Below are 57,354 nucleotides of genomic sequence, written 5' to 3' on the forward strand. Positions count from 1 at the left end.
CCCCGCCTGCGCGGGGACACCCGGCGGCCCGGCGGCGGGTCAGTCCGCGTCGAGGACGTCCCGCAGCGCCTTCGCGAACTCCACCGGGCGGCCCTGCTGGCCGAACTCGCCGCCCAGGAAGCCCGAGTGGTCGCCGGGGAAGAGCACCGCGTCGGCGCCGAGGCCTGCGGCGACCCCGAGTCCGGCCCGGTGGGCCAGCTCCCCCGCGGACTCCTCGCCGACCCCGACGACGATGCGGGTGGACGCGGCCCGCAGGGCGTCGAAGTCGGGCCGGTAGCCGGTGCACGGGATCATGTTCTGCCCGAGCAGCGGGTCGTCGCGCGAACCGTCGTCGCCGGCCGGCATCCCGAACTGCTCCGGCGAGGGCACGGGCTCCTCGGCCCAGCCCGCGGGAACCGGCCCCTTGCGGGTCGCCAGCAGGATGAACTTCACCATCGCGGGACCCTGCCCCTCCCGCAGGTAGGTCTCCCGCACGTCCGCGCAGGCGGCGAGCGCCTGCTCGCGGTCGGGGAGGACCGGGACGGCCGGCGGCTCGTGCGCGACCAGCGTGCGGACCAGGTCGCCGTGGGCGGCCACCAGCGCCAGTGCGTTGACCGCTCCGCCGCTGCTCGCGAACACGTCCACGTTCCGCGCCCCGAGCGCCTCGATCACGCGCCGCAGGTCGTCCGCGTGCTCCTCGGGCGTGGTCTGCTCCGCGCCGTCGGTCCGCGGGCTGCGGCTCACGCAGCGCGGGTCGTACGTGGCCACCGTCCGGTCGGTGAAGTGGGAGGCGAGGGTGGCGAACCCGGAGGCGTCCATGGGCGAGCCGATCAGGAACAGGACGTCCTCGCTCAGCCCCGCGCCGTGCAGGTCGTAGGTGATCGTCGCGCCGCCGGCGGAAAGGGTGTGGGTCTGCACGTCCGTCATTGCCTGCTCCTCGTTCGGGTGCGTCCGTCGTCGGCCGCTCGCAGGGGTAGACCGCCGCTCCCCGCGGAAGTCATCGCTCACCGCCGCTCGTCTTGACGGTTTTCCACGGGACCGGCGTCGCGCAGCGGTTCCGGCAGCTGGTGCGCCGGCACGTTCTGGTAGGCCACCGGGCGCATCCAGCGGGCGACGGCCCTGCCGCCGACGGTGGAACAGCGGCCCGTCCTGTCCTCGCGGCCGTCCACGGTCGCCGTGAGGCTGCCCGGCAGCGCGCGCAGGGCGTCCACGGCGAGGAGGGCCGGGGGCGCCGGCCCGCGGGTCCCCCGGTTCCGGCGCGCGGTGCAGGACGCTGACGGCGGAGGCGAGCAGGGCCCGCCGCCGAGGTCTCCTCACCTAAGGAAGCGCTCCGCGCTGCGGTAGAGGGCGGCGATGCCGGATCAGTCGCTCGTCCGCCGGGTGCGAGAAGTCGTCGGCCGTCACCACCGGGTTGGGCCTCGACGGCCAAGGGCCCGCGCAGGACGCCGACTGCCCAACATCTGCTGATCCTGCGCGACATGCTCGCCGCGGACGGCTTCGCGCAGGCGTTGCAGCGGGTCCCCCTCGGCAGCGATCCCGCGCGCACGGCGGAGGTGATGGGGGCCCACTACCCCGAGGCGACCTCCTGCGACCTCGCCACCCTCACCACCTGCGGCCCCGACGCCTGCCCGGCGCCGTGACGTCTCCCGGCTGCGTAGGGATCTCCCTGCCCCGGGGACGCCCCCCCCGCCCCGTGCCCGCCCTCAGACGAAGGTGATCCGTAGGGCCGGCCGGCTGCAGACCGCGGCTCAGTGGGTGCGGCCGCGGGGCTTCAGAGTGCCCGGGGGGAGGGGCGGCGCGGGGATCGGGGGGCCGTCGTAGCCGTGGACCGTGCCGAAGCGGGATCCGGTCGTCCAGTCCTCCCGGGCCCGGGCGATCTCCTCGTGGTCGCGCCCGATGAAGTTCCAGAACATATCACCGGATCGACGGTTCACCGCAGGTCAGAGGTCTGATGGAGCCTTCGGGGTCAGCAAGTAGCCAGCATCGACCCCAGGAGGTACTCCTCATGGCCGCCAAGACTCTCGTCCGAGGGATGGGCACCTTCTTCAAAGACTGCGAGCACCCGCAGTCCCGCTGGTCGCGTTGCGCGCACGAATACCGGATCCGATACCGCAACCTGAACGGTCGTCAGGTGGAGGAATCGGGCTTCACCACGCAGGACGCGGCGATCACCCGCTTGACCAGCATCTACAACAGGAAGCGCGAGAGCCCTCACCGGCGCACCCGGGCGGAGCGAGCCCGGATCCGTGGCGAGAAGCTCTTCAAGGTGTACGCGGCGGAGTGGCGGGCCGGTCAGCGCGACCTGTCGGCGGCCTCGCAGCGGCACTTGGACTCGCTCCTCGAACACCACCTGCTGTCTGCCTTCGCCGCCCGCCGGATGAGCACGTTCGACCACAAGGTCGTCGACGCCTTCGTCAAGGACATGGAGGCCGCCGGAGTCGGCGGCCGCGCCACCCAGGCGAACGCCTTCGACAAGCTCAAGTCGATCCTTCTCGACGCCCACCGCCTGGGCATATACGAGGTGAGTCCGCTGGAGGGGATCAAGCCACCGCAGTACCAGCCCAAGCGCGTGGTGATACCGACCCCGGAACAGCTTCGAATACTGCGGGAGGCCGCCGGCCCCGACTTCCGGCTGGTGGCCGACCTGATGAGCGGCTGCGGCATGCGCAACGCCGAGGCCGTAGCCGTGAACCTCAACCTCATCATCGCCGACGACGTGTACCGCATCCAGGAGCAGGTCAACCAGACCACGGGCACCTACGGCCCCCTCAAGCATCGGCGTCCGGGAGGCCACCGCGACGTGCCGCTGCCGCGCAAGGTGCGCGAGACGATGGAACGCTACGCCGAGAAGTTCGGGGACAAGGACGGCTGCCTGCTGCGGCACCCCGCCCCCCCCGGGTCCACGGCACCGCCGGCCTCTGGCTCCTCGGCCTCCAGGCCTGCGCCGCCGCGGCCCTCGGCGACGAGGCCACCGTCCGCACGGTCAACCGCGAGGACGTCGTCCCCGACGACCTCGACCAACTCGGCGGGCTCCACACTTACTCGCCCGACAAGCAGGCGTACTACACCGTCGAGTCTGGCGCCCTCCTCGGCCCGGCACCACCGACCTCATCACGCAGGCCGCCGACGCCGTCCACGGCTTCAGCAACCCCGACGACCCCAACTGGGCCTTCGGTGACCTCGCCGGCGCGCAGTGCAACCACGCGCTGATCCTCCTCCACAGCGGCGAACTCGACGCCGCCGAAGCCGTCCGCCCCGTCCTCGACCTCCCGCCCGGCTTCCGCAACAACGGCATCGTCCTCTCCGCCCAACGCCTCCGCCACGCGTGGCAACCTGCCCCGCCCGCACGGCCGCCACCGCCCGCACCCTCCGCGACGAGATCTCCGTCTACGCCCCCCGACGACCCGCCCTCCCCGTCGGCACCCAGCGCTAGGCTTCCCGCATGTACCCGGTCCAACGATCCGGCCCCCGCCTGCTCCTGCGCGAACTCACCGTCGACGACGTCGACCCGCTGCTCGCCGTCTACGGCGACGCCAAGGCGACCGAGCACTTGTCGTTCGAACCCCGCACCCGGGACCAGGTCGGCCAGATCGTCGCCCGCTCCATCGCCTCCGCCACGACCGTGCCGCGCACCGAGTACGCCCTCGCCGTCGCGGAACAGGACACCGGCCACCTCGTCGGCTTCGGCCGACTTGCAGCGGACCCGCACCAACAGTGCGCGGCGACCTTTGGGTTCGCTCTCCGCCCGGACTCGTGGGGCATCGGATACGGCCTGGAGACTGTGCGCCTCCTCCTCGGATTCGGCTTCGAGGAACTCGGCTTGCACCGCATCTGGGGCGCACGGTCTCCGCTCAACGACGCATCAAACAGGACCATGTCAGCGGCCGGTATGACGAAGGAGGGAACGATCCGTAGCCACATCCTGAGGGCCGGGCGATGGCGGGATTCAGTCGTGCACGCGATCATCGAGGATGAGTGGCAGCAGTTGGCCGCGACGCTCTGATGCGTCGTCAGGAAATCGTCCGCACTGCCGCGGGCTGACGATCGCACCCATCCCCGGCAGTCCCTGGACGCCGAACCGGCCGTACGTCCCGTGAAGGCGCCCGCGGGCCCCGTTTCCTCGCCGGTGCTGCCGTGCTCGGCACCGCGCTCCTGGTCACCGGGCTGTCCCTCACCGACGGGTCTGCCCCGCCCGCCGAGAGGCGGGCCCGAGGTGGCGCCTTCCGGCAGCGGCCCTTCGGCCCCGGGCTCCGGCAACGCCCGCCCGGGACTACCGCACCGGCGCCGCCGACCACGAGCGATCCCAACGCCGCTTCCGACCCCCGGACCTCGCTGTCTCCGCAACGAACCGATCGGTCGGAACGGCCGGAGTGATGTTTTTCGTGGCGTGTGCGCTTGGTGAGGAGTGGAGACGGCCGATGTCTCCCGCCGGGTGCACCGTCCACCCGGTCGAGCCTGTGGTGGGGGTTGTGGTGGAGCCGAACGTCAAGGGCAGGCGTCTGCTGTCCGCGGAGGAGATGCGAGCCGGAGTCGCCGAGTTCATACGTCGGGTCACGGCGCGCAACCGGTTACCGCTGGACTACTCGGTCGCGAGTCTGCGCGTGGTGGACCGCATCGTCGACGGTCTCCGTTCCGCTGATGCGGAGCAGCAGGCGGTTGCCCGCGAACTGTTCTGGCTGGGGGCGTACGCAGGCGAGGTCTTTGTTCGGCGGGCCGGCGCCCAGTGGATGGACTTCGATCCAGCACAGCGACTTCTGTTCGGGCAAGTCGTGGGGATTCGGATGCCCGACGGGCGAGTGTGGAACCCGATCGGGAAGGTTGCCAAGCGCTTCGAATCCGGGCCGGAGGAGTCCGTGCAGCAGATGTACTTCCTGATGCACGGTCGGGTCGCGGCACAACGCGGTCGCAGACCTGAAGCCATTGCGTGAGGATCGAGCGCAGTACGGCACCTCTCTGTGGTGAGGGACACGTTCCGCTTGCTGTGACGTTTCTGCGCGTCAGGACGCTGAGGGGAGGGGAGTTCGGAGTGGACGATCGAAGAGGCACGTGTGGTCAGGGGCGGGGACGAGCAGGTTCGTGGGCGCGACCGTGAGTTGGGAAGGGCGGTGTCGCGTGCTCAGGATGGTGACGAGCACGAATTCGAGACGGCTTACCGGCTCGTCCAGCCAGGGCTCCTTGGATACCTGCGCGGACTGGTCGGGGCCGACGCGGAGGACGTCGCCTCGGACGCCTGGCTCGAGATCGCACGTGATCTGCACAGGTTCAGGGGCGACGGGGCGGGGTTCCGCGGCTGGACCGCGACCATCGCGCGCCATCGTGCTCTGGACCACCTGCGCAAGCAGAAGAGGAGACCGCTGACGGCGCTGCTGGAGCAGGACGTCCTCGACCTGCCCGGAACGGCGGACACGGTGGAGGAGGCGATGGAGGCCGCATCGACGCGATGGGCGTTGTCCCAGATCGCCGGCCTGCCACCGGACCAGGCCGAGGCGGTGCTGTTGCGCGTGGTGGTCGGACTGGACGGACCTGCTGCCGCGCGTGTGCTGCGGAAGCGGCCGGGCGCCGTCCGAACGGCCGCTCACCGGGGGCTGAGACGGTTGGCCGCGCAGTTGACCACCGCGGGCCGGGTGACGAGCGCGGCATGCGTGGGTTCCGGCTCTGTGAAGGACGAGGGATGAGACGACGCAAGGCACGGGCGACGGACGCCATGGTCGTCACGCCGGAAATCGAGAACTTCGCGGCAGCGCTGCGCAGCGCCGCCGGACCCGACCCCGACGGGGCGCAACGGGCGCTCGCGGCGTTCCGCGAGGCCCGCGACTCCGCTCCCAGCGCATATTGGCAGCGCACGCGTCGGCAGGACGACTGGCGGCCCGCCGGCATCCGTTCCGGGGCGCGCATCCCCCTCCGGGCGGTGCTCGGCGCGGCTCTCGCCAGCGTGACGCTCGGAGGAGTGGCGTTGGCCGCCGGGACCGGGGTGCTCGGCTCAGTCGAGGAGCCTCGCCGCGCCCCCGACCGGACGCCGGCGGCCCCGTCGGACAACGGCACCACGCCGGAGCGGAGGACCGGAGACACCGCCGGCGGGCCGTCGGGCACCGCTGCGGATCCCTCGAGGAGTGCTGTCGACGAGCCGTCAGGTGCGGTTCCGACAGAGCCGGCTTCCGGCTCCTCCGCGACGAAGCGGAAGGGGCCGCAGGCCGAAGCGGCAGCGCTGTGTCACGCATGGAGCCAGGGGGGCGGAGCGGATCGCGGGACGGCCTTCGAACGGCTGGCGGACAGGGCGGGTGGTGAGAGCGCCGTCGCGTCCTACTGCGCCGCTGTCCCCGCAGACGGATCGGCGGACAATGGTAACGAGGGGAAGCCGACCGAGACGGCTTCCTCACATCCGATCAGGGAGCCGCGGGTTCCCTCGCCCTCGAAGGGCCGGAGCGGAGAGCACACTCAGCGCAAGGGCAGGTCTTCCTGAGCGAGGGGTGACAAGCGCACCGCGGGAACTGGGAGAGGCCCCGAGGCGGGAGCGAACTACTTCCCTCGGGGCCTTCTCGCCTCCGGTCCTCTCCCGCCCCCTTTCATGTGGGCGTGGGACCCGACGTGACGGGCTACTCGGCGGAACCGAGATCGACCTCGACGACCGTCCGCGTGATCTGCGGCCGGTCCCACAGCGCGAGGAGCTCGTTGGCCAGTTCGACGACCGGCAGGGGGTGCCGCTCGCCGTGCACCACGATCGCCGCGGCGGAGAGCCCGCGCGGCACGGCGCCGGCGTCGAGGAGGACGCGCCAGTCCTCCGGTGCGAGTTCCAGGAACTCCAGCCCGCCGAGGGCCGCGATCTCCAAGGGGTCGGCGAGGGTGCGCGGGTAGGCGCTGAGGGTCCGCAGACGAGGCAGCCCGACGAGGAGACCGAGGCTGAGCGGTTCGCCCTCCCAGACGCCGATGCTGATCGCCTCGAGCCCAGGGTGAGCGGCGGCGGCCACGCTCGGTACGCCGCTCCTGTTCACCCACGCGACCGCCGGAGGCCGTTCTTCGCGGTCTGCTCCGTGCTCGTCTGCTCCGTGCTCGGCCTCGGGTCGCCGGTCGAGGACCATGTCGGTGAGGGAGTCGAACAGCAGGGACGCCCCGCAGTTCTCCTCGTGGCTCAGCATGACGATCTGGCCGAGGTGGCCGCGCGGTCCCGGGGTGAGGTCGACGGCGATCCGGTCCCCACCTCCGTTGTCCCCGAAGACGATCCACCCCGGCGAGCCCACGAGGCCCTGCACGGCCGCGTGGGGCGGGGTCTCGACGGCGTCCATGGCCGCGAACTGCCAAGGGGCCGGACGGGAGGCGGCATCGGCGAGGTACACCTCCTCCGGCGACAGGAGTTCGCAGCCGACCGCCTTGGCCATGTGCTCTGCCGCGCTCCAGTCCTCGCCGAGGTCCTCCCAACGTGCTCGGGTGACCCGGTAGAGCGCGCGCAACTCCTCGGGCAGCGTGACCCCGAGACGGGTCTCCACGGCGGCGAGCTCCTCTTCGGTGGCGCCGATCGCGTCCGGCAGCCGCTCGCGCAGGGTCCGCTCCAGCAGCACCGCGTCCGCCGTGGGGGCGGGCACGGCGTCCGGAGAGGGGTCGGGCAGGCGGCGCCAGGGCTCCGGCACGGCTCCCTCCACGAGGAGGATCGCGCCCAGGTGCGTTCCGACGCCGGAGTCGACGGCAGGACCCCGGTCGAAGAAGTGGAGCCGGGCCTTGCCAGGGGTGGGCGTCTCCAGCATGAACGAGACGTCATCCACCCCCGCCTCCGTCAGAACGTCGCGAATCCGGCCGACGGCGTCCCATTCCGACTGGATGTCACTGACCAGAGCGGCCCGTCCGAGCTGGAACGCCGGCCTGGCCGCGGGGACGCTCCAACTCCCCTGGCCGATATGGCCCACCACGTATCCGCCGGGTGCGGCGAGCCGCTCGGCGTTGTCCCGGACCAACAGCCGCAGCAGCGGCTCCCACACAGCGACGTCGTGTATCCCGAGCAAGTCTTCCTCCCCTGTACAGGTGCTGCATCGTCCGGCCCGCGGCGTGGTGCGGCCGACCGGGCTGTCATCGCGCGCAGCAAGACATCCTGCCGACGCGCGAAGCGCTGAGCGGCCGTGACCGCGGTTACCTCCTGCTGCAGCCGATGTCAGCCGATGGCGATGCGAGGATGAGCGCCGGGCTCGATCCAGGCCATGATGCGGTCCATCGACGCGCGCGGCACGGAGACGCACCCCGCCGTCGCCCCGTTGCCGTTGACGTGGAGGAAGATACCCGCCCCTCGTCCGGGCGTCGCCGGCCACCGGTTGAAGTTGATGACGAGGGCCTTCGCGTACTGAGTCGGGTAGTTGATCAGATGCTCGCTGCCCCGATCGCCGCTCTCGACGAGCGGGAAGTCGGCATCGGCCTCCGTGCGCAGGGAGTTGTAGTGGGCCGATTCCGGATCCTGCACCCACCAGTGGGACGAGTTGATCCGCGTGTACGGCATCTTCGTGCCTCCGTACTCCACGCCGAACCCTTCGCGGCTTGCACGCAGCCGAAGTCTTGGCCTTCGCCGGCTGCCTCGCGCGGTCGACTCCCCGCGCGATCGCAGGGCCCTTTCCGATTACGGATCGAGCCCTGCAATCGTCGACAGTGAATCAGCGTTTGGCGTACGGAGAGATCCCGGCGGTCGTGCGGATGCCAGGGAGCGCTGCGTACAGGCTCGCGCCCGGGCACAGGGTGGCGTAGCCGTCCCGGTGGCCGGAGATCGTGTGGAGCGTGGCTGCCTGGCCCTTCTTCCAGACGCCGGTGTCCGCGGCTGCGGTCAGGGTCACCTTGGCCTGCGGGCTGACGCCGTGCAGGCCGAGTTTCCAGGCCGCGACGTCGGCGACGGCTTGTTCGGCCGCGGCGCTCGGCTTGCCGCCGTTCTCGTAGTCTCCGAGGACGGAGATGCCGGCGGAGTAGCTGTTGAAGCCGTAGGTGTGGGCGCCGAGCACGGGACGGTCCACGCCGCCCGCACGGCCCTCGAAGACCGTGCCGCACTTGTCGACGAAGAAGTTGTAGCCGGTGTCGTTCCAGCCGTTCGTCTTCACGTGGTAGGTGAGGATCGCCCGGATGATCGAGGGCGAGTCGGCGCAGTCGTAGGCGTTCGTCCCGGCGGTGTGGTGGACGAAGACCGCGTCGAGCTCGCTCAGGTACGCCGGCGGATCCGCGACGAGTGACTCGTCGGCGCCCCAGGCGGATCGGTCGACGATGTCGGGAGCGGAAGGAACCGTTGGGTCCGTCGACTCCGTCGGCTCACTCGGTTCCGGAGTCTGGGTCGGTGAGACCGCGGAAGTCGCGGCCGGCTCGGCGGTCGGTGTCCCAGTCGGCTGTCCGTCGGGTGCCGTGCCGGTGGGCTCGGGTTCGCCTGAGGAAGTTGTGGGTTCGCCTGACGCCGTCGCTGCGGGCGGCGTCGTGGGGTCGCCGGCTGGAGGCGCACTGGACGTCGCACCGTCCGTGGGATCCGGAGAGGCAGCGTCGCCGGGCGGCGTGCTCGTGGCATCCGTGGTCGGGGTGGCGGTCGGGCTTTCGTCGGCAGACGAACCAGTCGGCTCAGGGTCGGGTCCGGGTTCGTCCGAGGCTTCGGACGACGGTGCTGTGGATGGCAGCGCAGAGGCAATCGGGGATGACTGGTCCGACGCGTCTCCGGAGGACTCCCGAGTCGCTTCCGGCTTTCTCGTCGTAGCCGACACCGAGGGGCTCCCTTCCACCGGGGTGTCAGTCTCCACCGCCGAGGCACGGGGCCTCCTCGGCTTCGATGTGGCCTTGCCGTTCCCCTTGCCCTTGACGTCCTCGCCCGGGTCGATCATGTCGAGGCGCAGCGCGCCCGGAACAGCGGTCTGCTTCCCGTCCGCTACGACCCGTGCCTCGATCGCGTCGGAAGCGCCCACCCACAAGGGCTCCGATGCACCGCGCACTCCCGCCGCACCGCCCTCTGCGGAATCCGGGGGGCGGACCTCGAAGTCGAGGTCCCGCCAATCGCTCCAGCTTCCGCCGTCGGCCGCTCGGGTACGTATCTGAGCGCTTCCGTCGAAGCTCTCCGTCTCGTCCGCCCAGGAGACTCCGACCATCGAGAAGGGCCGGGTCTCGGTCCGGGGCAGTGTGCGCTTCTTCGAGTTGTCGCCTGCCAGCGCCAACACGTGAGCCGCGGCTGGACGGGCCTCCTCGATACGTCCTGCCTCGGACTCCCCTGTGACGGTGACGGCGGTGATCCCCGCACTGCCCACCAGGACCGTGGCCGCCACTCCCCAGAACGTTCGATTGAAGCGCGGGGACGTGCGTGCGCGGGCTTTTCTCCGGCTCATGTACTCACTCTCGCTGTGCGGTGAGCCAGTCGGCTGCGACCTACCGACGCCCGCACCTGCATGTGGTCGGACCAACGGGTCGGCGTCGACTGACGGATTCAGACGTGTTCATGACAGATATGCATGCGTCGGGCTGCGCGCCCTCGCATGCGACCGGGTCCTCCACGGTGCCTGCCGAGTACGTTCGGGCAGGGCCGGTCCCGGCGGCAATGCGGTATGCCGCGCCCCCTCCGCGGCTACCGCAGCGGTTATACACCGCCGTGCCGACGTCTCGCATCCGCAAGAACAAATAGGACGACGCGCAGGAACAGGCGGGCCCCAGGCGGCAGATATTGAGGGCATCGGCGGTCACGCGCTCACATACCTTCCTGTGCTGCTGAGGGCGCGTCGGTGGTGCTCTCGGGGGCGGGTAGTTCGCCTTGGCAGGCGGCGCGTCCGAAGGAGCCGTAGGCGGTCGCGGTCAGGACCTGCCGTCCGCGCACGGTGAGAGCGCACCTGGCACGCCCGCCCTTGGTGTCGAGCGTGATCGTGACGATGGGCGGCTTGCCCATGGGAACCCGCACGGTCTTCTTCCACGGCAGCGAGACCCGGCGGACCACGACGGCCTTCCCGGACTCGCTACGCGCCTGATAGGTCAGGTCGGCGGTGCCGTCACCGGTGACCTCGTAGATGACCGCGGCCGTCGGCCGCTTCCGCTCGGGCTGCGGCTGCTCCTTCCGGCCGCCGGGCAACACCCCTTACAGGACGAGGCCGACGCACACGGCCAGGAACCCGGCCCGACGGCCGTGCCGCGCGGGCCGATACACCGGCCGGTCCTCCTGGAGTCCGGTGTTCGCTCCTCCGTGGACGCGGGGTCCTGAGCCGGGTGGTCCGGCGCCGAGAGCTCCTGCTTTTCGTTGGATGGCACGGGGCCTCCTGGCCTTCCCGAGGTCGATCAGGTTCGCGCCCGGCGGCCCGGCTCGGTCCCGACCGTCGATCGGGTCGGACCGGGCCGCCGGACGCTGTCGTGCTCGTCGGGGGGCGTCAGTCCCGCGGCTGGAACGTCACTGCGCTCACGTCCCAGAGGAATGTGCCGCCCAGCGGGTTCTCGGGCAGGTCGGCGCGGAAGTTCCTGACGAGGAACTCCACCATTCCGCAGTCGTACCGGCTCCACAGGGAGTCGTTGCGCTGGTAGACCAGGACCGGCCACTTGGCGGGATCGTCACCCGACGCGTCCCAGCACAGCATGTCCGCGGTGGCGGCGACTCCCCAGACGATCAGGGCCGGAGAGGTGTCCTCCAGCTCAGGCGTCTTGCCCTCCGTCTCCCAGTCGGCCTCGGCGTTGGCCGTCTCGATCACCATGCCGTCCCTCGGCGCGCGCCCCAGCGGCACCTTGGGCTCGGGCCTGCCGATCGACAGGTAGTTCTGCACCGCTCCCGCGCCGTAGACCTCCATGAAGTGCTGGTAGTCGGGCGGGAAGGGCTTGCCCCACGAGGCGGCGACGGCATCCCAGTCGACCGTCGTGCCTCCGTCCGTCGGTGGCGGCATGAGCCGCCGCAGTGCGTCCAGGTCGGACAGCTCACTCATCGGTACCTCATTCCGTGCCCGTTCGATTTTCGGCGGTCCGCGTCGCGTCGGCCGGCGCCATGGGGTGCTTCCCGTGGGTATGGCCGCCCCGCCGTCCGTCTGAGTGCCCAGGTTGTCTCCCGTACTCAGTTGGTTCGGTATGTACACCTGGAAGTTGATCCCGATCGAACCGTCGGGATTCACCCCGTACGACGACATGTCGTATCCCGTCGGAACCGTTCTGCTGCCGTCGTAGCGGGGCGACACGGTGTACGTGCCGTCCTGGCCGGCTGTATCACGGCCGTGTGGACCATGCTTTTGTGCTTCCTCATGTGCTCCTCGCCCTGGGTGAAGCCGATCTGCTTGGCGTTGGCACCACGGGCACACGGGGAGAGGTTCGCCAGGACACCCTTACCCGCGAGCTTGTTGCCGATGAGGTGGCAGGCGTTGATGTTCTTCTGCTCGTCCAGGCCCTTGCCCTTGGCGAAGCCCTGCGCCCAGCCGTAACCGGGCGGATTCGAGCCCACCGCAGTGCCCTTGTTCTTCTTCAGGTAGTCCTTCGTCAGGCAGGCTTCCGCGGCCGTGGCCCGGTTGCCGTTGGAGGCGTCCCTGTCGCCGTACTTGATCCAGCCGTCCCCGCAACCGGACCGGGTGTCGTTGTCGTCGGGCTCCGGCGCGGGCCGCGGGACCCGCCGCGGATCGGGTGCGGGCTGGGTGTCGGTGTCGTCCTGCGCCCGTGAGCGCTCGTCGATCCGTTCCCGGACCTCGTCGACGACGTACTCGACGGCCGCCGCCACGGCGATGATGGCGACCGTCACCACCACGGCGGCGACGAAGACCGCGGCGACCACGGGGATGGCGAGAGCGAACCAGTGCCCGTCGATCTCCACGTTGCTGATCGGGTTGCAACCGGTGAAGGCGTAGCGGTTGCCCGTGAAGGGGTCGCTGCCCAACCCCATGTCGGCCAAGGCCCCGTTGTACATGTCCCGGCTGGTGAAGCGGTTGAGCCCCGGGTCGTAGTCGCGGAAACCTATGTCGTAGGTGCCGGAGCCGGCGTCCCATCGCCGGTGGCGGGAGTACGGGCTGATCGGCGAGGTGCACGACCGGTTGCGCGGGAGGGGAGGAAGGTGGCCGGGCGGGACGCGCGGGGACACACCCCTGCCCTCGTTCGGCGGACCGTGGAGGCCTCTGCGGCTCGATGTGGACGGAGCAGACCGAGAGCCCCTTTCGAAGGCCGGGCCAACGTGCGTCCTGACCGACGACCGCGTAAGAGTACGCCGAGCAGGGTGATGCAGCCGATCTTGAGCAGCGCCTCTATCCGTGGATGTCGCTGACGCGTACCGACCCGGGGGATGAGTCGGCGCGGGTCGGTACGGGTCGGCCGAAGAGAGGACAGGGCCCGGCTACTTCCGGGCGACGAGGGGAGTGAATTCGTCGATGTAGATCTTCGGAACCTCTGGGGCCGGCCCCATGTCCTGCGAGCCGATCACCGCATCGTCCCGCCCAGTTTCACCAGGAGGGACGTCTTGGAGCCAGAACCGGTTGTAAGCGGTCCAGCCCTTACCGTCCGCAATGCTGATCTTGACCGAGTACGTCGCGTTCCGCTCGTAGGTGTTGGCCACCTCGATCTCGGTACGCACACCAGTGCCTTCCGGCGTGGCACGCACGATCAGGTCTCCGTACTCCAGAACGCGGGTGCGTCCTTCGAAGTGCACCGAAGGCACAGGTGACGGACGCGCATCCGGACTGCTTTGCTCCGTACTGGGAGTGGTCGGAGGCTGCGACGTAGGGGCCCGCTCGGCAGGGGCCGTGTCAGCGCCGTCCGTACACCCGGTGGTCAGCAGGCACACTGCCATCAGGCACAGCGCCTGGACGATGCGCGGTCGGGGCAGTACCACGTCAGCTCGCATCGGGCGAATCCGCCAGCTGGTCGCGCGCGGCCGCGATCTCCTTGCCGTGCTGCTCCTTGATCGCGGTAAGCCGGCTCCTGTTGTCGGCGATCTGCTTGTCCTGAATCGCGGACTCCACGTCAGACCAGATCGTCACCAGGTTCGTCTGCTTCTTGCAGTCGATGTCGTCGACGGCGAGCGTGATGGACTCCTGTGACGGCTTCCCATCGTTCGTGACGCCCTGATCCATCGCCTTGTAGGGATCGGCAAGCCCCTTGTGCCCCTTGCCGTCCATGCACGAAGACCACGCGGCGACGGCCTGGACGACCGTGTCGTCCTTCATCGACTGCGTGAGGCTGTTACCGGCGAGCTCCGCCACGGTGTAGGAGTCGGCTTCCTTCACTCCGAGTTGCTCCTTGGACCAGCCGACGCAGCCGCCCGTCTTCAGCTTCTTCCCGTTGTACTCGGCCCGAGCGGGCCTGGTTCCCTGCCTGGGACTGACGAACCGCTCCCCCGCCTTGACTTTCGTGGGGTCCTTACGCGGTTCGGGCTTGGTGTGGCCGGTCAGGACCTCGACCTCGGCACCGGACAACTCACGCCAGCTCTGCTTGGTGTGCTCTTGCAGCTCTGGCGGGAGCTCATAGCCGTACTTCTCGGCCTCGACCCGGTCGGTGATGCCGTAACGGCGTTCGATGTTGGCGTCGTTGTCACTGGGGGGCGGGTTGGCGCCCGCTCGTGGCAGCGTCAGGTCGATGCCATAGTCCTTCATGCAGGACTGCTGGAGACTACTGGCGGCTTGTTCGACAACCACCTGGTCCTCGTAGGAGACCATGTACACCTCCAGTGGAAGGACGAGGTCTTTCGTCAGCCCACTGGTGGGGGTCCTTTGCGGCCAGTTCTCCTCGTTCACGATCGGTCTGCCATCGGCCGCGTTCTCCGTGGTGTCAGACGGTGCACCAGAGGAACAGGCGCTGACCAGGAAAGCAGAAGCAGCCAGGGCTGCTGCGGTGGCTATGTGCTGAGTGCGCTTCACGGCGGTTCCTTTCCTACGCGAAGTGGGAGGACGCGTTGTTGTTCTTCAAGGCGGTTATCAGGTTGGTGAGGTTGCAGTCCTCGTACGGTCCGGGCTTCGCGAAGTACTGGGATGTGCCGCCGTAGCCGGAGTTGTAGTACACGCGGTAGTTGTCCAACTCTGCGCAGTTCTGCACAGACGCTGCATTGTTTTTCATGTACTGGCCGTTACCATTGCCTCCGTTACCGAAGGCATACCGGTAGGTCGACAGTGACGATCCCTGATACTGGCTCGTACCCCAGTGGTCGGACACGTTGGCGTAGAACGTCACGAACGCCGATCTGATGTATCCGTCCTGGATGGCGATTTCCTTCGAATTATAGAAGAGCCAGAGATCACCGTACGAGCAGCTAATCCACGGAACGTCACAGTTGTCGGAGACCTTGTACTCCGCCGCATGTGCCGGACCGGCGGTCGTCATCACGGTCGCCACCGTAACGAACGAGGTTGCGAATGCTGTCATTTTTTTCTTGACGCGGATGCTCTTCATCACATCTCATTCGGGTTCACTTGCACGGGAAAGATCTGCGCAACAACGCGATAATTTCGGGATCATTGATCTGGTCTGCTGGGCTGTTGACGGCTAAACACTCCTCCGTCGGTGCGCCGCCTACTGCACGCCGTGCTGACGCCTCTCGCCGCTGCACGTGGCACGTCCGAAGGGTCCGGAAGCCGTCGAGTGTTGAACGTGCCGTCCGTCCACGGCGAGAGGGCACGTCGCGCTCTCTCCGGGCCGACCAAGTACGAGACCGACGACGGGAGTTCCGTTCTCTGGTATGAGGACGGTCTTACGCCCTGGCAGTTGCACTCGATATCCCGATGTTCATCAGCGGCGTCTCCTCGCGGGTTCATGAACACGATAGAAATGACGGCGGTCCCACCTCATGTTGTCGATCGCCCTGACCCTGCAGGTCCCAGGTAGCCGCACGGTCCCGGTCCGGCCGCCCGCGCCGGCCCGCCCGACTGGGTGTCGCGACGCTTCGGGGCCGGGCCCGTGAACAGGCCGAGTGCCTGATCGTGGGGCTGCGAGAAGAGCCGGTCGTACGCGGAGGAGGCCTCGGCGCCCGAACCGGTCGACGCCCAGCCCGTGCCGGCCTCCCGCTCAGCCCGCGCTGGGCTCTGGCTCAGGCTCTGGTGCTGGCAGCACCCCGGTGCACCCGGCACGCCCGTAAGCCCCATCCGCCGTCGCGCCCTGCACATGGCGCCCCTTGACCGCCAGGGCGCACTTGGCGTGCCCGCCCTTCGCACCGATGACGACGGAGACGACCGGGGCCCGCCCGAGCGGGACCTCGACCTCCTTGCGCCAGGGCAGATCGGCGCGCGTGACGGTCTCGGCCTTCCCCTGCTCGCTCGCGCCCTGGTAGGTGATGTCGACCTGGCCCTCGCCCGTCACCTCGTAAGTCACAGCGGCGGTCGGCACTTTGCGGTCCGGAGCATTCTTGTCCTCGTCCCGCAGCACCCCGTACAGCGCGAATCCCGCGCACAGCGCGAGGACCACCACGGCCGCCACCAGCGCGAGCCGGCCGGTGAGAGCCGGGCCCTCCGCAACGGGCTCGCTCACCTCGTCCGGTGACTCCACCCGCTCCTCGGTTCCACTAGTCATGGCGTCTCTCCACCCAGGCGGCACGGCTCGGTGCCTGTGCGACGAGCCCAGATCCAAGAGGGCTGGGCCGATGCATGTCAAGATGCCGCTCAAATGGGGCATTCGATGGCACTGGCTGGATTTCAACCCCAACTCGCGCTGTTTCCAGTGTGTTTGGAAGCTGGCGCGCCTTATCGCCGATCGCTTGACATGTGCATCTCTCCACGAGGTAGAAGGTCCCGCCGCCAACTGTCGACCGACAGTCGGGCCTTGGCTCCTTCGTGAAGGGAAACCGATGTACAGACCGAGAGCCAGACGGCTCCTGGCCACAGCAGTGGTGCTGGCGGTGGCTTCCGCCCTGGTGCCCACGACACCCGCGTTCGCGTCCCCTGCGGACACGCAGCGGCTCACTGCCGGGCTCAAGAACTCCCTCGAGATGGGCGACGACGAGCCGGAGCCGGCCGATCCGCCGAGCCTCCCCGAATCCGATGTGGCCGCCAACGAGCGCCTCCCCAAATCCAGGGCGGCCGCCAAGCCCAAGCGGGTCAAGGAGCTCAAGGAGCGCCGCACCCCGCACGCCCGCTACTGGCAGCTGGCCGACGGGCGCGTCCAGTCCGAGGTCTCTTCGGTGCCCGACGCGTACCCCACTGGCCAGGGCGATGAGCGCACCTGGAAGGCCATCGGTACCGCGGTCACCGATACCGACCGCAAGGGCTTCGAGGTGGCCAACACCACCAACCTCGCCCGTACGTACTTCGGTTCGCGTCCCAGCGAGCTGGTGCGCTTCGAGCTCGACGAGGGGCACTGGGTCTCCCTCGGACTCAAGAGCACCGACGCGAAGAAGCTGACCCCGGTCACCGACGGCAACACCGTCACGTACAAGAACGCCTTCGGCGCGGGCGCCGACCTCACGTACACCGTCGGAAACGGCAGCGTGAAGGAGGGCATCGTCCTGCGGGAGCGCCCTGCGACCGCTCCCGTCTACGAGTTCACGCTCGACACCCACGGCCTCGAGGCCAAGGCGCAGAACAACGGCAGCATCGCGCTCTACAGCGAGGGCGCCGGGCCGAAGCGGCCCGAACTGGTCATCCCTGCGCCGTTCATGACCGACTCCACGAAGGATGACTCCTCCCCGTACGGGACCAAGTCCTCCCACGCCGTAAAGCAGAAGCTGACCGGCGAGGACGGCTCGTACGCGCTGAGTCTGAAGCCGGACGCCAAGTGGCTGACGGCGGACGCGCGCCAGTACCCGGTGACGGTCGACCCGACCATCACCATCGCGCCGACCCCGTCGCAATCCGAGGACGTCATGATCTCCTCGGACGCACCGGCGGACAATCACGACGGCAGCTGGCGGCTTTCCGTCGGTAACACCTCGACAGGTTCCAGCCGCGCGCTGCTCCGCTTCGGTCTGTCCGGCATCCCCGCCGGGACCAAGCTCGACAACGCCGAGCTGAAGCTCTACTACGACCAGACGCACACCACAGGCTCCGAGGAAGTGGCCCTGGAGGCGCACCGCGCCACCGGACCCTGGACCGAGAGTGACGCGACCTGGAACAAGGCCCAGGGCCTGACAGGCGAGCTGTCTGGGACCTCGGTCCTCGTCGACGACGGCGACGCGGGCACCACAGCCGCACAGGGCGCCTGGCCCGCCTCGACCAACACCGCGTACACCCAGTACGCGACCGGTCTGGACTACCGCTACAACAAGGACGCCACCGCCGGCGACACCTACTCCTGGCAGCCGAACCTGCCTGAGGACGGCAATTACCAGGTCGACGTGCACTACGTCCCGGCCTCGGACCGCGCCACCAACGTCCCGTACACCGTGAACTACAACGGCGGCTCCAAGGCGTACACCGTCAACCAGCAGGCGGGCACCCAAGGCGAGTGGAAGACGCTCGGCTCGCACCCGTTCAAGGCGGGCACGGCCGGCAAGGTCATCCTCGGCGACGGTCCTGCGTCCACCTCGACCACCGTCCTCGCGGACGCCGTCCGCTTCACCAAGGGCGGTGTCGTCACCAAGCGGGCCGACGAGCTCAACACCTGGCACAGCTTCCCGGTCACCAAGACCGTGCAGCAGTGGCTGGACGGCACGTACGCCAACAACGGCTTCGTGGTGAAGGCGGGCGACGAGTCCGCCTCGGCGCCCAAGGGCGGTCCGCGCTACGAGGCCGCCGAGTACGCGTACAAGGGTGAGATCGCCAACTACCCCAAGCTCGTGCTGACGTATGGCACGCAGGGTGTGGACGTGAAGCCGCCGAGCACCGTGCACTCGACGGGCGCGGAGCTCAACTGGCCCGCGTATACCGACCCGTCGGCCGCCAGTACCGGTGACGACATCGTCGAGTACCAGGTGCACCGCAGCGTCTTCCAGCACTTCACGCCGTCCTGGAACACACTGGTCTCGCCGGTGGCCAAGGACGTCAAGACGTACACGGACACCACGGCCACGCCGACACCGGCGGACTCCGCCGACCCGTTCGGCAACGCCTACTACTACATGGTCGCGGTCAAGCTGAAGGACGGCCGTGTGCTGCCGTCCACGACCCAGCTGGTACGGCTTCCCAAGGCCGGCCGTACCACCGTCGTACTGCAGAGCGGACAGACCGACACCACGCTGTCCTCCGCGCAGCCGGCCGCCGGCCACGACACTCTCTCCGACGCAGGTATCACGCGCCCGTGGCTCTCGGTCGGCAACAACTCCGGTACATATGGCACCACTCGGGCCCTGCTCGACTTCCCGGGCACCGAGAACATCCCCGCCAACGCGCGCGTCCTGGACGCCCAACTCGACATGTGGGGCTTCACCACCACGACGGACTCCAACGGGGCCGTCTATGAGGCGCGCGGTCTGACCCGCGACTTCGACGAGTCCGCCGCCAGCTGGACCAAGGCGAATGCCACCACCAACTGGAGCGCGGCGGGCGGTGACATGGACGCCTCCGTCTCGGACACGGTGGGCACCGTCACCAACGACCCGGCGCGCCAGAGCTGGTCGCTGACCTCCCTGGCCCAGAAGTGGATCTCGGACCCGACGAGCAACCACGGAGTCGCCGTACGCCTCAAGGACGAGACGACCGCCGGGCCGCAGGAACGCACCATGTTCCTGTCCTCGGAGGCGGAGGAGTCCGAGCTGCGTCCGCAGCTGGTGGTCACGTATCTGTCGAAGTCGACGGAGACGACCTACTTCGCGCCGTACACCCCGGCGCGGATGATCCCCGGTGACGAGTACACGGTCGACGTCACACTGACCAACACCACGACCGCGACCTGGCCGGCAGGGGCCCGCTCCCTCTCGTACACCTGGTCGCTGCCCGACGGCACGGACGCCACCACCGGCGGCAATCAGGTGGCGACGCAGCTCGCCCACGAGGTGCTGCCCGGCGAGTCCATCACCGTCCCAGCGAAGCTGAAGGCGCCCATCAACGCGGACTCGGGCAACAAGCGCCTCGAGTACGTCCTGAAATGGGACCTGAAGAACACCGCGGACAAAACCTGGCTGTCGGCCACGGAGCCCATCGCGCCGCTCGCCCAGAACGTGCGCACCGAGGACCCGACCTCCAACCAGCTCGGTCTGGAGAAGTTCTACTCGTACGCGGGCAAGAACACCGGCGCGGGGTCGTCGCTGATGACGAACCTGTACGCGGGCAACACGGTCTGGCAGTACAACGCGTTCAACAACCCCGGCCGCGGCATCGGCACCTTCGCCCGGTTCGCGTACAACTCCCAGGACACCTCCGACACGGTGCTCGGGCACGGCTGGTCGGCGCAGCTCGCGATGCCGCTCAGGCTCGGCGCCGCGCTGGACTTCCACCCGAACCCGAACCCGACGGAGGTCACCCTCCCCGACGGTGACGGCACCGCGCACGTCTTCCGCAAGCAGGACGACGGCAGTTGGCGTGCGCCCGCGGGCGTGCACTACCTGCTGCGGCAGGGCGCGGGCGTGGACTGCAAGCCGAGCTCGGACGGCGACCCGCGTGCCTGGTCGCTGACCAGGCCCGACCGTACCCAGTTCTTCTTCGACTGCGACGGCTATCTGACGTCAATCGTCGACAAGAACGGCAACACGCAGACGTATACGTACGCCGAGCGCAAGTCCAACAACAAGCCGGTCAAGTTCCTCACGTACATCGAGGACCCGGCACAGCGCCAGTCGCTGTCCGTGGAGTACTACACGAAGGCCGACACCAACAGCCCGAAGATCATCGACCACGTCAAGTCGATGACCGACATCTCGGGCCGCAAGGTCGCCTTCGAGTACTCCGACAAGGGCCTGCTCACCAAGCTCACCGACGGCGCGGGCTCGTCCCAGCCGAAGGTGTTCGGCTTCACGTACGACATGGAGCAGGGCAACAAGAACGCCAAGCTGGTCAAGGTCACCGACCCGCGCGGCAACAGCACCTCGCTCGACTACTACTACCCGAGCGAGGGTGACGACCCGAAGTTCCACTGGAACACGCAGACGCTCACCGACCGCCTCGGCGGCAAGACCGGCTATGTGTACACGGATCCGGACGGCACGGCGGGTTCGGTCATCAACGCCAAGGTGACCGACGCGGAGAACCGCGCGACCCAGTACGTGATCGACGGCTACGGCCGTGCCACGTCCATGTCCAACGCCAAGTCCGAGACCACCAAGATGGCCTGGGACACCGACAACAACGTGACGCGCATCGAGGAGGCCAACGGCGCCGTCACCACCTGGACCTACGACCCGAAGACCGGGTACCCGCTGGAGCAGAAGGACGCCGAGGCCAACAAGAACGGCACCGCGGCGAAGACCTTCACCTACTCCTACGGGCTCGACGGTCACATCGCGGAGATCTTCGAGAAGAAGTCCCCGGAGGGGCGCACCTACCGGTTCGGCTATGACACCAAGGGCAACCTGACCTCCGTCACCGACCCCAAGGGCGTCGCTTCCGCCACCGAGGGCGACTACACCGCGCGCACCGAGTACGACGCGTACGGGCAGGTCGTCAAGGAGACGGACGCCAACGGGCACGCCACGCGCTACAGCGAGTTCCTGCCGGTCGGCTTCCCCAAGACGATCACGGACGCGGCGGGCAAGGACTCGCGCTTCGCCTACGACGACCGGGGCAATGTCACCGAGGTCGTGAACGCCAAGGGCGCCAAGGTCACCCAGACCTACGACGCATTCGGCCGGCCCCTGGAGAAGAAGGAGCCCGTACGGCAGGCGGAGAACGACTTTCTCGTCACGCCCGCACCGGTCTACGACGCCAACGACAACATCACCAAGGTGACCGGCCCCAACGGCGCCGTCTCCAGCACGGTGTACGACAAGGCCGACCAGCGAATCGAGACGGTCGACCCGGGCGACGAGGCCACGGACCCCGGCCGTAGGACGACGACCGGGTACGACAAGGTCGGCAACATCGTCAAGGTCACCGGACCGCAGGGCAATCTGACGCCTGAGGAAGACGATTTCACGGCCACCACGGTCTACGACGCGGCCGATCAGCCCGTCGAGATGGTGGACGCCGAGGGCAACAAGGCCACGGTGTCGTACGACAACGTCGGCAACCTCGTCAAGGTCGTCGACCCGCGAAAGAACGCCAGCGCGGACCCCGACGACTACACGACCAAGTACGAGTACGACCTCAACCACCGCACCAAGCGCACCATCGACGCCCTGGAGTGGGCCACCTCGGTCCGCTACGACAAGGACGGTCTGCAGCTCGCGCAGACCGACGCCGAGGGCAACGAGTCGCTCGCGACGTACGACGAGCGCGGCGCACTGGTCGAGTCGAAGCTGCCGGTCAAGGAGGACGGCTCCGGCAACGTCACGTACCGCACCACCAAGTACGAGTACGACCAGGTCGGCAACCGGACGAAGACGATCACCCCGCGCGGCGTCGAAACCACCGACGACGCGACGGACTTCACGTCCGAGACGGTCTACGACGAGCTCAACCGCGTGAAGGAGGAGCGCTCCGCCTTCGACAAGGACGACTCGACGTACGCCACACCGGATTCGGTCTTCTACAACTACGACTCCGTCGGCAACCTGCAGTCGGTCTCCGCGCCCCCGTCCGATGGGCAGACCGTCCGCAACGTCACCGAGTACACGTACTTCGACAACGGCTGGACCGAGACGTCCAAGGACCCGTGGGACATCTCCACGTCCTACGAGTACAACAAGCTCGGCCAGCAGACGAAGAACACGCTCACCTCGGCGGGTGGCTCCCAGCAGCGCACCATGACCTGGGACTACTACCTGTCGGGCAACGAGAAGGCCCGCGGCGACGACGGTGTGCCCGTCGGCAAGCAGGTCGTCCTCGTCGACAGCTCGGACTTCAACAACACCGCGCTGCAAGGTAATTGGGCGCGGACGCAGGCCGAGCAGCAGTACGGCTACGACACGTACTCGCATCCCGCGGGTGACGGAAGCGCCTCGCTGTCCTGGCAGCTGAACATCCCGCAGAACGGCACGTACGAGGTCCTCGTCCGGCACCCGAAGATGACCGGGGCCGCGAGCGACGCCACCTTCGAAGTCGATCACGACGGTGGCAGCGCGACGAAGACGGTCGACCAGACCCAGCGTGCGGGTGAGTGGATATCGCTCGGCAGCTACGCGTTCGTCGAGGACGGTCCGCAGAAGGTCACGCTGACCGACAAGGCGAACGGCACGGTTCTGGCCGACTCGGTGAAGCTGGTCCGCTCCAACTCCGGTGAGACGGACGCGGAGAAGAAGGACTTCACCTACAAGTACAACGCGAACGGCAACAGGACCGAGGTCCGTGACCTGTCACCGGGCGCGAAGATCGACACCTACAAGATCGCGTACGACGGTCTGAACCGGATCAGCACGGTCGAGGAAGTCGCGGGCGGCACGGTCAAGAACACCACCGCGCTGACCTACGACGCGAACGGCAACCCGCTCACGTCGACGCACGACCTGACCTGGTCGAAGATCGAGTACGACGAGCGCGACCTGGTCAAGAAGGTGACCAACGCCGATTCGCCCACCGCGGGCAATCAGCAGATCACCTCGCTGACCTACACCGGGCGCGGCCAGCTCCTGAAGCAGACCAAGCCCAACGGGAACACGCTCGACATGCGGTACTACCCCGACGGGTCGGTGCAGCAGTCGCTCGAGAAGAACTCGGGCGGCACGGTCGTCGCACAGCACGACCTGGAGTACTCGCCCAACGGGCACCGCTCCAAGGACGTCCTGAAGCTGATGAACGCCGACGACAACTCGGCCTACATCAACAACACGTACTCCTTCACCTACGACCCGCAGGACCGCATCACCAAGGTCGGCAAGGCGGGCGACGCCCCGGCGACCGAGGAGTACCGCTACGACCGCAACAGCAACATCGTCGAGCAGAAGGTGGACGGCACCACCACCACCCAGCGCTACGACCGCAACCGGCTGCTCTCGGCGTCGCAGGGCGGTGCCACGTCCACGTACAACTACGACCCGCTGGGCCGACTCGACACGGTCAGCACCGGTGGCCAGACCGCCGAGAAGTACACGTACGACGGCTTCGACCGGACCGTGAAGGTGCGCTCTGGGGTCGGCGCGACCGCGCAGACCACCAGCTATGTCTTCGACCCCTTCGACCGGACGGTCTCCCAGACCACCACCGGTGACAAGGGCAAGACGACGGCGTTCACCTACCTCGGCCTCGACACCACGCTTCTTCGCGAGACCGTGGACGGCAAGGCCGACAAGGACTACCAGTACCTGGCCGGCGGTCAGCGCACCACGCAGATCAAGCACAAGGACGACGGCGCCAGGGAGGTCTCGCAGTACGTCACCAGCCCGCGTGGCGACGTCGAGGCGATCACGAGGGAGGACGGCAAGACCCGCGCCACGTACGGTTACACGGCCTACGGCAGTTCCGACCAGGCGCAGATGACCGGTGCGGACAAGCCGCAGGCGGGCGGCGGCGGGGAGCAGGACTCGTACAACGCGTTCCGCTACAACTCCTCGCGCTTCGATTCCTCGTCGGGCACGTACGACATGGGCTTCCGCAACTACGACCCGGGTCTGAACCGCTTCCTCACCCGTGACTCGTACAGCGGTGCCCTCGCCGACATGTCGCTGGCCACCGACCCGTTCACGGGTAACCGGTACGCGTTCGCGGGCGGCAACCCGGTCAGCTTCGTCGAGCTCGACGGGCACCTTTTCGGGCTCTCGCTCTCCGACATCGGACACGCCACGCTCGACGTGGTCGGTCTGGTCCCGGTCGTCGGCGAGGTCGCGGACGTGGCCAACGGGATCTGGTACGCGGCCGAGGGCAACTACGCCGACGCCGCTCTCTCGCTCGCCTCGGCGATCCCGCTGGTGGGTTACGGGGCGACGGCGGTCAAGGCCGGCAAGTACGCCGCCAAGGGCATCGAGGCGGCCGACACCGCCAACGACACCCGCAAGGCGGTGGACAACGCCGGTGACGCGGCGGACACGGCGAACGACGCCCGCAAGGCCGACGCACCGGACGGTTCGACGAAGTCGCCGGACAAGCCCGATGCGCAGACCTGCAAGACCAACAGCTTCGTGCCCGGTACGCAGGTGGTCCTACCGGACGGCAGCACCACGGACATCGAGACGCTGAAGGTCGGCGACAAGGTGGTGGCCACCGACCCGGAGACGGGTGCGACCGAGCCGCGCTATGTCACCAACGCCCGTAGCCACAAGGGCGAGAAGGCGCTCGTCACCCTGACCGTCGACAAGGACGGCAAGGACGGCAGGGTCAAGCCGGTCGAGATCACCTCGACCGCGGCTCACCTCTACTGGCTGCCAGACTTCGGCCGCTGGGTCGAGGCGTCGGACCTCAAGTCCGGTATGTGGCTGCAGACGTCGGCCGGTACCTGGGTCCAGATCACCGCGATCGACACCGCGCACCGCACGGAGCGCGTCTACAACCTGTCGGTCGAGGGCGTCCACACGTACTACGTGGGCGCGAGCCACACCGCTGTTCTCGTTCACAACTGTGGCTATGAGAACGAGGCGATCGCCGCGCAGAAGCGCGCGGACGACCTCAAGAAGCAGTGGGGCAAGGGCCACGACTACTCGACGGTCACCGTGATCGGTGTGCGCAATAAGATCACGGGCGAGATCAGCGAGAAGGTGGCGCTCGCCGGCGGCAAGAACATCTCCGAGATCGGCCAGAACGTCCTCAAGAAGGGCGAGGAGTTCATCCAGGGCCAGGCTGTCCCCGGCCGCTTCACACCCAAGGGCAAGCAGGGTTACGAGCACGCCGAGGAAGCCGTGTTCAACTGGGTGAAGAAGAACCCAGACTACGAGGTCATCTACGGCGGCACCTCGCGCAACGTCTGCAAGGGCGTGTGTGAACCGCTCGTCAACCAGACGCTGAACCTGGGCGGCAAGCCCTTCCCGGGAAGGGGTGACAAGACGAAGTTCCGGATGTTCTGGCTCGCCACGCGGTACTAGCCGAGTGCTGATCCCGTGACACAAGCGGCCCGCCGGTCCTCGGACCGGCGGGCCGTTTCGCGTACGTGCCTTGCCACGGGGGTTGTCAGTCCTCCTGCGCGGGAGGCGTTCAGTCCTCCTGTGCCAACTCCCATACGAGTACGGCAGCGCGGTCCTCGGAGACGGTGTACCAGGCACCTTCGCCCGCGGCCTGTACCGGTCCCGCGACGGGCTGCGGATAGGCGATCTCCGCCCGCAGCGCCATGTCGTCCGTGCCGACCAGCCAATGGCGGCCCGGTCCGTATCCGGCGTCGCTGCCCGAGGTGCCCGCCACCACCGTGGTCTCGTCGGTGAAAACCGCATCGAAGTCCCAGTGGACACGGCCCCCTTGGGGATGCGGTGACACGGCGTCGTCCGCGTCCAGGTCCCGCAGCATCGCGCCGTCGTCCGCCGCGTGCAGATAGAGCGCGTCCTGCTGGGCATCGGTGGCGAGGAGATGCCGGCCGGAAGGGCTCACGCCGAGGAGCACGGTCTCGTCGTCGATCTTCCGTACAGACAGCACCCCGCCGTCAAGGCGGCCCCAGAGCGTCGGGGAACCCTCCTCGCCCTCGCCGATACTCAGGCCCATCTGTGCCGGGTCGGGGTGCACGGTGTGGAAGGATCCCGAGGCCACGGTGCCCGTGCCCGTCCGTGCCAAAACCCGGCCGTCGGCGGCGTCGAGGACCAGCCAGAACTCGTCGGACTCCACGTCCTCCCCATCATCCGCGAGCGGTCCGCGCACATGTGCCCACACGAGCTTGCCGTCGGCGGAGAAGGCCGCCGAGCCGCTGTCGGCGTACTCGTGCTCACCGTCCTCGCCGCAGTCGTCGGCGTAATGGGCGAACTCCTCGTGCATGTGGGGACATGCATCGGCCCAGCAAGCGTGGCGCACCTCCCAGCGCGTCGCCCCCGAAGCCTCCACCGCCCGCACCGCATGCAGTCCGCTGAACACGGCGACGTCACCCGAGGGGGAAACCGTGACCGTGCCCAGCTCGCGGGGCCAGGGGGCGGGGAAACGCATCACGTCACCTGACGTGGGGTCGAGCACGGCAAGTTCGGTGTCGGCGCGCTGTACGACCAGCCGGCGCCCCGCCGAGTACAGGACGAACGGTGCCTCGGCTGAGCCGGGCTCCAGCGGAGCCGGGATGGTGGCGACGAGTCGGGCCGCGCGCTGAGCGGACCCTGCGTTTATGGGATTGGTGGACATGCAGGGCATGCTGGCACACCTGCCGGGGCGGGTAGGGTCTTTCCCCCGTGATGGTCGACACGCGGTTGTTGATCACGCGGCGAGCGTGAGCTTACTGATCGTTTCAAAATGACGAGGCTGCTGAGCGGAGCTGAAGGCAGCTATGTGTATCGGTTATGGAAGGCTGAACGCTTCGGCCCAGACGTCACCACCAGTGGCCCAGGTCCACAACCACTGCCGCAGTGATGCGGCCGCGTAGCGCAGGCCGTCATGGGGGCCCTCGCCCCAACTCGGCACCCAGCCGTCTTCGTCATAGAGGAGCACGGGGTTGCCTGCGTCGAGCAATGACAGATTTGACGAGAGACATAGAGACACCCCCTTGTAGGTGATCAGGGAATCCTCTGGTTACCTCAGGAGCCCGAAGGTCACCGCGGCCGCAGTCGCGCCCAAAGCTGCTCCCGCCATGGTCTGGGCCGTCGTGTGGTCCCGCAGGGCGACCCGGGACCAGCCGATGGCGGCGATGGCGAGGAGCAGGGGGGTCATCGCGAGGCCGTAGACCTGGATGAGGATGGTGACGACGCCGGCGGCGACGGCGGTGTGGACGGAGACCTTCCACCAGATGGTGACGGCCGTGGTCGCGGCGAGGCCGACGAGCATGGCGATGACGAGGGCGAGGACCTCCTGGGGGGCGTCGAAGACGACGAGGAGGGAGACGCCGAGGAGGACCGAGGCCATGGTGGCGCTGAGGGGGATGGCGCGCTGGGTGCGGATCTTGACGTGCTTGTCGGTCCAGTGGCCGAGTTTGACGCCGAGCAGGATGACGGCGAAGGGGATGCCGCCGCAGAAGAGCGCGGCGAGGACGCCCCAGCCCAGCCCGGACAGATCGCCTGTGCTGTGCCAGCCGACGAGGAGGAGGATGCCCATGACGAGGTAGGCGGGGGCCAGGGCGTCGGTGATGACGCGGGCCAGGCGCGGGGCGGTGGGGGTGGCGGTGCTCATCGGGGGTCCTGGGAGTTGGCCAGGGCGAAGTCGCGGACGAGGTCGGACCGGTAGGCCGTCGGGAGCTGCTTCAGCGCCTGGGTTTCGGAGGAGAGGTCGGGGCCGCCGCTGGCGGGCGGGACGATGAGGCCCTTGGTGGAGTGGCCCTTGTCGGAGTGGATGATGCGGGTGGTTCGCACCCAGCAGGCCTCCGCGGTGACCGCTGCCTCGGCGCCGACGAGTCCCCGGTCGGTGACGTAGGCCTGAGCTTTCTCACGCAGGGGTGCCGGCGTGTGGGAGCCGAGGACGAGGACGGCGTCGCGGATCTCGATTCCGCGGCGGTAGAGCCGGGCTCGACTACGGCGGAAGTCGAGCGCCTCGGGTATGCGGCCGCGCGGGGGTTCGTACCGTACGCCGGGGGTCGCGCTGGTGACGTCGAACCACAGCGGGTGCAGGGCGACCAGATCGCGGTGGGCGGCGTACCAGGCGGTGAGGCGTCGTCCGACGGGCAGCGTGCTGCCGGCGATGATGAACAGCAGCGCGCCGAAGAGCAGGCCGTTGCTGATCACGCGGTCGGTGTCGACGGAGAGCGCGTCGACCTCCAGGAACCGCAAAACGAGGGCGAACACGCGGTGCGCCGCGTAGACCATGCCGATCGCCGTTCCCGTACCGGTCAGCAGCAGGCCGCGCCCCAAGAGGCCCGCCTCGGGGTGGCGGCCCCACTGGCGGCACAGACGCGTCGCACTGAGCAGCGCGGTCGCCAGGAAGGCGCACCAGATCAGGCCGTACAGGGCGATGCGCCAGTCCGTGGCGTACGAGGTGAGGATGTCGTCCACCTCGCGCGGTTGCGGAGCCGCGAGGAACAGCACGGTGAGGCCGACGGCCGCAGCGACGGGAACGGCGACGTGCTGTCGCGAGCCGCGTAGTTCGGGGCGGCGTTCGTCGGCCATGTCGTGGACGAACGTCAGGACCGAGTGGGCGGCGAGGATGCCGGCCAGATGCTTGCCCAGGGTGGCGACGTTGTGCAGGCCGAGCGCCGCGTCGAGGGCGGAGGCGACGGCCACGGGTTTGATGGTGATCGCGATGGCGAGGCCGAGGAACGCGCTCCACAGCGGGCGCTTTCGCTTGTCGCGCAGGGCCGCGGGGGCGCGCCACAGGGCGACGGCCCAGAGAAGGGCGGCCGGAATAAGGAAGATCATGGAATATCTCAGGTATCACTCAGAGCGTCGTCGAGCCGTTGAAGAACAGGCTCGCGCCCACTTATCCTTCTGGTTTCCAGGTCGGCCCTGGAGGCGATGAGACCTGCCAGGTACTCGGCGCTTCGCTCGTCCTCGGTATTGTAACTGGCCCTCTTCATCAGGCTCGTGACCATATCCGGCGACAGGTTGGGAAACAGTGCTGCGCCGATTCCGGCATCGGATGCGCCAAGAGCAGAGCGATGACCCAAAAGCATATGGCCCAACTCGTGCAAGATGATGTGCGTTTGAGGCAGAGGACTGGTCGACTCCTCATGGAACACATGGTCCGCCGTCGCGGTCGCGAGCCACGCTCCGCAAGGGATGTCGGTGCCGCAGACCCCCGGCATGCTGTGCAGGTAGAGGGGACGTCCGCGCTGTTCGGCGATGCTCCTGCACAGGGACTCGACGTCGAAGGGGACTTGGATGTCGAGGGATCGCACCAGATCCTCGCAGCGTTCCCGACTTCGCGTCACGCGGTCGACGGAAACGCGGCGACTAAACCAGGACAAGGAGCCTCCGCAGGTAACTCTCGGGCCCGCTCTCATCATAGATGCGGTGCGGCGTGCATTGCTTCCCCCTGCAGAACACGCTTTCCGATGTACGGCGCAACATTTTCCACGGAAAGATGAATACGCAACCAAATTCATGATCCACTGACTGCTCATCAGGCGAATGCATGGGCAAATCGGACCAAACGGCGCTCGCTGTATGTTGTTGAGTGCCGGAGAGTCATGCGGCCACCGTCATGGTGAATGTCATATCGCTTGCGGCGGGTGCCGGCGAGTCGAATTCAGTCCTCGTTCAAGCCCTCGAGGGCCCGCGCTCTCTCCACGAAGCCCCGGATCGTCTGCAGCGTCTCCGTGGATAGCCCGGAGGACCTCAGGGCCACGTCCCGCACCTCGGCGTCGCGGAACGCGGCGAGCAGGGCCAGCTCTGACTCGATGCGCTCGGAGTCCTCGGAGGAGAAGAAGTACGCCGGCGGCACGCCGAAAAACTCCGCGAGCGCCTCGAGGTGGCGCATCGTGGGGTTGTCCTTCTTGCCGGTCCGCAGGCTCCAGATGTAGCTGGCGGACACCGTCGGCCCGCCGCGCTTCGCGATCTCGGTCGCGACCTCATCGTACGTATACGGGCCGCGCCCGCGCGGGCGCACCGTCTCGAAGAGGTAGTCGAGCTTGTCGGCGAGGCTGCGCCGCGGCGTCGGGGCTCCGTCGCTCATCGCGTCCTCGTCTCTGGGGCTGTACTGCACGACTGGCGAAACAGTACAGCACGCGCTTCATTTTCCCTGGTTGACGGTGATCATATTTGCTGGTCTAGTGTCGTCCCGAGATCATCGACTCATGGAAACGAGGGGTGGGGGTCGGGGCACCAGCAGGCCGCGCGGCGCGCGGGACACAGACGAGAAACGGCGTCCGGGAGCTACCAACTCCCGGACGCCGAAAGCCCCGAGGGGCGGATACACATCACGGTGACCGGTCGGGCTTTTGCACGAGAACGACCGGGTCACCGCCCAAGCACGGGAGTATTGCATGCCGTTTACCGATCAGGACAGCGCGGCACCCCCGCCCGTCGAGCGGCTTCGGGCTGCTCGGCCGGTGCGTCGGCCCGTCGCCCTGACTCCGGAGCGAGGTCGGACGTCGGCCCACACGTTCGACGTGCATCGGGCGGTGCTCGTCCGCGGTGACCTGGTCACCGCCGAGGGGGGCCGCTGACATGGCGCGTATCCGAACGATCAAGCCGGAAGCCTTCATCTCCGAGTCGCTCGCCGAGGTGACCGTGGAGGCCGAGCGCACCTTCTTCGGGCTGCTCACCCAGGCCGACGACCACGGCCGGCACCGGGACAACGCGGCGATCATCGCCGGCGTGCTGTGGCCGCTGCGCGCCGAGCACACCTCGGTGCACGTCGAGGACGACCTCCACCAGCTCGCGAACGCCGGCCTCGTCTGCCGGTACACCGGCTGCGACGGCCGCCGGTACCTCCACGTCGTGACGTGGTCCGAGCACCAGAAGATCGACAAGCCGAGCCAGTCGCGCCTGCCCTCCTGCCCGCAGCACCAGGCCGCCGGCCGGTGCGCACCCTGCAAGGACACCTGCAGCAAGCGGAGGGAGGGGTCGCCGACCGCTCCCGGAGGGCTCGCCGAGGCTTCGCCGAACCCTCCCCGAGCCCTCGATCTGCCCGCCGGACCCGCCCCCACGCTGCCTGCCCCTGCCAGCGGCGTCCCGAAGGCCTCCGGGGATGCCCCCGGGCTCCCGGTGGGTAACCCGGACTCCTCCGACGCGGAAAGTGCAGGTCAGAGGGCATTCGGCGAGGGCTCCCCGAACCCTTCCGGAACCCTCGCCGAGGGCTCGGCGCCTGGATCTAGGATCTTGGATCCTGGATCTTCTTCCCCTACGGGGGGCGGAGCGCCCGCACCGGACGTCTCGGCCGGTGACCTCGTCGGGGAGTACGTCAACCGGTGCGCGGTACGGCCGCCGAAGAGCGTGCTCGGGCACCTGAGCTAGGTCACGAAGAGTCTCCTCGAGGAGGGCATCGCCCCGGAGCACGTCCGGGCCGGCCTGGCGCGCTTCGCCGCCAACCCCAAGCACCCGAGCGTGCTGACCAGCATGGTCAACGAGGCGATGAACGCCCGCCCCGGCGGGGCGCGGCCGGACTTCCGGGCCACCGTCCCCGCTCACCAGGCGTGGACCAACCCCGCCGACGCTGCCGCCGCCTACGCCGAGGAGCTGTGATGCCGCACCGCGAGCCCCAGCTCCTCGGCGCCGGAGCCCTGGACCGGATGACCCGCATCCTGGCCGACCGGAACATCCCCCGCGCCGCCGTCGAGGCCACCGCCGACGAGCCCCCGGCCCCCACGCGGCTCGAGGCGCTGTCGGCCGGGATGCCGCCCCGCTACCGCGACGCGCTCGCCGACCACCCCCAGGTCCTCGACTGGGTCCGCCAAGTCGCCGACCGGGCCGAGGCCCCCGGCAGGGGCGCGAGGCGTCAGGTCACCACCGGGCCGAGCCTGCTGATGGCCGGCGTCGTCGGCGCTGGCAAGACCCACCAGGCGTACGGCGCGGTCCGGGCGCTGGTGCGGTCGGGGATCGGCGTGCGCTGGCAGGCGACGACGGCCGCGGACCTCTACGCCGAGCTCCGCCCGCGCCCCGGCGTCGACAGCGAGCGCGAGCTCGCCCGGGTCAGTCGCTGCCCGCTGCTGATCCTGGACGACCTCGGCGCGGCGAAGTCCAGCGAGTGGGTCGAGGAGACGACGTACCGGCTCATCAACCGCCGCTACAACCTCGAGCTGCCGACGCTCGTCACCACCAACCTCCGCATCAGCGACCTGCGCGCGTACGTCGGGGACCGGGTCGCGTCCCGGCTGCGGCAGATGACCACCCGCGTCGAGTTCGAGCCGGTCGACCGCAGACGACCCGCCGCCTGACCGCTGCAGGCGCCGCGCCGACCACCCTCGTACCGCACCACGCCTCTCCGCCGACGCCTGCCGCGGGCGAAGAGCGAACGGAGTTTTTCCATGCCCCACAACACCCCTACTTCCGCCCCGCGTCGCCACCGCCGGCTCCGCGATCACACCTGGCAGGACGACGCGGTATGCCGAAGCGCCGCGTACAACCCCGTCGACCCGGAGGTCTTCTACCCGGATCCCGACGAGACGGAGAAGATCGCCGCCGCGAAGGCGCTCTGCGCCCAGTGCCCGGTCCGCCGCGCCTGCCTGGACGCCGCCCTCGGGTGCGTGCGAGCGGATTCCGGTGTCGACCGGTCGGTGCCGACCCGGCCGACGCAGCGCCTGCGGCGAGGAGTGCATGTGCAGGCGCCGCGGTGGCATTGTCGCAGTTCAGCGGGTGCGGCCCCGCGGTTTCAGGGTGCCCGGGGGGAGGGGCGGCGCGGGGATCGGAGCGCCGTCGTAGCCGTGGACCGTGCCGAAGCGGGATCCGGTCGTCCAGTCCTCCCGGGCCCGGGCGATCTCCTCGTGGTCGCGCCCGATGAAGTTCCAGAACATGACGATCTTCTCGTCGAACGGTTCGCCGCCGAGCAGCATCAGGCCCGCGTCGGAGGTCGCGCGCAGTGGGAGCTCACGGCGGCCGCAGCCGAGGTAGAGCATCGAGCCGGGCAGGACGGGCACCCCGTCGACGTGCGCCTCGCCCGACATGGAGAGGACGGCGTACTCGAAGTCCGGCTCCAACGGCAGCCGTAGCTCGGCTCCTTGACGGAGCGTCAGGTCGACACCGACCAGCGGGCCGTACGTCGTGCCGGGCGAGACGGCTCCGTCCAGCGAGCCGAGGATCACCGTCGACGTGAGACCGGGCGCGGTCACCGTCGGCAGCTCGGCGTGGTGCTCGAAGTGCGGGTCGACGTGCCGGTGCGCGTCCGGCAGCGCGACCCACAGCTGGGCGCCGTGCAGGAAGCGGGCGTGCTCGCGCGGGGTCTCCTCGGAGTGGCTGATCGCCCGCCCGGACGTCATCAGACCCAGCTCGCGGGGCCGCACGGTCTGCAGGCTGCCCACGCTGTCGCGGTGCAGCACCTCGCCCTCGTGCAGCCAGCTCACCGTCTGCAGGCCCATGTGCGGGTGGGGCGCGACCCGCATCCCCGGCTCGTCGGCGATGTCGTCGGGGCCGTAGTGGTCGACGAAGACCCACGCGCCCACCATCCGCCGCCCCAGGTTCGGCAGCAGCCGGCGCACCTCCGAGGACTCGCCGAGCCGGACCCGCTTCGGCTCGAGCAGCTCCCGCACCGGCTCGGCGGTCACGTCGGCGCGGCCGCCGCACACGGAGGGGACGGGGTGCAGGTCGAGGTTGCTCATGGCGCCCATCCAACACCAGGTCGCACCTGACGCGCCCCCGGATCACGGCGACCCCCTGCGCTGCCCGTACGGGCCACCAGGAGATGCCGGGCCGGCCGCGGCCGGGCTGGAATGGGGGAGTGACCGCGCCCCCGGACGACTGCCTCGCCCGCAACGACTGGATCTGCGGGGAGTACCTCAGCACCCGCCGGGACATCCTGCTCGACGCGGTGGCCCAGCACCTCCAGCTCACGGCCGTCTCCGTGCTCGTCGCGCTGGTCCTCGCGGTGCCGCTCGCGGTGCTCGCCCGGCGGTGGCGGGCGGCGGCGGGACCCGTCCTCGCGCTCACCACCGTGCTCTACACGATCCCGTCGCTCGCGATGTTCTCCCTGCTGCTCCCGGTCTACGGCCTGTCCGCCTCGCTGGTGGTCGCCGGACTCGTCCTCTACTCGCTCACCCTGCTGGTGCGGAACATCCTCGCCGGGCTGCGGGCCGTCCCCGAGGAGACCCGGGAGGCCGCCCGGGGCATGGGGTACGGGCCGCTGCGCCAGTTGCTGACCGTCGAACTGCCGCTCGCGCTGCCGTCCGCGATGGCGGGGCTGCGGATCGCCACCGTCTCGGCGGTCTCGCTCGTGACGATCGGCGCCGTCGTCGGCTTCGGCGGCCTCGGCAACCTCATCTACGCCGGCATGAACACCTACTTCAAGGCGCAGGTGCTCACCGCCTCCGTGCTCTGCGTCGTCATCGCCGTCGCGGCCGACCTGCTGCTGCTCGGCCTCCAGCGCGTGCTCACCCCCTGGGAGCGGGTGTGAGCACGCTCGCCGACGCCTGGGCCTGGCTCACCGACCCCGCGCACTGGTCCGGGGACGGCGGCATCGCCCACCGGCTCACCCAGCACCTCGTGCTCACCGTCGTCTGCCTGCTCATCAGCTGCCTGATCGCCCTGCCCGTCGCGGTGGTCCTCGGCCACCTCGGCCGGGGCGGGGCGCTCGCCGTGAACATCTCCAACGTCGGCCGCGCCGTCCCCACCTTCGCCGTCCTCGTCCTGCTGCTGCTCACCCCGCTCGGCCGGTACGGAGAGGGGCCGACCGTCGTCGCCCTGGTGCTGTTCGCGGTGCCGCCGCTGCTCACCAACGCCTACGTCGGGATACGGGGCGTGGAGCGGGACGCCGTGGAGGCGGCGCGGGGGATGGGGATGACCGGGCGTCAGACGGTGAAGGGGGTCGAACTGCCGCTCGCCATGCCGATGATCCTGACCGGGGTGCGGATCGCGGCCGTGCAGCTGGTCGCCACCGCGACCATCGCCGCGCTCGCCGGGGGCGGCGGACTCGGCCGGATCATCACCGCGGGCTTCAATCTCGCCTCGACCCCGCAGGTCGTGGCGGGCGCGGTCCTTGTCGCCGTCCTCGCGCTGCTCGTCGAGGCGGTCTTCGCGCTCGCCCAGCGGTTCGGGCCGCGCTGGGCACGGGTGAGCGCCGCGTGAGCCCCCGTCGCCGTAGGCGCTACCGGCGCCACGTCAGGCCCCGCACCCTGCTGCTCGCGGCCGCCTGCGCGCTCCTCGCCGCCTGCGCCACCGGGCCCTCCCTGGAGGACCGGGGCGAGGTCACCGCCCCGCCCGGCGACGCGCAGCACCTCGTCGTCGGGTCGGCGGGCTTCACCGAGAGCGACCTGCTGGCCCAGATGTACGCCCTGCTGCTCCGGCGGGCCGGATACGGCACGGAGACGCTCTCCGTCACCAACCGCGAGCTGTACGAACCCGCCCTGGAGGCGGGGCAGATCGACGTCGTCCCCGAGTACGCGGCGACCTTCGCCGACTGGCTCAACGCCAAGGCCCATGGCTCCGACGCGGACCCCGTCGGCTCGCCCGACCTCGACGCCACCATGGCCGCCCTGCGGAGGCTGGCGGCCCCCCGCGGCCTCACCGTCCTCGACCCGGGCCGGGCCGTCGACCAGAACGCGTACGCCGTGGCCCGGTCGTACGCCGAGCGGCACCGGCTGAGGACGCTCACCGACCTCGGGAGGTCGGGCGAGAGGGTACGGCTCGCCGCCGGGGACGAGTGCGTGCAGCGGCCGTACTGCGCACCCGGCCTGGAGAAGACCTACGGCATCGACATCACCGGCATCGACCCCAAGGGCCTGGGCACCACCCCCGCCAAGCAGTCGGTGCAGAACGGCCGGAACCAGATGGTCGCGACGACGACCACCGACGCGACGCTCGACCGGTTCGGCCTCGTCCTCCTCACCGACGACAAGCGTTTGCAGAACGCCGACTTCGTCGTCCCCGTCGTCAACCGGTCACGGGCCGGCGGGAGAAACGTCGTCGCCGCGCTGGAGCGGCTGAACGAGGTCCTCACCACCGCCGACCTCGCCTCGCTCAACGAGCAGGTCGACAGCTGGCGGCGGCTGCCCGAGGACGTGGCGCGGGCCTATCTGGAGTCGAAGGGCCTGCTGTGACGTACCGCTCCGACCGCACGCACCGCTCTGACCGCACGCACCGCTCAGACCGGCGGGATGAGCGACGTGCGGTACGGCCGCCGCCGGGCCGCCCGGCTCGCCGACGCGAGCAACTGGTGCATGCGAAGCGGGACTTGGGAGGCGTCCGCGACCGGCTCGGCGAACGCCAGCCGTACGTCGCCGTGCCCGCGCAGCCGCTCAAGGCGCAGGGTGAGCCCGTACCGGTCGAGGGCCAGCGGGGTGACCCGCACCACGCCCTGCAGGCTGTCGGGGTCGACGAGCCGGGTGAGCTGCTCGACCGCGTCGCCGTGGGAGTCGGCGAGGTGCATGAGGAGTCCGGCCTCCGCGTCGGCCAGCGGGTCGGGCAAGGCCTCGGCCAGCTCGTCGAGGTCGACGCAGACCGGTCCCGCGGCCGTGCGCAGCACCGCGCGGGCCGGCCGCAGCACGAGGCCGTCCCCGTCCGGCGCCAGCCACCCCGACAGGAACACCCGCGCCCGCACCCGGTCCCGTACGGCGACGGGGGAGACGTCGGCGAACTCCAGGAGGACGGACGGTTCGCCGCGCGGCGCGACCAGCGCGCCCGCCGCGACCACGCTGTCCGCCGGGACCTGCAGGCGCAGGGCACCGCCGGCGGTGACGCCGTGCGCCCCCACCAGGTCCTCGCGGCAGCCGTCCATGGTCACCGCGCACGCCCACGCCGAGGCGAGCACGGAACGGACGTGCTCGGCGGCGGTGGGGGCGCCGGGGCAGGGCTGACGGACACTCATTCCGACCTCCAAATGGTTAGGCATGCCTAACCTAACTGAGATCGCGGCGCGAGCTCAAGCGGCACACGCGGCCCCGGTCCGGATCCGGCCGGGACCCACCCGCCGCCGCCCCCGTCCACCCGGCTGTGCTGAACTGAAGCGGAGCCCAACGATCCAGGAGTGCCCGTGCCCTCGTACCGCCAGCCCGGCGTCGTCCTCACCGACCACCACCTCCAGGTGCCGCTCGACCACGCGCAGCCCGACGGCGAGCAGATCGCGGTGTACGCGCGGGAGGTCGTCGCGACCCGGCAGGCGGGCGCGCCGCTGCCGTGGCTGGTGTACCTCCAGGGCGGACCGGGCTTCGGCGCCAACCGGTTCACCGGGACCCCCGGCTGGCTGGGTCGAGCCCTCAAGGAGTTCCGGGTGCTGCTCCTGGACCAGCGCGGCACCGGCCGCTCCACCCCCGCCACCCGCCAGACGCTCCCGCTGCGCGGCGACGCGAAGGCCCAGGCCGACTACCTGGCCCACTTCCGCGCCGACGCGATCGTCCAGGACTGCGAACTGGTCCGGAAGCGGCTCACCGGCGGCGCCCCCTGGACCGTCCTCGGCCAGTCCTTCGGCGGCTTCTGCGCCACCCACTACCTCTCCGCCGCCCCCGAGGGACTCGCCGCCGCGCTGATCACCGGCGGCCTACCGTCCCTCGACGCGCACGCCGACGACGTCTACCGCGCGGCCTACCCCCGCATCGCCCGCAAGACCGCCGCCCACTACGCCCGCTACCCGCAGGACGTCGAACGCGCCCGGCGGATCGCCGACCACCTCGCCGAGCGGCCCGTCACCCTGCCGAACGGCTACCGGCTCACCGTCGAGGCGTTCCAGTCCCTCGGCATCCTGCTCGGCGGCGGCGACGGCAGCCACCAGCTCCACTACCTCCTGGAGGACGCCTTCGTCCGCACCCCCGCCGGCCCCGCGCTCTCCGACGCCTTCCAGGAGGAGGTGCAGGCCCGGCTCTCCTTCGCCGCGCACCCGCTCTACGCCCTCGTCCACGAGTCGATCTACGGCCAGGGCGAGCGCCCCACCGACTGGTCGGCCGAACGCGTTCGCGCCGAGTTCCCGCAGTTCGACGCCGGCCGCGAGGGCCCGGTGCCGTTCACCGGCGAGACGATCCACCCCTGGCACTTCGTCGAGGACCCCGCCCTGCGCCCGCTGCGGGAGACCGCCGACCTCCTCGCCGCCCGCAACGACTGGCCGCGCCTGTACGACCCCGCCCGGCTCGCCGCCAACGAGGTCCCCGTCGCCGCGGCCGTCTACCACGACGACATGTACGTCGACACCGCCCACTCGCTCGAGACCGCCCGCTCGATCCGCGGCCTGCGCACCTGGGTCACCGACGAGTTCGAGCACGACGGCGTCCGCGCGGGCGGCCCCCGCGTCCTCGACCGGCTCCTCGCGCTGGTCCGCGACGAGGCGTGAGGGCTGCCGTAGCCTCCCGTCCATGACCGACACCGCGCCCGACGCCTCGACCCTGCCCCCGATGCCCGACGACTGGCGGCGCGCGCTGTGCGTCGTCGCCCACCCCGACGACCTGGAGTACGGCTGCGCGGCGGCCGTCGCGCAGTGGACCGACGAGGGCCGCGAGGTCGTCTACCTCCTCGCCACCCGGGGCGAGGCCGGCATCGACGGCATCGCCCCGGACGCGTGCGCCCCGCTGCGCGAGCGCGAGCAGCGGGCGAGCGCGGCGGTCGTCGGGGTGGAGACGGTCGAGTTCCTCGACCACGCCGACGGCGTCGTCGAGTACGGCGTCGGTCTGCGCCGCGACATCGCCGCGGCGATCCGCCGCCACCGCCCCGAGCTCGTCGTCACCCTCAACCACCACGACACCTGGGGCGACGGCGTCGCCTGGAACACCCCCGACCACGTCGCCGTCGGCCGGGCCACGCTGGACGCCGCCTCCGACGCCGGCAACCGCTGGATCTTCCCCGACGCCGGTCCCGAACGCTGGGACGGCGTCCGCTGGGTCGCCGTCGCCGGCTCCCACCGGCCCACCCACGCCGTCGCATCGGGGCCCGGCTTCGAGCGCGCGGTCCGCTCGCTCCTCGCCCACCGCGCCTACATCGAGGGGCTGACGGACGAGGACCCGGAGGCGTACGCGCGCGGGTTCATGACGCAGATGTGCGGTTCGCACGTCACCTTCGAGGTCATCGGGCGCTGAGCGACGTGACCGCCCCCTCCGCCGGCGACGGCCCCGAGGACGACCTGGACCTGGTGCTCGCCGAGGTCGGCCCGCGCCTGCGCGCCCTGCGCCGGAAACGCGGGGCGACCCTGGCCGCCCTCTCCGAGGCCACCGGCATCTCGGTGAGCACCCTCTCCCGCCTGGAGTCCGGCGGCCGCCGCCCCAGCCTGGAACTGCTGCTCCCGATCGCCCGCGCCCACGGCGTCCCGCTGGACGAACTGGTCGGCGCGCCCCAGGTCGGCGACCCCCGGGTCCGCGCCAAGCCGATCCGCCGCCACGGCCGGACCATGTACCCGCTCACCCACCGGCCCGGCGGCCTGATGGCCTACAAGATCGTGATCGAGGGCGGCCGGGAGCCGTGCGAGGAGCCGGACCAGCGCACCCACGAGGGCTACGAGTGGCTCTACGTCCTCTCCGGCCGGCTGCGGGTCAGGCTCGGCCCGCACGAGTTCGTCGTCCGGCCCGGTGAGGCGGCCGAGTTCGACACCCGGGTCCCGCACTGGTTCGGCCCGGCGGACTCCGGGCCGGTCGAGTTCCTGAGCCTGTTCGGGCCGCAGGGCGAGCGGATGCACGTCCGGGCGCGGCCGCGCGGCGCGTAGCGGCCCGGGTCGGGGCATCGGCCGGGGCCCGGGGAAGGGGCTTCCGTCAGGGCCCGGGGAAGGGGCTTCCGTCGCGGGCAAGCGACCGCTTAGTCTGTCGGTGAGCCGACCCATCGACGACGTCCGGAGGCCCCGATGCAGGCATGGCGAGTGCACGAGAACGGCGAGCCGGGCGAGGTGATGCGCCTGGACGACGTGCCGGAGCCGGAGGCCGGTCCCGGGCAGCTGAAGCTCCGCGTCAGGGCCGCGAACATCAACTTCCCCGACGCGCTGCTCTGCCGCGGGCAGTACCAGGTCCGCCCGCGGCTGCCGTTCACCCCGGGAGTGGAGGTCTGCGGTGAGACGGCCGACGGCCGCCGGGTCATCGCCACCCCCGCGCTGCCCGACGGGGGCTTCGCCGAGTACGTCGTCGTCGACGAGGCGGCCGTCCTGCCCGCCCCCGACGCCCTGGACGACGCCGAGGCCGCCGCCCTGCACATCGGCTACCAGACCGGCTGGTTCGGCCTGCACCGCCGCGCGAACCTGCGCGCCGGCGAGACCCTGCTCGTCCACGCGGCAGCCGGCGGCGTCGGCAGCGCGGCCGTCCAGCTCGGCAAGGCGGCCGGGGCGCGGGTGATCGGCGTCGTCGGCGGCCCGGAGAAGGCGGCCGTCGCCCGCGAGCTGGGCTGCGACCTGGTGATCGACCGGCGCACCGAGGACATCGTCGCCGCGGTGAAGGAGTTCACCGGCGGCAAGGGCGCCGACGTGGTCTACGACCCGGTCGGCGGCGACGCGTTCGCCAAGTCCGTCAAGTGCGTCGCGTTCGAGGGCCGGATCGTCGTCGTGGGCTTCGCGAGCGGCGACATCCCCTCGGCCGCCCTCAACCACGCGCTGGTGAAGAACTACGCGATCCTCGGCCTGCACTGGGGCCTGTACGCCGCCAAGGACCCGGCGTCGATCGCCCGCTGCCACGAGGAGCTGACCAAACTCGCCGAGCAGGGCGTGGTCAGGCCGCTGGTCAGCGAGCGGGTCCCGTTCGCGCAGGCCGCGCAGGCCGTCCAGCGGGTGGCCGACGGCCGCAGCACCGGCCGGATCGTGGTCCTCCCGGCAGCCCCGGAAGGCCTGGAGGGTCCGGGAGCACCGGAAGCCCGGGAAGCCGCTGCGGGAGCCGAGGGAGCCGCCCGATGACCACCGCCGACGACCTGCGCGCCCAGGTCCGCGACCTGCTCGCCACCCACTCCTTCGAGGACCCCGACGCTTTCCTCGCCGCCCGCTTCGACGCCGGACTCGCCTGGGTCCACTACCCGAAGGGCCTTGGCGGCCAGGACCTGCCCCGCGCCCTCCAGGCCGTCGTCGACGCCGAACTCGCCGCCGCCGGGGCCCCCGACAACGACCCCCGCAGGATCGGCATCGGCCTCGGCATGGCCGCGCCCACCGTCCTGCGCTTCGGCACCGACGAGCAGAAGCGGCGCTTCCTGCGCCCGCTGTGGCTGGGGCAGGAGGTGTGGTGCCAGCTCTTCAGCGAACCGGGCGCCGGCTCCGACCTCGCCGCCCTCGCCACCCGGGCCGTGCGGGACGAGGAGACCGGCGACTGGATCGTCAACGGGCAGAAGGTGTGGACCTCCAGCGCCCACCTCGCCCGCTTCGCCATCCTCATCGCCCGCACCGACCCGGACCTGCCCAAACACCAGGGCATCACCTACTTCGTCTGCGACATGACCGACCCCGGCGTCGAGGTCAGGCCGCTGCGGCAGATCACCGGTGAGGCGGAGTTCAACGAGGTCTTCCTCACCGACGTCCGCATCCCCGAAGCGCACCGGCTCGGCGGGGTCGGCGAGGGTTGGAAGGTCGCCCAGACCACCCTCATGAACGAACGCGTCGCCATCGGCGGCGCCCGGCTGCCCCGCGAGGGCGGCATGATCGGGCCGATCGCCGCCACCTGGCGCGAGCGCCCCGAGCTGCGCACGAACGACCTGCACCAGCGGCTGCTGCGCCTCTGGGTGGACGCCGAGGTCGGCCGGCTCACCGCCGAGCGGCTGCGTCAGCAGCTCGTGGCCGGCCACCCCGGCCCCGCCGGCGCCGGGATGAAGCTCGCCTTCGCCCGGCTGAACCAGGAGATCAGCGGCCTGGAGGTCGAACTCCTCGGCCAGGACGGGCTGCTGTACGACGACTGGACCATGCGCCGGCCCGAGCTGGTCGACTTCACCGGCCGCGAGGCCGGCTACCGCTACCTCCGCTCCAAGGGCAACTCCATCGAGGGCGGCACCAGCGAGGTCCTGCTCAACATCGTCGCCGAACGCGTCCTCGGACTGCCCGCCGAGCCCCGCACCGACAAGGACGTCGCATGGAAGGACCTCGCCCGATGAGCACCGCCGCCGACCTCCTGTACTCCGAGGACGAGGAGCACCTGCGCGCCGCCGTGCGCGAGCTGCTGACCGACCTCAACGACCCCGCCGCCGTCACCGTCCGCGCCGAGGCGGGCGACCCGTACGACCCGGCGCTCCTCGACGCGCTGGCCGCGATGGGGCTCAACGGGCTGCTCGTGCCCGAGAAGCTCGGCGGGCAGGGGGCGGGCCACCGCGAGGCGGCCGTCGTCCTGGAGGAGCTGGGCCGGGCGGCCGCCCCGGCGCCCTACCTGACCGGCGCGGTCATGGCCGCGGAGGCGCTGCTCGCGCTCGACACCGGCGACGCGACGGTGGCCGGGCTGCTCGCGGACCTGGCGGCGGGGCGCAAGCGGGTCGCCCTCGCGATCTCCTTCGCGACCTTGCCGCACTACAGCCCCTCCAGTTCGACGACGGTGGCCGACGCGGCCGGCGCCGACGTACTCCTCGTCCTCCGCCCCGACGGCCTGTACGCCGTCGAGGACGCGGAGACCACCCCGCTGACCCCGCTCGACCTCACCCGCCCGCTCGCCGACGTCGACGGCGGCACCGGCGTGAGGCTCCCCGGCGACGCGAGCGCCGCCGTCGGCCGCGCCCTCCTCGCCGGCGCCGGACTGCTCGCCTCCGAGCAACTCGGCCTCGCCGACTGGTGCCTGACGGAGACCGTGCGCTACCTCAAGGAGCGCAAGCAGTTCAACCGCCCCGTCGGCGGCTTCCAGGCGATCAAGCACCGGCTCGCCCAGCTCTGGCTGGAGGTGGAGAACGCCCGCGCCGCCGCCCGGTACGCGGCCGACGCGCTCGCCACCGGCAACCCGGACACCGAGGTCGCCGTCGCGCTCGCGCAGGCCTACTGCTCGGAGGTCGCCGTGCACGCGGCCGAGGAGTGCGTCCAGCTCCACGGCGGGCTCGGCATGACGTGGGAGCACCCGGCCCACCTCTACCTCAAGCGGGCCAAGGCCGACCACATCGCGCTCGGCACCCCGGGCCGCCACCGGGCCCGCCTCGCCGAACTCGTCGACCTCCCGGAGCCGTTGCCGACGGCCGACTGAGCCCCGGCAGGTCCTCGACACCCCCTGACCAGGCACTCCTTTACCTGGTGTTTAATTGCGACTGGTTCGCAATAAGAAACGATCTTCAACAGGGGTGCTCATGACCGGCCGACCGATACGAGGAGCCGTCGCGGCCGCGCTGGCCGGAACGCTGGCGCTGGGCGCGGCGGCCTGCTCGAAGCCCGGCGGCACCACGGACGGCGCCGGAGGCGACTCCGTCGTCGTCGGCATCGCCTACGAGCCCGACAGCCTGAGCCCGCTCCTCGGCTACGGCAAGGACGGCAACTCCAAGCTGTTCGACGGCCTGCTCACCCACGACGTCGACATGAACCTCCGGCCGGCCCTCGCCGCCGAGCTGCCGGAGGTCACCGACGGCGGCCTGACGTACACCTACCGCCTGCGCCAGGGCGTGAAGTTCAGCGACGGGGAGCCGTTCACGGCGAAGGACGTCGTCTTCACCTACGAGACGATCCTCGACCCGGGCACGAACAACCCCTCCCGCGGCGAACTCGACGCGCTGAAGAGCGTCGAGGCCCAGGGCGACGACACCGTCGTCTTCCGCCTGAAGTACCCCTACGCCCCGTTCGCCGAGCGGACCGTCCAGCCCGTCGCGCCCGAGCACGTCGCCGGCAAGCAGGACGTCAACACCGGCCCGTTCACCACGAAGCCCGTCGGCACCGGTCCGTACACCCTCGCGGGCTGGTCCAAGGGCGAGAAGCTGAGCTTCGAGGCCAACCCCGACTACTGGGGCGGCGCGCCGGAGGTGAAGAAGTTCACCATGGCGATCGTCAAGGACGACGACATCCGCGCCACCCGGCTGCGCTCCGGAGACCTCGACGGCGCGATCCTGCCGCCGAACCTCGCCAGGACCTTCGCGAAGGACGACGGGAAGAAGACCTACCGCGCCCCGTCGTTCGACTACCGCACGGTCACCCTCCCCACCGGCAACCCGGTCACCGGCGACACCGCCGTCCGCCGCGCGCTCGACGTCGCCGTCGACCGCAAGGCGATGGTCGACCGGATCCTCGACGGCGCCGGCAAGGAGGCGTACGGCCCCGTCCCCACCGACAGCGAGTGGTTCACCGCCGGCACCGAGCGCACCCACAGCCTCGACACCGCGAAGAAGCTCCTCGACGACGCCGGCTGGAAGCCCGGGAGCGACGGCATCCGGCGCAAGGACGGCGTCCGCGCCTCCTTCCCGCTCTGGTACGTCTCCGGCGACAAGCTCCGCCAGGACCACGCCCTCGCCTACGCCTCCGACGCCAAGAAGGCCGGCATCGAGGTCAAGGTGCAGGCCGGCACCTGGGAGGTCATCGAGCCCCGGATGCCGAAGGACGCCGTCCTCGCCGGCGGCGGCGCGCCCGCCGACCCCGACTTCGACCAGTACACCCTGCTGAACTCGAAGCTCGCGGGCGACGGCTTCAACAACATGGCCCACTACGCCAACCCGGCCGTCGACAAAGCGCTGCAGGCCGGCCGCGAGAGCGGTGACAAGGCCGAGCGGAAGGCCGCCTACGACACCGTCCAGCGCGAACTGGTCGAGAACCCCGGCTACACCTTCCTGACCCACATCGACCACGTCTACGTCATGGACGACGACTTCGCCTCGATCACCCACCAGGTCGAGCCGCACGACCACGGCCTCGCGACCGGCCCGTGGTGGAACGTCGAGGACTGGCAGTTCAAGAAGTGACCCGCCTCCCCTGGGGGGACATGGCCCGCATGACGGGACGGCGGGCGGTCCACGCCGTCCCGGTCCTGCTCGCGGTCACCTTCGGCGTGTTCGCCGTCGCCGCCGCGTCCCCCTTCGACCCCGTCAAGGCGTACACCGGCACCGCCGGGCTCACCGCCTCGCAGGAGAACCTGGACCGGATCCGCGCCAACCTCGGCGTCGACCAGCCGCTGGTCACCCGCTGGTGGGAGTGGCTGACCGCGGCCGTCCAGGGCGACCTCGGGCAGTCGGCCGTCATGCGCCAACCCGTCGCCGACGTCATCGCCGAGCGGATCGGCTGGTCCTCGCTGCTCGCCGTCACCGCCTTCGCCCTCGCGATCGTCCTCGGCACCCTGCTCGGGGTGCTGGCCGGCCGCCGTCAGGGCGGCCGCCTCGACCGGATGATCACCTCCGCCGCGTACACCCTGGAGGCCGCCCCGCCGTTCTGGCTCGGGCTGCTCGCCGTCTGGTTCTTCGCGCTCCAGCTCGGCGTGCTGCCGGCAGGCGGGCTGACCGACACCGGCAGCGACACCGTCACCGCCGGTCAGGTCGCCGAGCACCTCGTCCTGCCCGCCGCGGTCCTCGCCGTCGCCCAGCTGCCGTGGTTCGTCCTCTACGTCCGCCAGGGCGTCGGCGACGCGCTGGCGGAGGACCCCGTCCGGGGCGCCCGGGCCCGCGGGCTCTCCGAGCGGACGGTGCTCCTCGGGCACGCGTTCCGCTCCGGGATGCTGCCGGTGCTCACGCTGATCGGTTCCCGGGTGCCCGAGCTCATCACCGGGGCCCTCCTGGTGGAGACCGTGTTCAGCTGGCCGGGCATCGCGGCGGCGACCGTCCAGGCCGCCACCTCCGTCGACTTCCCGCTGCTCGCCGCGCTCACCGTGCTCGCCACCCTGGCCGTGCTCGTCGGCAACCTGCTCTCCGACCTGCTGTACGGTCTCGCCGATCCGAGGGTGACCTTCGATGGCTGAATCCCGCGTCCCGTCCCCGAAGCGACCGCTGCCCGAGCGGCGCCTCGCGAAGCGGGCCCTCCTCAGGCGGCCGACCGCCCGCGACCTGCGGGTGCGCACCTCGGCCGTCGTCGTCCTGGCGATCGCGCTCGCGGTCCTCGTCGTGCCGCCGGTGGTGCGCCTCGACGAGCAGGCGGTCGACCTCGCGCTCAAGCTCACCCCGCCCTCCTGGGCCCACCCCTTCGGCACCGACGACGTCGGCCGCGACCTGCTGCTGCGCTGCGTCTACGGGCTGCGGGTGTCGCTGGTCGTGGGCCTGGTCGCCGCACTGGCCGCGACGGTGATCGGCACGGTCGTCGGCGCGACGGCCGGGGCGCTCGGGGGGCGGGCCGACCGGCTGGTGATGCGGCTGGTGGACGTGTTCACGTCCGTGCCGCACCTGCTGCTCGGCATCTTCATCGTGGCGATGTTCCGCCCCGGCGTCTGGCCGGTGGTGGTCTCCGTGGCGCTCACGCACTGGGTGTCGACCGCCCGGATCGTCCGCGCCGAGGTGCTCTCCCTGCGCTCCCGCCCCTTCGTCGACGCGGCGATCTCCGGTGGCGCGTCCCGGCTGCGGGTGGCCCGGCGGCACCTGGTCCCGGCGGTGCTGCCGCAGGCCGGGCTCGCGGCCGTCCTGATGGTGCCGCACGCGATCTGGCACGAGTCCGCGCTGTCGTTCCTGGGCCTCGGGCTGCCCACCCACGAGGCGAGCCTCGGCAACCTCGTCCAGAGCGCCCGCGGCTCGCTGCTCGCCGGCGACTGGTGGCCCACCCTGTTCCCCGGCCTGTTCATCATCGTCCCGACCCTCGCCGTCGCCGGTCTCGCCGGTGCCTGGCGGGAGCGGATCAACCCGCGCCGCCGATCGGAGCTGATGCTGTGACCCCGCCCGCCGAGTCCGCCGTGCCCTTTGCCGGTGCCGTGCCCGACGCTCGTGACGTGCCCGATGCCCGTGACGTGCCCGACGCGCCTCCCGGGCCCACTGCCGGGCCCGCCGCCGCGCCCGAAGACCCCGTCCTCGCCGTCCGCGACCTCACCGTCCGGTTCCGGATGCGCGGGGGCCGGGACATCGCCGCCGTCACCGACGCCCGCTTCGACCTGGCGGCGGGGGAGTGCCTGGCCCTGGTCGGCGAGAGCGGCTGCGGCAAGTCCGTCCTCGCCTCCGCCCTGCTCGGCCTGCTCCCCGCCAACGCGACCGTCTCCGGCAGCGCCCTCCTCGGCGGCACCGACCTGCTGAGCGCCGACGAGCGCACCCTGGCCCGCACGGTCCGGGGCCGCAGGATCGGACTCGTCCCACAGAGCCCGGCCGCGCACCTCACGCCCGTCCGCACGGTCCGGTCGCAACTGCAGGAGACCGTCCGGGAGTTGACGGGGGTGCCCCGCCGCGAGCTGCGCGCGGCCGCTGAGCGGGCCGCCGCCCGCGCCGAGTTCCCCGCCGGGCACCTCGACCGCTACCCGCACGAGCTCTCCGGCGGCCTCGCCCAGCGTGCCGCCACCGCGCTCGCCCTGATCGGCGACGCGCCCCTGCTGCTCGCCGACGAGCCCACCACCGGCCTCGACCGCGACCTCGTCGAGCGGACCGTCGACGAACTCCGCCGCCACATCGGCACGGACCGGGCCCTGCTGCTCATCACCCACGACCTAGCGGCCGCCGAGCGGATCGCCGACCGGGTGGCGGTGATGTACGCGGGCCGCATCGTCGAACTCGCCGACGCCGAAGCCTTCTTCGCCCGGCCGGCCGGTGCTGCGAAGCCCTGCGCGGGCCCCCGCCACCCCTACGCCCGCGGCCTCCTCGACGCCTTGCCCGAACGGCGCTTCGTCCCCGTCCCCGGCCAGCCGCCCGAACTCGGTGCGCTTCCGGACGGCTGCGCCTTCGCCCCCCGCTGCCCGCGCGCGACCGACGACTGCGCCACCGTCCCGCCGCTCACCGACGGTGTGGCCTGCCACCACCCCCTGACCGCGCTGTCGGCGAGGACGGAGCCGGCCCGTGCTTGAACTGGACCGCATCACCGCCGGCTACGACCGGCGCGCCCCCGTCGTCCGCGACGTCTCGCTCACCGTCGCCGACGGCGAGTCCGTCGGCCTGCTCGGGCCCAGCGGCTGCGGCAAGTCGACGCTCGCCCGGGTCGCCGCGCTGCTCCACCGGCCGGACTCCGGGCAGGTGGTCCTCGACGGCGTCCGCGTCCACGGCTGGCGCCACCGGGCCCCGCGCGACCAGCGGACCGCGTTCGGCGTGGTCTTCCAGCAGCCCCGCCTCTCCGCCGACCCCCGCCTGCGCCTCGCCGACATCGTCGCCGAACCCCTCCGGGCCACCGGCCGCGCCCCCGACGCCGGCGACTGGGCGGACCGGGTCGGCCTGACCGCGGAACTGCTCACCCGCCGACCCCACGAGGTCAGTGACGGACAACTCCAACGGGCCTGCCTGGCGCGGGCGTTGGTTTTGAGGCCGTGCTGGCTCATCTGCGACGAGATGACCGCCATGCTCGACGCCTCCACCGCGGCCGCGCTGGTCGGCGTCGTGGAGGAGTACCGCGCCGAGACCGGCGCGGGCCTGCTCGCCGTCGGCCACGACCGCACCCTCCTCACCCGCTGGTGCGACCGCACCGTCACGTGGAGTGACCTCGGTGACGCGCAGTCAACACACTTTCGGCGCACGCCCGGTACGCCCGTTCCGCCGGAATCCTCCGCCACACTGACCCCGTGAACCGCGGGGTGGGTCCCCGTGGCGGAGGAGGCCGACGATGGACATCACCATTTCCCTGCTGGTCCTGCTGCTGATCATCGCGGCGGTCATGATGCGCAGCGGGGCGCTCAAGGGCTCGCACGCCGTGATCTGCGTGCTGCTCGGCTTCCTGCTCGCGGGCACGCAGGCGGCGCCGAGCATCGAGAACGGGCTCAGCTCCACGGCGAAGATGGTGAGCGGGATCGGGTTCTGACCCGGCCCCTTCTCAACTCCCGGGCACACGCGACCGGATGAGGAACCGCACCCCTTCCGGCGCCTCCAGCGAGAACCCGCCGCCCCGACCGGACACCACGTCGACGATCAGCCGGGTGTGGCTCCACAGCTCGTACTGGCTGCGGGAGATCCAGAACTCCACCGGCTCGCCCAGGCCCTCCACGTCGAGCGACTCCAGGAGCAGGTCGGACGCCCCGGTCCTGAACTCCCCGCGCTGGTAGCACATCGGCGCGCTTCCGTCGCAGCAGCCGCCGGACTGGTGGAACATCAGCGGACCGTGCTTCTCCCGCAGCCGCCGGACGAGGTCCGCGGCGTCGGCGGTGAGCTCCACCCGTGGCAGGTCGGACATGGCGCGCCCCTCTCCCGGCCGCGACACCGGCCGGTCCCCGCCAGTATGGGCAGCCTGCCCGCACCGCCGGAACCCCTCCGGCAGCGCGGGCGGGCCGCCCGTACTGGAGGGGGGGCGTCAGAAGTTGCCCTCGGCCACCTGGAGCACGGTCAGCCCGAGACCCCGCCAGGCCCTGACCACCTGGCTGCGGTCGTCGAGCACGCAGACGACGTCGTAGGCGTCGCGCACGTGCGCGTCGAACAGCTCGACCTTCACGATCGAGTCCTTGCGGGAGTCGCCGGACGGCCGCATGAACAGGCCCTCGTAGGGCACCGGGACGTGCTCCTTCAGCCACGCCTCCGTCGCCTCGCGGCAGCCGTCGGTGCGCCCGGACAGGAACACGATCCGGTGGCCGGCCGCGTGCATGGCCCGGACGACGGAGATGACCGCCGCGTTCGGACCGTCCTCGTGCACCCGGGTCTCGTCGAACGGGCTGCGGCCGGTCATCAGCGCGACCGTGCCGTCGATGTCGACCATGACCGCCTTCGGCGTCCCCGGCCGCGCCGCGTAGGGGCGGCCCGCGACGACCGCCGTCTCCGCCTCCTCGGGCAGCGGCAGCGGCGACGACTGCCCCGCCAGGAACCGCTGGTGGAGCCCGCGCACGGCCTCCTCGCCGACCGAACGCTCCCGGGCGGCGTCCCGCTCGACGCACACGTCGACGGAGACGTGCGTGAAGTCGTGCACCCGCAACTCCGCGCCCGCGCGCAGGGCGAGCCGGGCGAGGTCCCGGGCGACCCGCTGCGGCAGGTTGGTGTCGTCGCAGACCACGTCGTAGCCCTTGCCGAGCAGGCGCAGGATCGCCGCGTCGCGCACGGCCATCACGCGCTGCTCGGTGACGCCCTTGACGTGCTCGCCGGAGTCGAGCATCGCGCGCAGGTCGTCGCGGTTGACCCGGGCGCGCCCGGCGCGGTCCTCGGCGGTCCAGGCGCGGGCCCAGGTCGTCTTGCCGCTGGCGGGCAGGCCGCGGGTGATGTGCAGGGTGGGCATCAGAGTGCGTCCTCGGTGACGGTGACGGGGCGCAGGTCCCCCTCGGGGCGGAGCGTGGACCAGATCCGGTCGGCCGGGTCCTTGCCGTCGAGCAGCAGGAACAGCCAGGCCCGTCGGGGCGAGCGCGCGGCGAGCGCCGCGTACTCCTTGCGGGTCCAGCCGTCGGGCAGCTCGCCGAGGATCCGGCGGTGCTCGGCGTCGGCCTCGGCCAGGACCGCGTCCCGGCGGGCGGTCAGGTCGTCGGCGACGCCCCGGACCCAGCCGTGGAATTCGTCAGGCAGCGCCTCGCAGATCGCCGCCGTGGTCTCGCCGGCGCCGAGCCGCTCCCAGACGCCCCGGGCGCTCAGACCGAAGATGATCTTGTGCAGGGCCACGTAGTCGTCCTGCTTGATCTTGACCATGGTGTGGTCCTGCCGGGGGAAGCGCAGCACCAGCCCCTCCGCGCCCGGCCGCGGCACCGCCGCGAGCGCCTCGGCGAGCGTCGCGTAGGCGAAGTCCGGCACCCGGGGGCCGGTCCAGGGCAGCTCGGCCGCCGGGACCGGGTCCCCGGTCACCGTGTCGACCCCGCCGAGCAGCACCAGGTCGTCCAGCGGGCCGTAGTCGCAGACGATCCGGTTGCCCGGGAAGATGATCTCGAACAGGTAGGTGACGCCCGGCACGGGCGTGTTCGCCGCCGCGTACCGCTCACGCCAGACGCGGGTCGCGTGCAGCGCCTGCGTGGAGGCGAACGAACCGCGGGTGGCGACCGCGTGGCCGTCCGGCGTCGGGTAGAGGATGCCGAGCGAGCCGTCCATCTTGTCGGTCACCGCGACCGGCGCGTCCGGCGCGAAGGTGCCGGCCGGGTGCTCGCTGAGGTTGAAGAACTTCGCGTACGGCCGGGCGAGCACCCGGTCCCGCTCGTCGACGACCAGGCCTCGGCACCGGCGGGTGACGTCGTTCCACGCGCGCTCGAACTGGGCCTTCTCGGTGTAGTTGAGAATGCGCAGCGGCAGCGAGGGGTGGGTCTGGACGCGGACGTGACCCTCGTCGAGGGCGCGCGCGAGCAGACCGTGGTCGAGCAGGTCACCGAGCTGGGGAAACACTGGCCTCTCCTGACGGGCCGGGGTGGGGACCCGCTGATGATGGCAGCGCGCGACCTGGCATTTCATCTGATTATCGGCGGCGGGCGGCGGGCGGCGGGCGGCGGGCGGCGGGCGGCGGGCGGCGGGCGGCCGGCGGGAGCGCATCGGTCCCGCGCACCGGCCCCCGCCCGCCCCCGGCCGTCCACCCCCCCGGCCGGCGGACCGTCAGCTCGCGCTGCTCAGGACCGTCGACACCAGGGCCTTCGCCTCGTCCTGCACCTTCGCCAGGTGCTCGGGCCCCTGGAAGCTCTCCGCGTACACCTTGTAGACGTCCTCGGTGCCCGACGGCCGCGCGGCGAACCACGCGCTGTCCGTGCAGACCTTCAGGCCGCCGATGGCCGCCCCGTTGCCCGGCGCCTCGGTGAGCACCGCGGTGATCCGCTCCCCGGCGAGGGAGTCGGTAGTGACCTGCTCGGGGGAGAGCTTCGCGAGCACCGCCTTCTCCTCGCGGCTCGCGGGCGCGTCCACCCGGGCGTACGCGGGGGCCCCGAACCGGCCGGTCAGCTCCGCGTAGTGCTGCGACGGGGTGGAGCCCGTCACCGCGGTGATCTCGGAGGCGAGCAGCGCCAGCAGGATGCCGTCCTTGTCGGTGGTCCACACCCGGCCGTCGCGGCGCAGGAACGACGCCCCGGCCGACTCCTCGCCGCCGAAGCCGAGGCTGCCGTCGAACAGGCCGTCCACGAACCACTTGAAGCCCACCGGCACCTCGACCAGCGGCCGCCCGAGGTCCCCGGCGACCCGGTCGATCATCGAGGACGACACCAGCGTCTTCCCGATCCCCGTCCCGGCCGGCCAGCCCTCGCGGTGCGCGAAGAGGTACCGGATCGCCACCGCCAGGTAGTGGTTGGGGTTCATCAGCCCGCCGTCCGGCGTCACGATCCCGTGCCGGTCGGCGTCCGCGTCGTTCCCGGTGGCGATCGCGTACGCGTCGCGCCGCTCGATCAGCGAGGCCATCGCGTGCGGCGACGAGCAGTCCATGCGGATCTTCCCGTCCCAGTCCAGCGTCATGAAGCGCCAGGTCGGGTCGGCGAGCGGGTTGACCACGGTGAGGTCCAGGCGGTGCGTCTCAGCGATCCGCCCCCAGTACGCGACCGACGCCCCGCCGAGCGGGTCCGCGCCGATCCGCAGGCCCGCGTCCCGCACCGCCTCCAGGTTCAGGACCGACGGCAGGTCGTCGACGTACGCCGTCAGGAAGTCGTACCGCCCGGTGGTGTCGGCGGCCAGCGCGCGGGTGTAGGGGATCCGGCGGACCTCCTTCAGGCCGCCCTCGATCAGCGCGTTCGCCCGGTCCTGGATCCAGGAGGTGGCGGAGGAGTCCGCCGGACCGCCGTTCGGCGGGTTGTACTTGAACCCGCCGTCCGCCGGCGGGTTGTGCGAGGGGGTGACGACGATGCCGTCCGCGAGCCCGGAGGTGCGGTCCTGGTTGTACGTCAGGATCGCGTGCGAGACGGCCGGGGTGGGCGTGTAGCCGTCCGCCGAGTCGATCAGCACGCGGACGCCGTTCGCCGCGAGGACCTCGACCGCGGTGACCCGGGCCGGCTCCGACAGGGCGTGGGTGTCGGCGCCGAGGAACAGCGGCCCGTCGGTGCCCTGCATCGCGCGGTAGTCGACGATCGCCTGCGTGGTGGCCGCGATGTGGTCCTCGTTGAACGCGCCGACCAGCGCCGAGCCCCGGTGGCCCGAGGTGCCGAAGGCGACCCGCTGGGCGGGCTCGGACAGGTCCGGGTGGAGCGCGTAGTAGGCCGTCACCAGGCGGGACACGTCCACCAGATCGCCGGGCTGCGCCAGTTGTCCGGCCCGCTCGTGCACCATCGGATTCTCCTCGGTCGTGGCTGGTCCCGGCGGGCGGCCCCGGTACGGGACGCCCGCTGACGTGCTGGTCTCGTGCCCGCCATCCTAGTCAGCCCGGGGCCGGGCCACCCCGCCCACGGTCCGTCAGGAGCGCCGCAGCAGGCCCCGCGCGTACGCCGCCTGCCCGGCGTGCTGGAGGTCGTCGGCGAGGACGCTGACGAGCCGGGCGCCGAGGGTGACCGGCGGGTCCCAGTTCTCGTCGACTACCTCGTCCAGGTCGCCCGCCTCCAGACCGCGCAGATAGCCGAGCGTCCGCTCGTGCACGGCTTCGTAGTAGCCGGTGAGCAGCTCGGGGGAGCCGACCCGGACCTTCGCGACCTGGTCGCTGTCGTGGCCGTAGCCCGTGTCGCCTACGGGCAGGTCGAGGCCGAAGCGGTCGGCCCAGCCCTGCCCGGACCACACCTGCTCGGTGCCGGCCACGTCCGCGACGTGGTCGTCCTGCACGCGGGTGAGGTGCCAGACGAGCCAGCCGACGGAGTTGGCGTCCGGGGCGGGGCGGGTGGCGAGGTCGTCCGCGGAGAGGTCGGCGACGGCGGCGTGCACCGACTCGCGGATGCGGTCGTAGGCGTCGAGTAGCAGTTCGGTGGAGTGCATGCACTTCTGCTTCCATGCGGGCCCGGATCTCACACGCGGCGGCCCGCGAACCGCCGCGTATCGCCGGTATCGATCGTCGGCTTTCGGCGCGGAAGCGACGTTCCAGGCGGCCCCGCAGGGGCACTTCTCTCGGTGCGGCCACCCGGTGAGGTCGTCCGATCACTCTGCGTCCGGGCGCATCCGAGCGAGGGGAACACGGGGCATGACACGCGTGCTCGTCCTGCACAGCGCCGACCTGCTGCGATCGGCTCTGGAGGCCCTGCTGAGGACGCACGGGACGCTGGAGGTACTGCCCGCCCAGGATCACCGGCGCGGGGCCCCGGCGCCCGAGCCGCCCGACGTCTGGGTCCTCGACTGCGAGTGTCCCGACACGGCGGACGCGCTGGAGACCCTCTCACGGGGCGGCGTCGCGGCGGGCAGGGGCGCGGCGCTGATCGTGCTCGCCTCCGAGGACCGGCCCGGGATGCTCCTGCGGGCCTTCCGCGCCGGCGCGCTCGGCTACGTCAACCGCGGGGCCCCCGTCCCGACCCTGATCGAGGCGATCCACCAGGCCGCCCAGGGGCGGCGCTTCGTGGACACCAGCCTGGCCGCCGACTTCCTGCGGGCGAGCGAGATGCCGCTGTCGACGAGGGAGTTGACCGTCCTCTCCCTCGCCGCCGAGGGCGGCACCGCAGCCGACATCGCGCGCCGGCTGTGCCTGTCGACGGGCACGGTGCGCAACTACCTCGCCGCGGCCACCCGCAAGATGGGCGCCCGCAACCGGATGGACGCGATACGCAAGTCCCAGCGGCTCGGCTGGTTATGAGCCTTCGTCGCCCTCCCACACCCCGGCCAGGTCGCGGTAGAGGGGGGACGTCGCCAGCAGTTCGGCGTGGGTGCCGTGCACCGGCCGGACGCCGTCCATGACCAGCACCCGCCCGGCCCGGCGCGCCGAACCGAGCCGGTGGGCCACGACGACGAGCGAGCCGGGCCGCCGGGCGAGCGTGAGCTCCGCCCGCCGTTCCGCCTCGGGGTCGAGATGGCAGGTGGCCTCGTCCAGGATCAGCAGCGGCGCGGGGGAGAGGCAGGCGCGGCCCACGGCGATCAGCTGCCGCTCGGCCGGTGAGAGGGCGGGCGGCGCGAGCTCGGCGTCCAGGCCGCCCAGCCGGTCGACGAGCCGGTGGAGCCCCATCGCCTCCACCACACCGGACACCGCTTCCGGCGACGCCGCCGGGGCCAGGTACGTCAGGTTCTCGCGGAGGGTGCCGCCGAACACGTACGCCTCCTGGGGGACGAGCACCCTGGTCCGGGCCGCCGCGGACGCATCGGTCGCGGTGAGGGGCCGCCCGCCCAGGCGCACCTCGCCGGACCGGGGTGCGAGCAGACCCGCGAGGAGCCCGGCGAAGGTCGACTTGCCGACACCGCTCGGCCCCACGACCGCCAGGTGCTCGCCCTCCGCCAGCCGGAAGTCGCATGCCTCGACCACCGGCCGCGGGCCGTAGCCGAAGGTGACGCCGCGGAGTTCGACGTCGTAGGCGGGCGGGGCGGCGGTCGGTGCGGGCGACGCGGCCGGGGTAGGGGAGGGGGCCGCGTGCGGCAACGCGAACGGGCGCGCCTTGCCGTGCCCCCGCTCGTCCGGACCCGTCGCGTCCCGCCCCCGCTCGTCCGGACGCGTCGCGTCCGGGCCCGTCTCGTCCGGGCCCATGAGCCGGTCGAGGACCACCACCAGCCGGGTGCCCGCGCTGCCCAGCGCCGCCAGGAGCGCGCTCACGGCCGGCAGCATCGCCTGCGTGAGGTAGGTGAGCGCACCCACCAGCGCCCCCGCCGTGAGGCCCTGCCGCAGCAGCCACGGCGCGCCCAGCAGCACCGAGAGCACCGGCAGGTGCGCCGCCACGCCCAGCGCCGCCGTCCGTACCGCCGCCCAGCGCGCGAGCGCCGTCCCGGCGTCCGCCTGCGCGGTGATGAGCGCGCCCGCGCCGCGCTCGGCGCGGTCGACCGCCCCGCAGGCCACGAGGTCGCGCAGCCCCTCGGCCAGCCGCCCCGCCTCCGCGGCGAGCGCCTCGTCGGCGTCCAGGCAGCGTCGCTGGCACGCCGCCATCGGCCGCAGGGTGGCCAGGAACAGCAGCAGGCCGGTGACCAGGGGCAGCAGCACGAACGGCAGGAGTTCCGGAGCCAGCGCGCCCAGCCCCGCCAGCGCGCCCACGGCGGTGGCGGCGAACGAGCGCAGGGTCAGCACGAGGCCCGCGAAGCCGTCCCGGGCGATCTCCGTCTGCCCGGTCAGCCGCGAGACCGCGGCCGTGTCACCGGCCCGGGCCGGGTCGGCGAGCGCGGCGGTCAGCGCACGGCGCACGGTCCGGCGCACCAGCCCGTCCCGCAGCGGTTCCACCAGGTCGGCCAGCGCGGCGAACACCCCGCGTACGACGAGCCTCCCGAGCAGGGTCGCGGCGGCGGCCGCGGCCAGCCACAGCAACCCGGTGCCGGGGCTGCCGGCGAGGAAGCCGTCGTCGAGCGCGCGCGCGACGGCGTACCCGCCGAGGAACGTCTGCGCCGCCTCGAGCGCGGACCACAGGGCCAGCGCGCCGACGGCCCGCCGCCGGGCCCGCAGGAAGCGGCGGCCGTGCCGGGCGAGCCGCCGCACGGCCCCCCGCTCGCCCGGCGGCCCCGCCGCGGATCCGGCGGACGACGGGAGGGACCGCTCGGGCGCGGTGTCGGGGGCGGCCTGCTCCGGCTGCCTCATCCGACCGCCCCCGGATCCCGGCGGCCGTGCGCTCCCGCGTCGCGCGGGACGGCGAAGACGGCCCGGTAGTCGGGGTCCTCCCACAGCCGCCGGTGGTCCCCCCGGCCGCGTACCCGCCCCTCCTCCAGCCAGACGACCGCGTCCGCGCGGGCCGCCGAGGACGGGCGGTGGGCGACGATCAGCCGGGTGCCCGGAGCGACGTCGGCGACCAGCGCCCGGTCCACCTCGCGCTCGGTGACGGTGTCCAGGCTGGACGTCGCGTCGTCGAGGACCATCAGACGCCCGCCGTGCGCGAACGCCCGTGCGAGCCCCAGGCGTTGGCGCTCCCCGCCGGACAGCGGCGCCTCGGCGGTCGGGGTGTCGTAGCCCTGCGGGAGCAGCGTGGCGAAGCGGTCGGCGCCGGCCGCCCGGGCGGCCGCGGTGAGCGCCGCCCGGTCGGGTCGCCGCGGGCCCGGGGCGATGACGTCGGCGATCGTGGAGCCGACGAGCGCGGGGCGTTCGAACGCGAACGAGACGGCTTCGCGCAGCTCCGCGCGGCCGATCTCCGTCAGCGGCACACCGTCGAGGAGGACCACCCCCCGGTCGGGATCGCGCAGCCGCCCCG

The 57,354-nt window shown here is 71.2% G+C and carries 48 protein-coding genes and 4 pseudogenes (1 of these 52 only partly in view); 25 read left to right on the plus strand and 27 right to left on the minus strand.

Annotation, left to right across the window (positions count from 1 at the left end; translation table 11 throughout):
* Positions 1 to 39 precede the first annotated feature (39 nt).
* Positions 40 to 906: an alpha/beta fold hydrolase gene (locus ACFWEG_RS05225; RefSeq protein WP_387209388.1), complete on the minus strand. Its 867-nt coding sequence runs from the start codon at positions 904 to 906 to the stop codon at positions 40 to 42.
* 77 nt (positions 907 to 983) lie between these two features.
* Complete coding sequence (locus ACFWEG_RS05230; protein ID WP_387209390.1) at positions 984 to 1,190, minus strand: hypothetical protein; 207 nt, start codon at positions 1,188 to 1,190, stop codon at positions 984 to 986.
* Positions 1,191 to 1,457: 267 nt separating this feature from the next.
* On the opposite strand from ACFWEG_RS05230, the gene ACFWEG_RS05235 reads away from it, so the two are divergent.
* Positions 1,458 to 1,619 carry a hypothetical protein gene (locus ACFWEG_RS05235; protein ID WP_387209392.1) on the plus strand — a complete coding sequence of 54 codons (162 nt, stop codon included), beginning with the start codon at positions 1,458 to 1,460 and terminating at the stop codon, positions 1,617 to 1,619.
* Between the two features lie 108 nt (positions 1,620 to 1,727).
* On the opposite strand, the pseudogene ACFWEG_RS05240 reads toward ACFWEG_RS05235, so the two are convergent.
* Positions 1,728 to 1,892, minus strand: a pseudogene (locus ACFWEG_RS05240) (pirin family protein); the annotation flags it as partial.
* Positions 1,893 to 1,984: 92 nt separating this feature from the next.
* Between ACFWEG_RS05240 and ACFWEG_RS05245 the strand changes: the two are divergent.
* From ACFWEG_RS05245 to ACFWEG_RS05260, 4 genes are all read left to right on the plus strand, one after another.
* A complete protein-coding gene (locus ACFWEG_RS05245) occupies positions 1,985 to 3,157 on the plus strand; it encodes a site-specific integrase (RefSeq protein ID WP_387209394.1) in 1,173 nt (390 codons plus the stop codon).
* Between the two features lie 264 nt (positions 3,158 to 3,421).
* On the plus strand, positions 3,422 to 3,982 hold the full coding sequence (locus tag ACFWEG_RS05250; RefSeq protein WP_387209396.1) for a GNAT family N-acetyltransferase: 561 nt from the start codon (positions 3,422 to 3,424) through the stop codon (positions 3,980 to 3,982).
* Between the two features lie 466 nt (positions 3,983 to 4,448).
* The gene (locus ACFWEG_RS05255; RefSeq protein ID WP_387209398.1) at positions 4,449 to 4,907 is read left to right on the plus strand and encodes a hypothetical protein; all 459 of its coding nucleotides are present in this window, start codon (positions 4,449 to 4,451) and stop codon (positions 4,905 to 4,907) included.
* 120 nt (positions 4,908 to 5,027) lie between these two features.
* The gene (locus tag ACFWEG_RS05260) at positions 5,028 to 5,654 is read left to right on the plus strand and encodes an RNA polymerase sigma factor (RefSeq protein ID WP_387209400.1); all 627 of its coding nucleotides are present in this window, start codon (positions 5,028 to 5,030) and stop codon (positions 5,652 to 5,654) included.
* A gap of 918 nt (positions 5,655 to 6,572) precedes the next feature.
* Here ACFWEG_RS05260 and ACFWEG_RS05265 read toward each other — a convergent pair.
* From ACFWEG_RS05265 to ACFWEG_RS05310, 10 genes and pseudogenes are all read right to left on the minus strand, one after another.
* Positions 6,573 to 7,970, minus strand: coding sequence for an SMI1/KNR4 family protein (locus tag ACFWEG_RS05265; protein WP_387209402.1), 1,398 nt, complete (start codon positions 7,968 to 7,970; stop codon positions 6,573 to 6,575).
* 146 nt (positions 7,971 to 8,116) lie between these two features.
* A complete protein-coding gene (locus ACFWEG_RS05270) occupies positions 8,117 to 8,455 on the minus strand; it encodes a L,D-transpeptidase family protein (protein ID WP_387209404.1) in 339 nt (112 codons plus the stop codon).
* A 151-nt stretch (positions 8,456 to 8,606) separates the two neighbouring features.
* On the minus strand, positions 8,607 to 10,235 hold the full coding sequence (locus tag ACFWEG_RS05275) for an N-acetylmuramoyl-L-alanine amidase (RefSeq protein WP_387209406.1): 1,629 nt from the start codon (positions 10,233 to 10,235) through the stop codon (positions 8,607 to 8,609).
* A 416-nt stretch (positions 10,236 to 10,651) separates the two neighbouring features.
* The gene (locus ACFWEG_RS05280) at positions 10,652 to 11,026 is read right to left on the minus strand and encodes a hypothetical protein (RefSeq protein WP_387209408.1); all 375 of its coding nucleotides are present in this window, start codon (positions 11,024 to 11,026) and stop codon (positions 10,652 to 10,654) included.
* Positions 11,027 to 11,318: 292 nt separating this feature from the next.
* A complete protein-coding gene (locus ACFWEG_RS05285; RefSeq protein WP_387209410.1) occupies positions 11,319 to 11,861 on the minus strand; it encodes a hypothetical protein in 543 nt (180 codons plus the stop codon).
* Between the two features lie 851 nt (positions 11,862 to 12,712).
* Positions 12,713 to 12,907 (minus strand): annotated as a pseudogene (locus tag ACFWEG_RS05290) (RHS repeat-associated core domain-containing protein); the annotation flags it as partial.
* Positions 12,908 to 13,243: 336 nt separating this feature from the next.
* On the minus strand, positions 13,244 to 13,555 hold the full coding sequence (locus ACFWEG_RS05295) for a hypothetical protein (RefSeq protein WP_387209412.1): 312 nt from the start codon (positions 13,553 to 13,555) through the stop codon (positions 13,244 to 13,246).
* A gap of 184 nt (positions 13,556 to 13,739) precedes the next feature.
* Complete coding sequence (locus ACFWEG_RS05300) at positions 13,740 to 14,762, minus strand: hypothetical protein (RefSeq protein WP_387209414.1); 1,023 nt, start codon at positions 14,760 to 14,762, stop codon at positions 13,740 to 13,742.
* A gap of 13 nt (positions 14,763 to 14,775) precedes the next feature.
* The gene (locus tag ACFWEG_RS05305) at positions 14,776 to 15,291 is read right to left on the minus strand and encodes a hypothetical protein (protein WP_387209416.1); all 516 of its coding nucleotides are present in this window, start codon (positions 15,289 to 15,291) and stop codon (positions 14,776 to 14,778) included.
* 612 nt (positions 15,292 to 15,903) lie between these two features.
* Positions 15,904 to 16,404, minus strand: coding sequence for an MmpS family transport accessory protein (locus ACFWEG_RS05310; RefSeq protein ID WP_387209418.1), 501 nt, complete (start codon positions 16,402 to 16,404; stop codon positions 15,904 to 15,906).
* Positions 16,405 to 16,678: 274 nt separating this feature from the next.
* On the opposite strand from ACFWEG_RS05310, the gene ACFWEG_RS05315 reads away from it, so the two are divergent.
* Positions 16,679 to 25,807 (plus strand): DNRLRE domain-containing protein, encoded by a 9,129-nt coding sequence (locus tag ACFWEG_RS05315; RefSeq protein ID WP_387209420.1) that lies wholly within the window; start codon positions 16,679 to 16,681, stop codon positions 25,805 to 25,807.
* Positions 25,808 to 25,916: 109 nt separating this feature from the next.
* On the opposite strand, the gene ACFWEG_RS05320 is transcribed toward ACFWEG_RS05315, so the two are convergent.
* The 5 genes from ACFWEG_RS05320 to ACFWEG_RS05340 form a co-directional block, all read right to left on the minus strand.
* The gene (locus tag ACFWEG_RS05320) at positions 25,917 to 27,032 is read right to left on the minus strand and encodes a hypothetical protein (protein WP_387209422.1); all 1,116 of its coding nucleotides are present in this window, start codon (positions 27,030 to 27,032) and stop codon (positions 25,917 to 25,919) included.
* A gap of 384 nt (positions 27,033 to 27,416) precedes the next feature.
* Positions 27,417 to 28,010, minus strand: coding sequence for a hypothetical protein (locus ACFWEG_RS05325; RefSeq protein ID WP_387209424.1), 594 nt, complete (start codon positions 28,008 to 28,010; stop codon positions 27,417 to 27,419).
* Positions 28,007 to 29,188, minus strand: coding sequence for an MAB_1171c family putative transporter (locus ACFWEG_RS05330; protein WP_387209426.1), 1,182 nt, complete (start codon positions 29,186 to 29,188; stop codon positions 28,007 to 28,009). Before ACFWEG_RS05330 ends, ACFWEG_RS05325 begins: the two co-directional genes overlap by 4 nt.
* Before the next feature lie 8 nt (positions 29,189 to 29,196).
* The gene (locus ACFWEG_RS05335) at positions 29,197 to 29,667 is read right to left on the minus strand and encodes a hypothetical protein (RefSeq protein WP_387209428.1); all 471 of its coding nucleotides are present in this window, start codon (positions 29,665 to 29,667) and stop codon (positions 29,197 to 29,199) included.
* A 350-nt stretch (positions 29,668 to 30,017) separates the two neighbouring features.
* Entirely contained in the window at positions 30,018 to 30,473 is a 456-nt protein-coding gene (locus ACFWEG_RS05340) for a helix-turn-helix domain-containing protein (protein WP_387209430.1), read from the minus strand.
* Positions 30,474 to 30,937: 464 nt separating this feature from the next.
* Between ACFWEG_RS05340 and ACFWEG_RS05345 the strand changes: the two are divergent.
* From ACFWEG_RS05345 to ACFWEG_RS05355, 3 genes and pseudogenes are all read left to right on the plus strand, one after another.
* Positions 30,938 to 31,954 (plus strand): annotated as a pseudogene (locus ACFWEG_RS05345) (hypothetical protein).
* On the plus strand, positions 31,954 to 32,646 hold the full coding sequence (locus ACFWEG_RS05350) for an ATP-binding protein (protein WP_387209432.1): 693 nt from the start codon (positions 31,954 to 31,956) through the stop codon (positions 32,644 to 32,646). The pseudogene ACFWEG_RS05345 and the gene ACFWEG_RS05350 overlap by 1 nt, the downstream one beginning before the upstream one ends.
* 90 nt (positions 32,647 to 32,736) lie before the next feature.
* A pseudogene (locus tag ACFWEG_RS05355) lies at positions 32,737 to 32,964 on the plus strand (WhiB family transcriptional regulator); the annotation flags it as partial.
* A gap of 93 nt (positions 32,965 to 33,057) precedes the next feature.
* On the opposite strand, the gene ACFWEG_RS05360 reads toward ACFWEG_RS05355, so the two are convergent.
* A complete protein-coding gene (locus ACFWEG_RS05360; protein WP_387209434.1) occupies positions 33,058 to 34,023 on the minus strand; it encodes a pirin family protein in 966 nt (321 codons plus the stop codon).
* Between the two features lie 119 nt (positions 34,024 to 34,142).
* Between ACFWEG_RS05360 and ACFWEG_RS05365 the strand changes: the two genes are divergently transcribed.
* The 3 genes from ACFWEG_RS05365 to ACFWEG_RS05375 are packed head-to-tail and all read left to right on the plus strand — an operon-like array spanning position 34,143 to position 36,456.
* On the plus strand, positions 34,143 to 34,814 hold the full coding sequence (locus ACFWEG_RS05365) for an ABC transporter permease (RefSeq protein WP_387209436.1): 672 nt from the start codon (positions 34,143 to 34,145) through the stop codon (positions 34,812 to 34,814).
* Complete coding sequence (locus ACFWEG_RS05370) at positions 34,811 to 35,485, plus strand: ABC transporter permease (protein ID WP_387209438.1); 675 nt, start codon at positions 34,811 to 34,813, stop codon at positions 35,483 to 35,485. Before ACFWEG_RS05365 ends, ACFWEG_RS05370 begins: the two co-directional genes overlap by 4 nt.
* 47 nt (positions 35,486 to 35,532) lie before the next feature.
* On the plus strand, positions 35,533 to 36,456 hold the full coding sequence (locus ACFWEG_RS05375; protein WP_387209494.1) for an ABC transporter substrate-binding protein: 924 nt from the start codon (positions 35,533 to 35,535) through the stop codon (positions 36,454 to 36,456).
* Between the two features lie 44 nt (positions 36,457 to 36,500).
* Here the strand turns inward: ACFWEG_RS05375 and ACFWEG_RS05380 are convergent, their stop codons facing one another.
* Complete coding sequence (locus ACFWEG_RS05380) at positions 36,501 to 37,223, minus strand: DUF2470 domain-containing protein (RefSeq protein ID WP_387209440.1); 723 nt, start codon at positions 37,221 to 37,223, stop codon at positions 36,501 to 36,503.
* Positions 37,224 to 37,388: 165 nt separating this feature from the next.
* Between ACFWEG_RS05380 and ACFWEG_RS05385 the strand changes: the two genes are divergently transcribed.
* The 12 genes from ACFWEG_RS05385 to ACFWEG_RS05440 all read left to right on the plus strand — a co-directional run bounded on the left by ACFWEG_RS05385 (position 37,389) and on the right by ACFWEG_RS05440 (position 49,073).
* Positions 37,389 to 38,675, plus strand: a complete 1,287-nt coding sequence (locus tag ACFWEG_RS05385; RefSeq protein WP_387209442.1) for an alpha/beta fold hydrolase — start codon at positions 37,389 to 37,391, stop codon at positions 38,673 to 38,675.
* 22 nt (positions 38,676 to 38,697) lie between these two features.
* Positions 38,698 to 39,414, plus strand: a complete 717-nt coding sequence (locus ACFWEG_RS05390) for a PIG-L deacetylase family protein (protein ID WP_387209444.1) — start codon at positions 38,698 to 38,700, stop codon at positions 39,412 to 39,414.
* A 5-nt stretch (positions 39,415 to 39,419) separates the two neighbouring features.
* The gene (locus ACFWEG_RS05395; protein WP_387209446.1) at positions 39,420 to 40,034 is read left to right on the plus strand and encodes a helix-turn-helix domain-containing protein; all 615 of its coding nucleotides are present in this window, start codon (positions 39,420 to 39,422) and stop codon (positions 40,032 to 40,034) included.
* A gap of 135 nt (positions 40,035 to 40,169) precedes the next feature.
* On the plus strand, positions 40,170 to 41,201 hold the full coding sequence (locus ACFWEG_RS05400) for an NADPH:quinone oxidoreductase family protein (RefSeq protein ID WP_387209448.1): 1,032 nt from the start codon (positions 40,170 to 40,172) through the stop codon (positions 41,199 to 41,201).
* Positions 41,198 to 42,379, plus strand: coding sequence for an acyl-CoA dehydrogenase family protein (locus ACFWEG_RS05405; RefSeq protein WP_387209450.1), 1,182 nt, complete (start codon positions 41,198 to 41,200; stop codon positions 42,377 to 42,379). Before ACFWEG_RS05400 ends, ACFWEG_RS05405 begins: the two co-directional genes overlap by 4 nt.
* The gene (locus tag ACFWEG_RS05410; protein ID WP_387209452.1) at positions 42,376 to 43,443 is read left to right on the plus strand and encodes an acyl-CoA dehydrogenase family protein; all 1,068 of its coding nucleotides are present in this window, start codon (positions 42,376 to 42,378) and stop codon (positions 43,441 to 43,443) included. Before ACFWEG_RS05405 ends, ACFWEG_RS05410 begins: the two co-directional genes overlap by 4 nt.
* 100 nt (positions 43,444 to 43,543) lie before the next feature.
* Positions 43,544 to 45,136: an ABC transporter substrate-binding protein gene (locus ACFWEG_RS05415; RefSeq protein WP_387209454.1), complete on the plus strand. Its 1,593-nt coding sequence runs from the start codon at positions 43,544 to 43,546 to the stop codon at positions 45,134 to 45,136.
* Between the two features lie 20 nt (positions 45,137 to 45,156).
* On the plus strand, positions 45,157 to 46,122 hold the full coding sequence (locus ACFWEG_RS05420) for an ABC transporter permease (protein ID WP_387209456.1): 966 nt from the start codon (positions 45,157 to 45,159) through the stop codon (positions 46,120 to 46,122).
* The gene (locus ACFWEG_RS05425) at positions 46,115 to 47,020 is read left to right on the plus strand and encodes an ABC transporter permease (protein WP_387209458.1); all 906 of its coding nucleotides are present in this window, start codon (positions 46,115 to 46,117) and stop codon (positions 47,018 to 47,020) included. Before ACFWEG_RS05420 ends, ACFWEG_RS05425 begins: the two co-directional genes overlap by 8 nt.
* Positions 47,021 to 47,076: 56 nt before the next feature.
* Entirely contained in the window at positions 47,077 to 48,132 is a 1,056-nt protein-coding gene (locus ACFWEG_RS05430) for an ABC transporter ATP-binding protein (RefSeq protein WP_387209460.1), read from the plus strand.
* A complete protein-coding gene (locus ACFWEG_RS05435) occupies positions 48,125 to 48,841 on the plus strand; it encodes an ABC transporter ATP-binding protein (RefSeq protein ID WP_387209463.1) in 717 nt (238 codons plus the stop codon). The genes ACFWEG_RS05430 and ACFWEG_RS05435 overlap by 8 nt, the downstream gene beginning before the upstream one ends.
* A 37-nt stretch (positions 48,842 to 48,878) precedes the next feature.
* The gene (locus ACFWEG_RS05440) at positions 48,879 to 49,073 is read left to right on the plus strand and encodes a hypothetical protein (RefSeq protein WP_387209465.1); all 195 of its coding nucleotides are present in this window, start codon (positions 48,879 to 48,881) and stop codon (positions 49,071 to 49,073) included.
* Between the two features lie 12 nt (positions 49,074 to 49,085).
* On the opposite strand, the gene ACFWEG_RS05445 is transcribed toward ACFWEG_RS05440, so the two are convergent.
* From ACFWEG_RS05445 to ACFWEG_RS05465, 5 genes are all read right to left on the minus strand, one after another.
* Positions 49,086 to 49,442, minus strand: coding sequence for a DUF779 domain-containing protein (locus ACFWEG_RS05445; protein ID WP_387209467.1), 357 nt, complete (start codon positions 49,440 to 49,442; stop codon positions 49,086 to 49,088).
* 117 nt (positions 49,443 to 49,559) lie between these two features.
* Positions 49,560 to 50,468: an AAA family ATPase gene (locus ACFWEG_RS05450; RefSeq protein WP_387209469.1), complete on the minus strand. Its 909-nt coding sequence runs from the start codon at positions 50,466 to 50,468 to the stop codon at positions 49,560 to 49,562.
* Positions 50,468 to 51,550 (minus strand): RNA ligase, encoded by a 1,083-nt coding sequence (locus ACFWEG_RS05455; protein WP_387209471.1) that lies wholly within the window; start codon positions 51,548 to 51,550, stop codon positions 50,468 to 50,470. Before ACFWEG_RS05455 ends, ACFWEG_RS05450 begins: the two co-directional genes overlap by 1 nt.
* Before the next feature lie 204 nt (positions 51,551 to 51,754).
* Positions 51,755 to 53,401 carry a phosphoglucomutase (alpha-D-glucose-1,6-bisphosphate-dependent) gene (gene pgm, locus ACFWEG_RS05460; RefSeq protein WP_387209473.1) on the minus strand — a complete coding sequence of 549 codons (1,647 nt, stop codon included), beginning with the start codon at positions 53,399 to 53,401 and terminating at the stop codon, positions 51,755 to 51,757.
* Between the two features lie 123 nt (positions 53,402 to 53,524).
* The gene (locus ACFWEG_RS05465; RefSeq protein ID WP_387209475.1) at positions 53,525 to 54,034 is read right to left on the minus strand and encodes a DUF664 domain-containing protein; all 510 of its coding nucleotides are present in this window, start codon (positions 54,032 to 54,034) and stop codon (positions 53,525 to 53,527) included.
* Positions 54,035 to 54,236: 202 nt separating this feature from the next.
* Between ACFWEG_RS05465 and ACFWEG_RS05470 the strand changes: the two genes are divergently transcribed.
* Positions 54,237 to 54,839, plus strand: coding sequence for a LuxR C-terminal-related transcriptional regulator (locus ACFWEG_RS05470; protein WP_387209477.1), 603 nt, complete (start codon positions 54,237 to 54,239; stop codon positions 54,837 to 54,839).
* On the opposite strand, the gene ACFWEG_RS05475 is transcribed toward ACFWEG_RS05470, so the two are convergent.
* Positions 54,834 to 56,750 (minus strand): ATP-binding cassette domain-containing protein, encoded by a 1,917-nt coding sequence (locus tag ACFWEG_RS05475; protein ID WP_387209479.1) that lies wholly within the window; start codon positions 56,748 to 56,750, stop codon positions 54,834 to 54,836. The genes ACFWEG_RS05470 and ACFWEG_RS05475 overlap by 6 nt on opposite strands.
* Positions 56,747 to 57,354, minus strand: partial view of an ATP-binding cassette domain-containing protein gene (locus tag ACFWEG_RS05480; RefSeq protein WP_387209481.1) — the 3' portion only. Its footprint extends 1,141 nt past the window's final position; the window shows 608 of its 1,749 coding nt (coding positions 1,142-1,749); its start codon lies off the right edge, out of view; its stop codon occupies positions 56,747 to 56,749. The genes ACFWEG_RS05475 and ACFWEG_RS05480 overlap by 4 nt, the downstream gene beginning before the upstream one ends.

This window comes from Streptomyces sp. NPDC060194 (assembly GCF_042728285.1).
Classification (GTDB): Bacteria; Actinomycetota; Actinomycetes; order Streptomycetales; family Streptomycetaceae; genus Streptomyces.

What these genes read in the sequence shown, in the direction of transcription:
- ACFWEG_RS05305 (WP_387209416.1), bottom strand. Translation starts at nt 15,291, where the DNA reads ATGAAGAGCATCCGCGTCAAGAAAAAAATGACAGCATTCGCAACCTCG.
- ACFWEG_RS05400 (WP_387209448.1), top strand. Translation starts at nt 40,170, where the DNA reads ATGCAGGCATGGCGAGTGCACGAGAACGGCGAGCCGGGCGAGGTGATG.
- ACFWEG_RS05410 (WP_387209452.1), top strand. Translation starts at nt 42,376, where the DNA reads ATGAGCACCGCCGCCGACCTCCTGTACTCCGAGGACGAGGAGCACCTG.
- ACFWEG_RS05325 (WP_387209424.1), bottom strand. Translation starts at nt 28,010, where the DNA reads ATGAGCACCGCCACCCCCACCGCCCCGCGCCTGGCCCGCGTCATCACC.
- ACFWEG_RS05475 (WP_387209479.1), bottom strand. Translation starts at nt 56,750, where the DNA reads ATGAGGCAGCCGGAGCAGGCCGCCCCCGACACCGCGCCCGAGCGGTCC.
- ACFWEG_RS05225 (WP_387209388.1), bottom strand. Translation starts at nt 906, where the DNA reads ATGACGGACGTGCAGACCCACACCCTTTCCGCCGGCGGCGCGACGATC.
- ACFWEG_RS05445 (WP_387209467.1), bottom strand. Translation starts at nt 49,442, where the DNA reads ATGTCCGACCTGCCACGGGTGGAGCTCACCGCCGACGCCGCGGACCTC.
- ACFWEG_RS05330 (WP_387209426.1), bottom strand. Translation starts at nt 29,188, where the DNA reads ATGATCTTCCTTATTCCGGCCGCCCTTCTCTGGGCCGTCGCCCTGTGG.
- ACFWEG_RS05320 (WP_387209422.1), bottom strand. Translation starts at nt 27,032, where the DNA reads ATGTCCACCAATCCCATAAACGCAGGGTCCGCTCAGCGCGCGGCCCGA.
- ACFWEG_RS05450 (WP_387209469.1), bottom strand. Translation starts at nt 50,468, where the DNA reads ATGCCCACCCTGCACATCACCCGCGGCCTGCCCGCCAGCGGCAAGACG.
- ACFWEG_RS05235 (WP_387209392.1), top strand. Translation starts at nt 1,458, where the DNA reads ATGCTCGCCGCGGACGGCTTCGCGCAGGCGTTGCAGCGGGTCCCCCTC.
- ACFWEG_RS05270 (WP_387209404.1), bottom strand. Translation starts at nt 8,455, where the DNA reads ATGCCGTACACGCGGATCAACTCGTCCCACTGGTGGGTGCAGGATCCG.
- ACFWEG_RS05380 (WP_387209440.1), bottom strand. Translation starts at nt 37,223, where the DNA reads ATGAGTGTCCGTCAGCCCTGCCCCGGCGCCCCCACCGCCGCCGAGCAC.
- ACFWEG_RS05250 (WP_387209396.1), top strand. Translation starts at nt 3,422, where the DNA reads ATGTACCCGGTCCAACGATCCGGCCCCCGCCTGCTCCTGCGCGAACTC.
- ACFWEG_RS05405 (WP_387209450.1), top strand. Translation starts at nt 41,198, where the DNA reads ATGACCACCGCCGACGACCTGCGCGCCCAGGTCCGCGACCTGCTCGCC.
- pgm (WP_387209473.1), bottom strand. Translation starts at nt 53,401, where the DNA reads ATGGTGCACGAGCGGGCCGGACAACTGGCGCAGCCCGGCGATCTGGTG.
- ACFWEG_RS05425 (WP_387209458.1), top strand. Translation starts at nt 46,115, where the DNA reads ATGGCTGAATCCCGCGTCCCGTCCCCGAAGCGACCGCTGCCCGAGCGG.
- ACFWEG_RS05415 (WP_387209454.1), top strand. Translation starts at nt 43,544, where the DNA reads ATGACCGGCCGACCGATACGAGGAGCCGTCGCGGCCGCGCTGGCCGGA.
- ACFWEG_RS05390 (WP_387209444.1), top strand. Translation starts at nt 38,698, where the DNA reads ATGACCGACACCGCGCCCGACGCCTCGACCCTGCCCCCGATGCCCGAC.
- ACFWEG_RS05465 (WP_387209475.1), bottom strand. Translation starts at nt 54,034, where the DNA reads ATGCACTCCACCGAACTGCTACTCGACGCCTACGACCGCATCCGCGAG.
- ACFWEG_RS05440 (WP_387209465.1), top strand. Translation starts at nt 48,879, where the DNA reads ATGGACATCACCATTTCCCTGCTGGTCCTGCTGCTGATCATCGCGGCG.
- ACFWEG_RS05310 (WP_387209418.1), bottom strand. Translation starts at nt 16,404, where the DNA reads ATGACTAGTGGAACCGAGGAGCGGGTGGAGTCACCGGACGAGGTGAGC.
- ACFWEG_RS05350 (WP_387209432.1), top strand. Translation starts at nt 31,954, where the DNA reads ATGCCGCACCGCGAGCCCCAGCTCCTCGGCGCCGGAGCCCTGGACCGG.
- ACFWEG_RS05420 (WP_387209456.1), top strand. Translation starts at nt 45,157, where the DNA reads ATGGCCCGCATGACGGGACGGCGGGCGGTCCACGCCGTCCCGGTCCTG.
- ACFWEG_RS05315 (WP_387209420.1), top strand. Translation starts at nt 16,679, where the DNA reads ATGTACAGACCGAGAGCCAGACGGCTCCTGGCCACAGCAGTGGTGCTG.
- ACFWEG_RS05285 (WP_387209410.1), bottom strand. Translation starts at nt 11,861, where the DNA reads ATGAGTGAGCTGTCCGACCTGGACGCACTGCGGCGGCTCATGCCGCCA.
- ACFWEG_RS05245 (WP_387209394.1), top strand. Translation starts at nt 1,985, where the DNA reads ATGGCCGCCAAGACTCTCGTCCGAGGGATGGGCACCTTCTTCAAAGAC.
- ACFWEG_RS05470 (WP_387209477.1), top strand. Translation starts at nt 54,237, where the DNA reads ATGACACGCGTGCTCGTCCTGCACAGCGCCGACCTGCTGCGATCGGCT.
- ACFWEG_RS05360 (WP_387209434.1), bottom strand. Translation starts at nt 34,023, where the DNA reads ATGAGCAACCTCGACCTGCACCCCGTCCCCTCCGTGTGCGGCGGCCGC.